Below are 55,277 nucleotides of genomic sequence, written 5' to 3' on the forward strand. Positions count from 1 at the left end.
AAACGCTCTTTGACGTATCCATGCCAATGCGAATAAGTTTATCCACGGACGGTCTCCCTTGTTGAGATCTGCAACGACCTCATTCTGGCACATTGCGATGCCGTCGGGGGCCGTCCACCCCAACACGGACTGAATGTCCGCTCCGCTCCGGTTCTCGAAAACGACACCAGCCGACTCAGCCTGACGAATTCCCTGACGGAATTTACCCAAGCTGTCCAACGAAGATGGATCGTCCGCTTGCACGGATTCTCAGGAATTTTCGTAGACGGGGCGGGGCGGTTAAGCTCAATCGTTCTGCGGACGCAGGCCGAAGGTCGCCGGCTTGAGGCCGTAGCGCGTGTCGAAATCTTCGTCCGACTGCACGCGCGCCGCCGCTGGCGGTTTGCGGTAATCGGGGTCGCCGGCCTGCCGGCCGGAATCGACCACCTCGGCGAAAGCCATTGCCTGGCTCTGCGGTTTCGGCACGTTGCGCAGCCGCTCGACGATCGCCACCAGATCGACCTCACCGGCCTTCGACGTCACTTCTTCCTCGCGCTTGGCCGTGCCGGGAAGCAGGTGAGCGGGCAATCTCTCGAACTTCAGCCGCATGGTCGTCGCCACGCCTTCGCCGAAAGCGATCGCTTCGCGCTGGCCCATGGAAGACAGGAACGCGAGCGTGGAGGCGGACGAGTCGGCGATTGCCGAGCGGATGATCGCCTGGTCCTGCTCGTTGGCGAGCCGCATGGCGAAGAAGGTCGAGCATTGCGACAGAATGGTCGGGTCCAGCTCGCCTGGGCGCTGGGTGACGACGCCGAGATAGCAGCCATATTTGCGGCCTTCCTTGGCGATGCGCGACAGCGCATGCCTGGTCGGCGCGAAGCCGAGGCGCGGATCGGCAGGCATATAGCGATGCGCTTCCTCGCATAAAAACAGGAGCTGCAGCTTGCCTTCACTCCACAAGGCGAGGTCGAAAGCCAGGCGCGCCAGCACCGAACAGACGGAATTGACCACTTCCGAGGGCATGCCGGCCATCTCGAAGCAGGTTACCGGGCGGCCATGATGCGGCACGCGGAAGATGTTGCCGATCGTCTCGTGGATGGTGTCCTCGATCAGGCGCGAATTGAACATGAAGCGGTAGCGCGGATCGGCAGCCGCCGATTCGATGCGCGTCTTCAGCGATTTGAGGGTCGGACGATCGGTCTTGCTTTCGAGCATGCCCATGCGCTCATCGATCTGCTTGAGCAGGTCGGCGATGCGGTAAGGTACCGGCGTATCGGCGGTCAGCGCATCGCTGCCGCGCCTCAGGTAGGCGCCTGAACCGGGGTTGCGATAGAGGTTCTTGGCGAGCGGAACGAGGTCGCGAAGGGCGTCGATCTCTTCCGGCACCGTTTCGCGTCCGCGAAACAGCACTTCGGCGAATTCCTCCAGCGTGAACATCCAGAACGGCAGGTCGAGCGTCTTGGAATCGACCCTTACGCAATATTCGGGCAGCGAGGCCGCGAACTCATTGTGCGGATCGAGGATCAGGATGCGCAGGTCCGGTCGCGCCGCGATCGACTTGCGCAGCAGCAGCGACACAGCGGTCGACTTGCCGACGCCGGTCGTGCCGACAATGGCGAAATGGCGCGCCAGCGTGTCGTCGATGGCGATGTTGGCGGCGATCGCCTCGTCCTGCGCCAGCGAGCCGATGGTGATGGAATGGCGGCCGGCCAGGTCATAGACCGCCTGCAGGTCGCGGGTGCGGATGCGGTGCGCGACGGCGCCGATATGCGGATAGCTGGTGATGCCGCGGTCGAAGATCGGCTTGGCGCCGGGTTCGGCGCCGTCGCGCACTTCGCCGATCAGTTCGATGCTGACCTCGATGGCGTTCTGGCCCTCATTGCTCCAGGCGCGATCCGACTTGCCGATCGCATAAACCAGGCCAACGGTGCGCGTCGTGCCCAGATTGATGGAGATCATCTTGCCCACCGTCCACAGGCCGGTGATAGCGCCGTCGACGTCGTCGGCATAGGCGCTGATGGTGGCGCGCGCGCCGTCGCATTGCACGACGTTGCCTAGGATGCGCCGATCGTTCTGCTCTGCGTTGCGGCGCTCCTGCGATGTCGGTTCTCCGACGGAAGCCTCGCGTTCGACATACATGGACAGGCCAATCCCCATTTCCCTGGAGCCGGACGCTACAGGAACGGGGTTAAGGTCGGATGAGGTCGGATGGTGTAGAGAGGATTAAGGCCTTGGTGAAAATTATCGTGAGATGGCTCTTCACTCGCGCTCTTGTTTCGTTATAATGGACGAATGGATGATATAGCGAACGACATTTCCTCGACCATCGGCAGGCGCATTCACGCCGAGAGGATGATGCGGGATTGGTCGCTGGCCGAACTCGCGGAACGGTCGGGCGTTTCCAAGGCGATGCTGAGCACGATCGAGCGCGGTATGACCAGCCCGACGGCCGCGCTTCTGGTGCGCATTGCGGCGGCCTTCGGCATGACGCTGTCGACCCTTATCGCGCGCGCGGAATTGCAAGGCGGCGGGCTGCTGCGCGCGGCCGACCAGCCGGTTTGGCGCGACCCCGATACAGGCTATGTCAGGCGGCATCTGTCGCCGGCCTGCGACATGCCGCTCGAACTGATCAAGGTCCATCTGCCGGCGGGCGCGAAAGTCAGCTTGCCCGCGGCTTCCTACGCCTTCATCAAGCAGCAGATCTGGCTGATCTCGGGACAACTCGAATTCACCGAGGGCGATCAGGTGCACAGGCTCGAGCCCGGCGACTGCCTGGCGCTCGGGGCCCCGTCGGATTGCACCTTCCATGCGCTGGGGCCGGGCGCCGACTATCTCGTCGCTCTGGTCAGGGGCTGACATCATGGCAAGACGGCCAAAGCGCTCCCACAATGGGGGGCCGCCTCTCGACGACTACAAGGGACCGCCATGGGGCAAGGGCGATCCTTACATCTTTCTGGCCTGGCAGGCGGCGCACGCCAAGGCATGGAAGGCGCCGAGCCGCGAAGTGATGCTGATGCGCATGGACAAGGCCGAACGGCTGGGCCTGACCTATGAGGAATACACGCTCGAAATCCTCGAGCGCGGTCGGCATCTCAGGGAAGAGGACACCGAACGCATCGGCGCCATCAAGGCCGCGCGCAAGCGGCGGCGTGCCAGCCATCTCGACTGACCCCAGCGCGCTACTGATCCCAGCGCTACTGATCCCAGCAAATCGTTTCCAGAGGACCAGATATGAATGCCATAGAAATCGGACCGTTGACCGCCAGCCAGGAAACACTCGCACTGCTGAAGGATCTGCTGGTCGAAACGGTTGCCGCCGGCGGATCGGTCAGTTTCATGCATCCGCTGGCGCCGGAGGCGGCAAGGGCATTCTGGGAGACGTCGCTGGCCGCGGCGGCACGAGGGCAAAGAGTGGTGCTTGGGGCATGGGACGGCGGGGCTCTGGTCGGCACCGTCACCCTGCTGCTCGACTGCCCACCCAACCAGCCGCATCGGGCCGAGATCGCCAAGCTGATGACATCAGCCGAGCAGCGGGGCAGGGGCGTCGGGACACGCCTGATGCGGGCCGCCGAACGCCTCGCGGCTGAGAAGGGGCGCACGCTGCTGGTTCTGGACACGGCGACGGAGGAGGGTGCTTCAGGACTTTATGAGAAGCTCGGCTTCACCCTGGCCGGCGAGATACCGGATTATGCGCTGAAGCCGCATGGCGGGCTGACGGGCACGCTGATCTACTGGAAGCGTATCGGCACAGCGTTGCGGTAGCCAGTCAGGTCCGCGCCTTTCCGGCAAGGCGCTTTAGCAGCCAGTGGCGGAAATCCTGCTCGGCACTGGTCAGATGCGCGGTCGACGGCTTGGTCAGAAAATGCCCCGACGTGCTGGGGAGCTCAAAATCGGAAAGCGGGACCAGCGCCCCGCCGTCGAGCGCCGCGTCGATCAAGGGACGGGACCCCAGCAGCACGCCGGCGCCGGCGCTCGCCGCCTCCATGGCGGCGACGAAACTGTCGAAGCGGTGCGACCGCTGGGGATGGCCGGCCAATCCGGCCGCCGCGAACCATTCCGCCCACATCTCGCGCGCGCCGGCCACGAGAAGCAGCGGCAGCGATGTCCAGTCGGCGGCACTGGCGAGGGCCGGACTTGCCACCGGCACAAGCCGCTCGGCGGTCAACCTCTCGGCTTCGCGTCCAGGAAAGGATCCGTTGCCGAACCGGATGTCGAGCGCCGAGCCCGGCAGATCGTAGTCGGTCGGGCGGTGGATCGTCACCAGATCGAGTTGGACGCGCGGCAGCGCCTCGGCGAGATCGGGCAGCGCCGGGACCAATGCCAGCAAGGCAAACGAGATCGGCACCCGGATCGAGACGGTCCGGACGGCGCGCGGTTCGAACAATTCCGTGGTGCTGCTGCCAATGGTGGCGAAGGCAGATTGGATGTGCGGCAGGTAGGCGGCGCCCTCGGGCGACAGCGCGACCCCACGTGCCAGCCGCGAGAACAGCCGCGTCTTCAGCCGTTCCTCGAGCAGCCGGATATGCTGGCTGACGGCCGCCTGGGTCAGGCCGAGTTCGGCTGCCGCCGCGGTGAAATTGGACAGCCGTGCCGCAGCCTCGAAACTGCGCAGCCAGTCGAGTGGAGGCAGCGTAGGGATAGCTTTCCGAGCCATTACGAAATTTCAGCCTTTGGCTAAAAAATGATAATTTGAGTTATGCCTTGGGTACGCTCAACATGCAACGAAGCCCCGGATCTGGCCGTGGGCGGATAGACACAGGACCTGATCTCCATGTTGACCCACGCGCTGATCGGCGACGAAGGCAGAACAATCGAACTTGGCTGGCAGGACGGAAGGCGCACCCGCTTTCACGCCATCTGGCTGCGCGACAATGCGCTCGACGACAAGACGCGCAGCGCCGGCAATGGCCAGCGGCTCGTCACCATCCTCGACATTCCGGCGGGCACGAGAATTGGCGCTGCTTCGTTCAAGGCCGGAGCACTGGAGATCAGCTTCGAACCGGAGGGAAAGACGGTCAGCTTTCCCGCCCAATGGCTGCGTGCAAACGCCTATGATCGCGACGAGACACGCCAGCCCGGTTGGACAGGCGATGTCATTCAGCGCTGGACCAGGGCGACGATGCAGAACTCGGTGCCGCGCGCCAGCTATCCGGCGGCCTTCCATGGCCGCGGTGTCCTGCGCGAATGGCTTTCGGCGGTGAGGACTTACGGCTTTGCGGTGATGGACGGGCTGCCGGCCGAATCCGGGGCGCTGTGCAAGGTTTCCGACCTGTTCGGCTATATCAGGGAAACCAATTACGGGCGCTGGTTCGAGGTGCGCGCCGAAGTCAATCCGAACAACCTCGCCTACACCAATCTCGGCCTGCAGGCGCATACCGACAATCCCTATCGCGATCCGGTACCGACACTGCAGATCCTGTCCTGCATCGAGAACACGGTGGAAGGCGGCGAATCCAGCGTCATCGACGGCTTTGCCGTCGCCGCTGCCTTGCAAGCGGAAAACCCCGAAGGTTTTCGGCTGTTGAGCTCCCATGCGGCGCGGTTCGAATACGCAGGTTCGTCCGGCGTGCGGCTGCAGTCCAAACGGCCGATGATCGAGCTTGGACCCGACGGCGAACTGATCTGCATCCGCTTCAATAACCGCTCGCTGGCGCCGACCGTCGACGTGCCGTTCACCGACATGGAGCGCTACTATGCCGCCTACCGCCGCTTTGCCGAGATGATCGAGGATCCATCCTTCGAAGTGACCTTCAAGCTGGAAACGGGCCAGGCCTTCATCGTCGACAACACTCGCGTCATGCATGCCCGCAAGGCGTTTTCGGGCACCGGCAAGCGCTGGCTGCAGGGATGCTACGCAGACAAGGACGGCCTTTTGTCGACGCTCGCGGCGATCGAACACGGCTTCAAGGAGGCGGCGGAATGAGTGGCCAGGATCTGAACGCGGACACCATCGTCGAGTTCATCGCCGACATCTTTGAGCGCCGGGGTGCCGAATCCTATCTCGGCGAGCCGGTGACGATGTCCGAGCACATGCTGCAGGGAGCTTGGCTGGCGGAACAGGATCGAGCGCCCGAGGTGCTGGTGGCCGCCGCGCTGCTGCACGACATCGGCCATTACACCAGTGAGTTCGGCACCTATTCGCCCGACGATGTCGAAGACAAGCACCATGATGAGGCCGGCGGCGAGGTGCTGGCGCCGTTCTTCCCGCCGGTCATCGTCGAATGCGTCCGGCTGCATGTCGCGGCCAAACGCTATCTCTGCGCCACGGATCCGACCTATTTCTCCAAGCTGTCGCCGGCTTCGGTTCACACCCTCTCGCTGCAGGGCGGACCGATGAGTGCCGACGAGGTGGCCGAGTTCCGCAAGAACCCGTTCCACGAAGAGGCGGTGCGGGTTCGCATCTGGGACGAGGGCGGCAAGGTCGCCAATATGCGGACGCGGGCGTTTCGCGACTATGTGCCGTTGCTGCAGCGCGTCGTGCACGATTTCGCCAATCGCGCCTGACCAATCACCGGGACGAGACAGCCATGTGCCTCTGCTTCGATGGCGGAAGCGCGGTAGCCCGGAGACCTACCGCGAGTGTTTGGCTGACGAGGGCGTTTCACGCCATCGCCGACCAGCGGTGAGCCCGGCGGGCTCACCGCTGTCGTTTCGTTCGGTGTCGCCGAAGGCTCACCATCGTGACGCGGGGGATACGGGCTATCCCTTGTGATGGACCTCCTGCAATCCGTAGACCGGTGTGGGCAAGCCAACCTGCCTGGCCTTCAGTTGCAGCGCCAGATATTGCGAATAGTGGCGCGACTGATGGAGGTTGCCGCCATGGAACCACAGCGCCTCCTGCTGGGTCGGCTTCCACATGTTGCGCTGCTCGCCTTCCCAGGGGCCGGGATCCTTGGCGGTGCCGGAGCCAAGGCCCCAGACCTTGCCGACCTTGTCCGCCACCTCCTGCGAGATGAGGTCCGCGGCCCAGCCGTTCATCGAGCCGTAGCCTGTGGCGTAGATCACGAGATCGGCGGGCAATTCGGTTCCATCGGCGAATTTGACCCCGGTTTGCGTCAATTCCTGAACCGCGGCGCCTGGCCCGCTCTTGAGCTTGATCGAGCCGTCGATGACAAGGTCGCAGGCGCCAACATCGATATAGTAGCCTGAACCGCGGCGCAGATATTTCATGAACAGGCCCGAGCCGTCATCGCCCCAGTCGAGCAGGAAGCCGGCCTTTTCGAGATCCGCGTAGAACTTGGCGTCGCGTTCCTTCATCTGCTGGTAAAGCGGGATCTGGAATTCGTGCAGGATGCGGTAGGGCAGGGAGGCGAAGATCAGGTCGGCCTTGCGCGTCGTCATGCCGTTCTCGACCGCCTGCTCCGAATAGAGCGCGCCGAGCCCGATATCCATAAGCGTGTCGGACTTGACGATGTGGGTGGAGGAACGCTGCACCATGGTGACGTCCGCGCCACCCTCCCAGAGAGCCGCGCAGATGTCGTGGGCGGAGTTGTTGGAGCCGATGACCACGACCTTCTTGCCGCGGTATTTGTCCGGGCCGGGATGGGTCGAGGAATGCTGCTGCTCGCCCTTGAAGATGTCCTGGCCCTTATATTTCGGCCAGTTCGCCTTGCCGGACATGCCGGTGGCCAGCACCAACTGCCTGGGTTTGAGCACGATCTCTTCGCCGTCGCGTTCGACCACGACGGTCCATTCCTTGGCCTTCTCGTCGTATTTCGCGGATTTTGCCGAGGACGAAGACCAGTAATTCAGCTCCATTACCTTCGTGTACATCTCGAGCCAGTCGCCGATCTTGTCCTTCGGCGCGAAGACCGGCCAGTTCTTGGGGAAGTCGATATATGGCAGATGGTCGTACCAGACCGGATCGTGCAGGCAGAGCGACTTGTAGCGCTTGCGCCAGGAATCGCCGGGGCGCTCGTTCTTCTCGATGATGATGGCTGGAACGCCGAGCTGGCGCAGGCGCGCGCCGAGCGCGATACCGCCCTGGCCGCCGCCGATGATCACGACATAGGGCTGCTTGCTGCGGCCGAGTTCAGCGAGTTCATCGTCACGCTCCTCGCGCCAGGATTTCCTGTCCTTGCCGTGGCCATGCTTGGCGCCGAGCGGCCGGGTGAAACCCGCCTTCTCCTCATGGCCCTTGAGTTCGGCCATGCTGGTGAGCAAGGTCCAGATCAGCTCGCCCTTGAACCGCACCATGCCGAAACCGCGCGCCACCTCGGTCTCGAAGGTGATCCAGGCGGTGGTGACGCCGTCCGCCTCGGTCGCCTCCTCGCCTTCGGCCACTTTCCAGTCGCTCGGCCGGGTCTCAGCCAGCGTTGCCTTCAGCATGTCGCGGACCTGGTCCTGGCCCTCCATCGTCCTCAGGTTCCAGGTGAAGGTGACCAGGTCGCGCCAGTAGCAATCCGCCTGGAAACAGTTGACCGCCGCGTCGATGTCGCCGGTATCCAGCGCCTTGCCAAACTTGTCGAGCAGCGCTTGCGCCTTTGTTGTGGGTGTTCTCTCGAGCATGGTTTCTCCTCCGGTTGTCGGTTTCCAAGAACGCCTGTTCAGGCTTCCACTGGAACAGCAAGCGGCCGGCCAGGACCTCCCTACCTGGGGGTGGGACTCCCGTTCGCCGGCAACGCGTCTCCTCCCAGGCACGTCGTCAGCCGGCATAGTGGTGTGTCGATGGGATGGGCTCAACTGTACTATGGTAGCGCGTAGCGAAGCCCCGTCTCACAGGCGAGTGAATTCGCATCATCCCCCATTGACGACCCCGCGAGTTCGCCTTTATGGTCCGCCACCATGAAAACGGCACTCATTCTCGTAGGAAGGCGCGTGGGCAAGGCGGTGTAACCGCCGGGCGAAGACCTCCCATGCGCACCACACAGGCTCCCTCGGGGGCCTTTTTTATTGCCTGAAACACGACTAAACGACCAGCAACGCCCAAATGGCGACAGTACGGGATCAGACCGATGAGCAATGGACAAAGTGAGCGGCGCGAAATGGCAAGTAGGGAAATGACTGGCGCCGAAATGGTGGTGCAGGCGCTGAAGGACAATGGCGTCAAGCATGTCTTCGGCTATCCGGGCGGCGCCGTTCTCCCGATCTATGACGAGATTTTCCAGCAGGACGAGGTCGAGCACATTCTCGTGCGGCACGAACAGGGCGCCGGCCACGCCGCCGAGGGCTATGCGCGGTCGACCGGCAAGGCCGGCGTCATGCTGGTGACATCAGGCCCTGGCGCCACCAATGCGGTGACGCCGCTGCAGGACGCGCTGATGGACTCGATCCCGCTGGTCTGCCTGACCGGCCAGGTGCCGACTTCGCTGATCGGCTCCGACGCGTTCCAGGAATGCGACACGGTCGGCATCACGCGGCCCTGCACCAAGCACAACTGGCTGGTGAAGGACGTCAACGAACTCGCCGCGACCATCCACGAGGCCTTCCATGTCGCCACGACCGGTCGGCCGGGTCCGGTCGTGGTCGACATCCCGAAGGACGTGCAGTTCGCCAAGGGCTTTTATGTCCCGCCGCAGATCGCGCCGCGCACCAGCTACCAGCCGAAGGTCCAGGGCGACCTGGAGAAGATCAAGGCCGCGGTCGAACTGATGGCCACCGCCAGGAAGCCGGTCATCTATTCGGGTGGCGGCGTCATCAATTCCGGCGCGGAAGCGAGCCATCTCCTGCGCGAACTGGTGGACCTGACAGGTTTCCCGATCACCTCGACGCTGATGGGTCTCGGCGCCTATCCGGCTTCGGGCAAGAACTGGCTGGGCATGCTGGGCATGCACGGCACCTACGAAGCCAACATGGCCATGCATGATTGCGACGTGATGCTCTGCATCGGCGCGCGTTTCGACGACCGTATCACCGGCAGGCTGAATGCCTTCTCGCCGAATTCGCGAAAAATCCATATCGATATCGATCCGTCCTCGATCAACAAGAACGTCCACACCGAAGTGCCTATCATCGGCGATGTCGGCCGGGTGCTGGAAGACATGGTGCGGCTGTGGCGGGCAACCGCCAAGACCGACAAGAAGGCGCTCTATCCCTGGTGGGAGCAGATTGCCAAATGGCGCGCGCGCGATTCACTCGCCTTCAAGATGAACAACGACGTGATCATGCCGCAATACGCCATCCAGCGGCTCTATGAACTGACCAAGAACATGGATACCTACATCACCACCGAGGTCGGCCAGCATCAGATGTGGGCGGCGCAGCACTATCATTTCGAGAAGCCGAACCGCTGGATGACGTCGGGCGGGCTCGGCACGATGGGTTACGGCCTGCCGGCGGCACTCGGCGTGCAGATCGCGCATCCCGATGCACTGGTCGTCGACATTGCCGGCGACGCCTCGGTGCAGATGACGATGCAGGAGATGAGTGCCGCCGTGCAGCACGACGCACCGATCAAGATTTTCATCCTGAACAACCAGTATATGGGCATGGTGCGGCAGTGGCAGCAGCTGCTGCACGGCAACCGGCTGTCGCATTCCTATACCGAGGCGATGCCGGACTTCGTCAAGCTGGCCGAGGCCTATGGCGGCCACGGCATTCGCTGCGACAAGCCCGACGAACTGGACGACGCGATCAAGGAGATGATCTCGGTCAGGAAGCCGGTGCTGTTCGACTGCCGCGTGGCGACACTCGCCAACTGCTTCCCGATGATCCCTTCGGGCAAGGCGCACAACGAGATGCTTTTGCCCGACGAGGCGACCGACGAGGCCGTGGCCAATGCCATCGACGCCAAGGGCCGGGAACTGGTGTAGACGACGAGCCAAGGCAGGGCTTGTCAAAAAAAGCCGTGCGAAAACAGATAATTAGATCCAGAATTTGAGAATCATGTCATGAACGCACAGCACCTTCAACCCACCGGTTCCGCCTACTTCATCGCCAAGGAAACGGAACGGCCGGAAAACCACACGCTTTCCGTGCTGGTCGACAACGAACCGGGCGTGCTCGCCCGGGTCATCGGCCTGTTTTCCGGGCGTGGCTACAACATCGAGAGCCTGACCGTCTCGGAGACCGAGCATGAAAAACACCTGTCGCGCATCACTATCGTGACGCGCGGCACGCCGCATGTGCTGGAGCAGATCAAGCATCAGCTCGAGCGCATCGTGCCGGTGCACCGCGTGGTCGATCTCACCGTGCGTTCGCACGAGTTCGGGCAGGAGCGGCCGCTGGAGCGGGAACTGGCGCTGGTCAAGGTTGCCGGCACCGGCGAGGCCCGGGTCGAGGCGCTGCGCCTCGCCGACGCCTTCCGCGCCAGCGTCATCGACGCCAACACCGAGCATTTCATCTTCGAGATCACCGGCAAGGGGTCCAAGCTCGACCAGTTCATAGCCATCATGAAGCCGCTCGGCCTTGTCGAGATCTGCCGTACCGGCGTGGCGGCGATGAACCGCGGCCCGCAGGGGATGTAGGCCGACTTAATCCATCCGAATTTTCCACGAGTGTAGGTCTGGCGTGACCGACGGTCGGCATTGGCTTTTGTGCAGCCGTCGGAAAGAGACAATAGTACTGACATATCTGGGAGGATATCATGTCCCTCGACGCATTCCTCGCACTGCTTGTCTACGCCTTCGTGACCTCGATCACGCCAGGGCCGAACAACCTTATGCTTCTGGCATCAGGCGTGAATTTTGGACTGGTCAGAAGCGTGCCGCACATGCTGGGCATCAGTATCGGGTTTCTTGTGCTGCTCCTGGCCGTCGGGCTCGGCCTGGGGGCGGTGCTGACCGCGTTTCCCGCGCTTCACACCGGGCTGAAGATCGCCGGTGCCGTCTATCTGCTCTACCTTGCCTGGAAGATCGCCATGTCGCGCTCGCTCAGCGGCAAAGGCGAGAGGGATGCGCGGCCGATGCGGTTCATCGATGCAGCGGCTTTCCAATGGGTCAATCCCAAGGCCTGGGTGATGGCCATCACCGCGATGGCCGTCTACACCAATCCGGAACGACCATTCCTGTCCGTCATTCTGATTGGTGTGGCTTTCACCGTGGTCAACCTTCCCAGCGTCTCGGTTTGGGCTGGATTCGGCACAGCGTTGCGCGGTTTCCTTTCGGATCCGGTGCGGCTGAAGTGGTTCAATATCGCCATGGGCGCGCTGCTGGCGGCGACGCTTTGGCCGATGTTACGATAAGTTAAAGCCTTCAAAGCGCGGCACGCGCATTCTGTAAATTCTGGTTCACATCTGCTTTGACTATTTGTGAACTGTGGATTACAAGCGATCCATGATGGAAGTCCGGAAAACAGCCGAATTCGTCGGCTGGTTCAAGTCCCTCAAGGATCTCCGCGCCAAGGCTCGCATTCAGATTCGGATCGATCGCGTCGAGCTTGGCAACCTTGGCGATGCCAAGTTTTTCGATGGCATCGGCGAATTGCGGGTCGACTATGGTCCGGGCTATCGCATCTATTTCGTCAAGGCGAGCAACACGATCATCATCCTGCTCTGCGGCGGCGACAAGTCATCACAAAAGGCCGACATCAGGAAAGCCATTGGCATGGCGAAGGAGGTCAAATGACCATCGAAACCACCAAATGGGACGCTTCAGAATTCCTCGACGGCGAGGAGGCAATCTTAGCCTATATCGAAGCTGCCTTCGAAGACGGCGATCCCGCCCTTATCACCCATGCGCTCGGCAACGTGGCCAGGGCTCGCGGCATGACATCCATTGCCAAGGACGCCGGCGTGACGCGCGAGGCGCTGTACAAGGCTCTAAGCGACAAGGGCGATCCCAAGCTTTCAACCCTGCTCGGCGTCATGAAGGCGCTCGGGCTCAGATTGACGGCCGAGCCCGCACCAAGGGACAATCCTGCCGAGGCACACCTCGCAGGCTAACTCGCCACAAAAGCGATGCAACCACGTGGCGTCTGCTGGCTTCGACGGGGTGGCTCGCCCAGCAACTCACGGCGGCCGGACGAAGTGCGTGATCTCGTCTCCCAACGCTGAACGTGTCCTGTTAGCCCGGCTGCACAGCTATTGTGCAGTGCACATTAAATCTTCGTAATGCCGTGTTTTGGCCCTTTTCCGACAAACCCGCGTCCTATCTATTCGGCGAAATCGCGGCAATGAGCCGTGAATTGCGCTAGAATACGACCACCTGGCTATGGCGTGTCGAACGGAGAGGTCTTTTGTCGATGCGTGGAAAAGTCATTCTGTCGTTGCTGGCGGTCGCCTGTGCGGGTGCGGCCTGGCTCTATCTGTCGCCGGACGCGCTGAACAAGGCTCAGCAGATCATCGGCACAAAGCAGGTCGCCGCGACAGACAAGCCGGAGGCCGACAAGGCGGCAGGCGGCAAACAGGCCGGTGGCGGCAACGGCGCCCGTTCGGCCTCTATCGTTTCGGCGACGGCAACGTCGGCTGACTTTCCGGTCCGCCGCTATGCCATCGGCTTCGTTTCCTCTCCTGCGGTGGTCAACATCAACGCGCGTGTCTCCAGCCAGATCGTGTCGATCGACGTCAAGGACGGGCAGATGGTGAAGGCAGGCGACCTCCTGTTCTCGCTCGACGACCGGGCGCTGAAGGCGCAACTCGCCAAGGACCAGGCAGCGCTTGCCAAGGACCAGGCCCTGCTTGCCAGCTCGAATTCCGATCTTCAGCGCGCCAAGGACCTTGTCGCCAAGCAGGCCGGTACGCAGCAGACCTACGACCAGGCCGTTGCCGCGCAGAAGGCGGCGGCGGCCACCGTCGATGCCGACAAGGCGACGATCGACGCGGACAATGTCCAGCTCGGCTTTGCCGCCATCGCCGCGCCGATCGCCGGCAGGCTGGGTGCGGTGAATGTCGCCGTCGGCGACCTCGTGACCGTCAGCAACGGTAACAGCAGCACGGCGACGCCACTGGTGACCATCACCCAAATGGACCCCTTGCAGGTCAACTTCAATCTGCCGGAAAGCAACCTTGCGCTGCTGCACAAGGCGCTTGCCAATCCACAGCAGAACGCCGTGACGTTGACCCAAAGCGGCGACCCGACGCCGATCGGCAAGGGTACGCTCGATTTCGTCGATTCCAGCGTCGACACCGCGTCGGGCACGATCGCCACACGGGCAAGCATTCCCAATACCGATCTTTCTTTGTGGCCCGGCCAGTATGTGAATGTCGTCCTTGACGCCGGCATCATGCCGCAGATGACCTCGGTTCCGACCGTCGCGGTCCAGCCCAGCCAGAAGGGACCGTTCGTCTATGTGGTCAAGCCGGACAACACCGTCGAGATGCGGCCAGTGCAGGTGGCGCTGACCGAAGGCCAAAACAGCGCCATCAGCCAGGGGCTGAAAAGCGGCGAGAAGGTTGTCACCGAAGGCCAGACAAAGCTGAAGGACGGCGCCGCGGTGCATGAAGGCAAGGAAGCCGCGCCCAAGGTTGCCCAGGCGAACAACGCCGGCGAGGCAGGCCAATGATCTCCGAATTCTGCATCCGCAGGCCAGTCGCCACCCTTCTGATGTCGTTCGCCCTCGTGCTGGGCGGGCTGTTCGCGTACAAATTCCTGCCGGTCGCCGCATTGCCGAGCGCCGAATTTCCGGTGGTCAACGTCTCGGCCTCACTGCCTGGCGCGTCGCCGGAAACCATGGCCACATCGGTGGCGACGCCGCTGATCAAGCAGTTCGCCACCATCGCCGGCATCGATTCCATCTCGACCACCAACGCGCTCGGCCAGACCTCGATCGCCATCCAATTCGTCCTCAACCGGAATATCGATGCGGCCGCGGCCGACGTGCAAGCCGCGATCGCGCGCACCCAGAAATCACTGCCGCCGCAGATGACGTCGCCACCGAGCTATCGGAAGGTCAATCCGGCCGATGCGCCGATCCTTTTGATGTCGCTGGTCAGCGATACGGTTCCGCTGACCGACCTCGATGCCTTTGCCGAAAACGTCATCTCGCCGTCGCTGTCGACCATCGACGGCGTCGCGCAGGTGTCGATCTTCGGCCAGCAGAAATACGCGGTGCGCATCCAGATCGATCCGACCGCGCTTGCCGCGCGGGGCATTTCTATCGATCAGCTGCAAGCGGCCGTGGCTTCGGCCAACAGCAACACGCCGCTCGGCGTGCTGCAGAACAACAAGCAGCAGCTGACCATCACCGCCAACACGCAGCTTACCGATGCGGCCGGCTTCTCCAACCTCATCATCGCCACCAAGAACGGTCATCCGGTGCGGCTGGGCGAGGTGACCCGTGTCGTCGATTCGGTGCAGACGACCACGACCGCGAGCTGGTACGACGGTACCCGCGCGATCATCATGGCCGTGCAGCGCCAGCCCGACGCCAACACGGTCGATGTCGTCGACAAGGTCAAGGCTATGCTGCCGTCCTTCAAGGACCAGATGCCGGCCGCCGCCCAGATCAAGCTGCTCAACGACCGCTCGAGCTCGATCCGCCAGGCCGTCGACGACGTGCAGTTCACGCTGCTGTTGACCATCGCGCTGGTGGTCCTGGTGATCTTCGTGTTCCTGCGCCGGGTGACGGCGACCATCATCCCGGCCGTGGCGGTGCCGATCTCGCTGATCGCCACGCTCGGCGCGATGTTCCTGTTCGGCTTTTCCATCGACAACATCTCGCTGATGGGTCTGACGCTCGCCGTCGGCCTCGTCGTCGACGATGCCATCGTGATGCTCGAAAACATCTTCCGCCACATGGAAGAGGACGGGCTGTCGGCCTTCGATGCGTCGCTGAAGGGCGCGCGCGAGATCGGCTTCACCATCATCTCGATCTCAATCTCGCTGGTGGCGGTGTTCATCCCGGTGCTCCTGATGGGCGGCGTCATCGGACGCATCTTCAACGAGTTCGCCGTCGTGGTGACCGTCGCCATCCTGGCTTCGATGTTCGTGTCGCTGACGCTGACGCCCATGCTGTGCTCGCGGCTGCTGTCGGTGACCAAGGCCGACCGCGAGGCGCACGGCGCCGGCCACAAGCGCGATTTCATCACGCGCGGCTATGACTGGATCCTGAACTTCTGCCTGCGGCACACCTTCCTGGTGTTCCTCGTCTTCATCGGCACCGCGGCAGCCTCGGTGTGGCTGATCGAGGTCTCGCCGAAGGGCTTCTTCCCGCAGGAGGATATCGGCCAGATTTCGGTGACCACGATCGCGCGCCAGGACATTTCGTTCGACGCCATGGCCAAGCTGCAAGGGCAGGTGGCCAGCGTGTTCTCGAAGTCGCCCTATGTCGACCATGTGGCGTGGTCGGCGGGCAGTGGCAACAATGCCCTCAACCAGGGGCAGCTCTTCGTCCAGCTCAAGGGCAAGGACCAGCGTCCCGATATCGAGAAGGTGCTTTCGGACCTGCGCAAGCAACTGGCCGGCGTGGCGGGCATCGAGACCTACATGCAGCCGGTGCAGAATCTGCGGCTCGGTTCCAGGTCGTCGGCCAGCGCCTACCAGCTCGTGGTTCAGGGCCTCGATACCGGACAGACCGATATCTGGGCGCAGAAGATGAATGACGCAATGGCGGCCGACCACGCGACCTTCGCCGATGTCACCAGCGACCTGCAGAACAATGCGTTGCAGGCGTCGCTGGTGGTGGATCGCGACAAGGCCGCGCAGCTCGGCATCGATACCGACACGCTGCGCTCGGCGCTTTATGGCGGATTCGGCACCGACCAGGTTTCAACGATCTTCGGCTCGGCCGACAGCTACGAAGTCATCACCGAACTCGATCCCAAGATCGAATGGTCGCCGGAGCGGATGCTCGCCATCCAGATGCGGACGGCGAGCGGCAGCCTGGTGCCGCTCGGCGCCTTCGCCCGGGTCGACCGCACGGCCGGCGCCTTGACGGTCAATCAGCTCGGCCAGCTCCCGGCCGTGACCATCTCCTACAACCTGCCGCAGGGCGTGGCGCTGGGCGACAGTGTGAAACGCATCGACGCGCTGAAAGAGCAGATCGGCATGCCGACGGCGATCTCCACGACCTTCGCCGGCACGGCCAAGACCTTCCAGGATTCGCTCGCCAACCAGGGCCTGCTGGTCGGCGGCGCCATCCTGACCATCTATATCGTGCTCGGCATTCTGTATGAGAGCTTCATCCACCCGCTCACCATCTTGACGGGCCTGCCGTCGGCTGTGCTCGGGGCGGTTGTCGCCTTGCGCTTCGCCGGCATGGATCTGTCCGTCATCGCGGTGATCGGCATCCTGATGCTGATCGGCATCGTCAAGAAGAACGGCATCATGATGGTCGATGTCGCGCTTGAACTGCGACGAGAAGGCATGTCGGCCACCGACTCCATCCACAAGGCCTGCCTGATGCGGTTCAGGCCGATCATGATGACGACGCTGGCAGCACTGATGGGCACGTTCCCGATCGCGCTCGGCACCGGCGCCAGCGCGGAACTTCGCCAGCCGCTGGGCGTAGCCGTCGTCGGCGGCTTGCTCGCTTCGCAAGCGCTGACCTTATTCGTGACGCCGGTGATCTATGTCTACATGGAGAATTTCTCGGGCTGGCTGGTCGGGCTCATGCCGAAGCGCAAGGCCGAGTTGCACCTGGTCGAAGAGGGCGATCAGCCTTCGCTGTTCGGCACCAATGACGACATCCCGGGCGAACCGCAGAAGACGGCCGCCGAGTAGCAGGCGGACAAAGCCCCGGTCCCTGTTGGCCCAAGCCATGGAGCTTGCGGCCGGCGGGCCGGAACCGTAATTTGCGGCCATGTCCCACGATCATGATCACGACAACGAACTCGATCCGTTTGCCGCGCGGGTGCGGGCGCTGGGAACCATCCTGACCCGCAAGGGGCTGATCGATCCGGCCGCGATCGACGTCATCGTCGATACCTACGAGACGAAGATCGGCCCGCGCAACGGCGCCAGGGTGGTGGCCAAGGCCTGGAGCGATCCCGCTTTTGCCGAGTGGCTGAAGCGCGACGCGACGCGGGCGATCGGGTCGCTGAGCTATACCGGCCGCCAAGGCGAGCACATGCAGGCGGTGTTCAACACCGGGGACACCCACAACCTCGTCGTCTGCACGCTGTGTTCCTGTTATCCTTGGTCGGTGCTCGGCTTGCCGCCGGTGTGGTACAAGGCGCCGCCCTATCGGTCGCGCGCGGTGATCGATCCGCGCGGCGTGCTCGAGGAATTCGGGCTGGTGCTGCCGGCCGGGACGAAGATACGCGTCTGGGATTCGACCGCCGAGCTGCGCTATCTCGTCGTGCCGATGCGACCTGAGGGCACCGAAGGCTGGAGCGAGGAGCGGCTGGCGGAACTGGTGAGCCGCGATGCGATGATCGGGACGGCTCTGGCCCAAAAGAACGGTATAAAGGGTGAGCCGGCATGAACGGCCCCCAGGATCTCGGCGGACAGATGGGATTCGGCCCGGTCGCCCCCGAAAAGGATGAACCCTATTTCCACGCTGACTGGGAGCGGCGGGCGCTTGGTGTGACGCTCTGCGCCGGCGGCATGGGTGCCTGGAACATCGACGAGAGCCGGCACGCGCGGGAATCGCTGCATCCGGCCGACTATTATGGCTCCAGCTATTATCAGATCTGGATCAAGGCACTGGAGATCCTGCTCAAGCGGCACGGCTTCGTCAGCGAACGCGACCTCGGGGCAGGCGAGGCGATCGACCCGGCGGCGACCCCGAAACGGGTGCTGAAGGCGGAAAACGTTCCGGCCGTGCTGGCCAAGGGCGGTCCTTGTGATCGGCCGGTCGAGACAGCGCCGCGCTTCAAGGCTGGTGATTCGGTGCGGACCAAAAACTTCAATCCGACCGGCCATACCAGGCTGCCGCGCTATGCGCGCGACAAGCAGGGCACGATCGAAGCGGTGCGCGACGGCTTCGTCTTTCCCGACAGCAACGCGCATGGGCAGGGCGAGAATCCGCAATGGGTCTATACCGTGGTCTTCGATGGCACGGAAATCTGGGGCGAGGGCGCCGACCCGACACTGACCGTCTCGATCGACGCCTGGGAGAGTTATCTTGAGCCGGGCTGAAGTGAAGGGGCCTGCCGCCGGTTTGCCCGCCGGGCTCGACGCACCGGTTTTCGCCGAGCCATGGCAGGCCGAAGCCTTCGCCATGACGGTGGCGCTGCACGACAAGGGCCTGTTTTCGTGGAGCGAGTGGGCGGATGCCCTGTCGGCCGAGGTGAAGAAGCCAGGTGCCGCGGCGGACGGCCATGATTACTACGAGCATTGGCTGGCGGCGCTTGAAACCCTGCTTGCTTCCAAGGGGCTGGCCGCCAAGCCTGATGTCGATGCGATGGCGCGGGCCTGGGAGCGCGCCGCGCACGCCACGCCGCATGGCAAGCCGATCCTGCTGGAGAACGACCCGGGCGCTGTCAACTGAATGCAGGCTGTTTCGTTCCCTTTACGTTCTTGGTTGCGGCTGATAGCCTGAACCGTAGGGGAGTTCGCCACCGGCTGTGTCGATGCTGGTGGCGGCTATCTTGTCTTTGCCTCGCGAATCCGGTCACACGATCAGATGGAATTTTCACCCCAACAGGATGAGGCGCTGCAAGCGGTCGCCCGCTGGCTGAAGACCGGCAAGCCGCAGCTGTTCCGGCTGTTCGGCTATGCCGGCACCGGCAAGACGACGCTGGCGCGCTATTTCGCCGAACATGTCGACGGCCAGGTGCAGTTCGCCGCCTTCACCGGCAAGGCGGCCCAGGTGCTGCGCTCCAAGGGGGCGGTCAACGCCCGCACCATCCATTCGCTGATCTACCGGCCCAAGGGCGAGGAATCGGTGGCTGACGAGGTGACCGGCAAGACGTCGATGTCGCCGACCTTTTCGCTCAACCGGCAAAGCCCGATCTCGCGCGCGAAACTGGTCGTCATCGACGAATGCTCGATGGTCGACGAACAGCTCGGCCGCGACCTGATGAGTTTCGGCACGCCGATCCTGGTGCTGGGCGATCCCGGCCAGTTGCCGCCGATCTCCGGCGGCGGCTTCTTCACCGATCACGAGCCCGACTTTCTGCTGACCGAGATCCACCGGCAGGCGCGCGACAATCCGATCCTGCGGCTGGCGCTCGACGTGCGCGAGGGCCGCGAATTCATGCGCGGAGACTATGGCAGCGCGCAGGTGATCGGCAAGGAAGACGTCAACCAGGAACTGGTGCTCAGGGCGGACCAAGTGCTGGTCGGCACCAACCGGACGCGGCGGCGCTATAACCAGCGCCTGCGCGAGTTGAAGGGCTTCAATGCGGATTACCCACAAGCGGGCGACAAGCTGGTGTGCCTGCGCAACGACCCAGCCAAAGGCCTGCTCAACGGCTCGCTGTGGAAGGTGATGACCTCGTCGCGCGAGACGGTGAAGCCCGGCATCAACCTTCTGGTGTCGCCTGAAGAGGACGATCCGGATCGTGGCGTCGCCAAGATCAAGCTGCTCAAGGCGGCGTTCGAGGATCCGGACGCCGAAATCCCCTGGCAGCAGAAGAAGCGCTTCGACGATTTCGACTATGGCTATGCGCTGACCGTGCACAAGGCGCAAGGTTCGCAGTGGAACGAAATCGTGCTGTTCGACGAAAGCTGGGCCTTCAAGGAAACGCGCCAGCGCTGGCTTTACACAGCCATCACCCGGGCCGCTGAACGACTGACGATCGTCAGATAGAACGGATTGGCGTCAGATAGAAGGGGGTCGGCGGGTAGGCGGAAAACCGTTTCATCCTCTTTCTGGAGCGGCCGTGGCCTCCTGGCCCGTCGGTCGCGCCCCGAGCCATTCCCAGGCTGCAGCTTCGTCCTCGATCTTGAAATGCCTGAATTCGACGGGCGACGCAGCGGGCAAGGCGCGTCGTGCGTTGGGCGTCCAGTCAGGCGCGCCGATCGCCGCGCAACGGCCAATATGTTCCAATGCGTGGACGGCACCCTTCTTGATGGTCTCATCGGAGATGTCGGCCCAGTCGACGCCCTCGTGATCGACTATGCGCACGGCCACGTCGATTCTCTGATGGAGCAGATAGGCCGCCTCGAGCAGGCCGAACAGGTTCTCGGCATCGGCAGCCGAGACATGGCCGACCACATCGATGGCAAAGAGGTCGTCGCGGCTGGTCTCGATGCGGCGGATCGCCGGCACGGATTGGAGGAAATTCAAGGCGGTGCCTCCCTTTCGTGGAGGATGTGGTCTTCTGGAACACCGGAAAGGCCCTATCTGTTCCCGTTAAAGACGTTATAGATGCGCCGTTTCAAATGCGCCGTGCCGGAACGAATGAGCGTGGCGCGCCTCGATAGCCAGTTTCACGGACGCCAGCCCATGCCCGCCAAGCTTTCCGTCAACCTCAACGCCATCGCCATGCTGCGCAACCGGCGCGACCTACCATGGCCCAGCGTAATCGGCGTCGGCCGCCTTGCCCTTGCCGCCGGAGCGCATGGGCTGACGGTGCATCCGCGCCCCGACGAACGTCACACCCGGCATTCCGACCTGCCCGAGATCAGGGCGCTGATCGACGACGAGTTCCCGCAGGCGGAATTCAACATCGAGGGCTACCCAAACGAGGATTTCCTGGCGCTTGTGGAGAAGCACCAGCCTGAGCAGGTGACGCTGGTGCCCGACGATCCGGCACAGGCAACCTCCGACCACGGCTGGAACTTCATCGCCGATGCGGCGTTCCTGGCGCCGATCGTCAAGCGTCTGAAGAAGGGCGGTTTCAGGGTCTCGCTGTTTTCCGACGCCGATCCCGCCGGCATAGGGGCTGCGCGCGATACGGGCGCCGATCGTATCGAACTCTATACTGGCCCTTATGGCAGCTACCATTCCGATTCCGGTAAGGCGGCCAAGGAATTGGAAAGACTGGGAAAAACCGCTGACGTGGCATTTGCCGCCGGCCTCCAGGTCAATGCCGGGCACGATCTGACGGTGGCCAATCTGCCCGCGCTGGCAAAGCGCATTCCGGCATTGGCCGAAGTGTCGATCGGACATGGGTTGACAGCCGACGCATTGGAGTATGGCATGGCCGGCACGGTGGGGCGGTTTCTCAGGGCTTGCGGTTGGTAGGGGTAATGCTTCGTATTGGTATGGCAGCCATCACGTGCATTTGATAGCTTATCGCCGCATGCATAGAGCACCGCGCGCTTGTCGGAGAGTGGTCGATGGCCCTTGCCAATAGCGGGAGCGAGGCTGAAACCGTCGAGCAATCAAGCCATGCCGGGGTCGAGCAGCACAGCACCAAGGTTCTGATGCTGGGCGCGCTCGGTGTCGTCTATGGCGACATAGGCACGAGTCCGATCTACGCCTTCCGAGAGGCGCTTCACGCTTCGCCCGGCATCGCAACGCGCGTTCACGTGCTTGGCGTGCTGTCGCTGATCGTCTGGGCGCTGACGATCATCGTGACCGTCAAATACGTCGCCTTCGTGCTTCGTGCCGACAACAAGGGCGAAGGCGGCACGCTGTCGCTGATGTCGCTGGCACGCAGCGCCTATCCCAAAGGCGCCCGGCTGATCCTTGTGATCGGCCTTTGCGGCGCGGCGCTGTTTTTCGGCGATTCGATCATAACGCCGGCCATCTCGGTGCTGTCGGCGGTCGAAGGCCTGACGGTGGTGACCCCGACGCTGGACGCCTATGTCGTGCCGGTCACGCTGGTCATCCTTGCCATCCTGTTTTCCGTGCAGCGCTTCGGCACGGGAAAGGTGGCGGCGGTGTTCGGGCCGGTGACGGCGCTGTGGTTCCTGGCCATCGGCGTTGCGGGCATCTATCACTTGATGGATGATCCATCGATCCTGCTGGCCATCAATCCCTATTACGCGGTCGCCTATCTGGCCAGCACGCCCACCGCCGCCTTCGTCACTGTCGGCGCTGTCTTCCTGGCAGTGACCGGGGCCGAGGCGCTCTACGTGGATCTCGGCCATTTCGGACGAAGGCCGATCGTGCTGGCATGGTTTTCCGTGGTGTTTCCCTGCCTGCTGCTCAACTATTTCGGGCAGGGCGCCTTTGTGCTCGCCAACGGCGGAAAACCGACCAATCCGTTCTTTGAGATGCTGCCAGACTGGGCGCTGATGCCGATGGTGGGACTTGCAACGGCCGCGACGGTCATTGCCAGCCAGGCGGTCATTTCGGGTGCTTTTTCGCTGACCCGCCAGGCGGTGCAGCTCAATCTTCTGCCGCGCATCGAGGTGCAGCATACGTCGGAAATGCAATCCGGGCAGATCTACATGCCGCGCGTCAACCTTCTTATTGCGTTGGGGGTGATGCTGCTGGTGGTCGGTTTCGGCAGTTCGAGTTCGCTGGCTTCCGCCTATGGCATCTCGGTGACCGGCGAAATGCTGATGACGACGATCCTGCTGTTCGTGGTGATGCGCAAGATGTGGAAATGGAAGCTGGGGCTTGCCCTGGCGCTAACCTTGCTGTTCGGCATCATCGACAGCGGCTTCTTCCTGGCCAACGTCGTGAAGATCGTGGAAGGCGGCTGGGTCTCGATCACCGTTGCCTGCCTGATGGGGCTGATCATGTGGACGTGGATACGCGGCACCCGCTATCTCTTCGACAAGACGCGCCGCAACGAGATCCCGCTCGATTTCCTTGCCGGCAACCTGCTGAAGAAAAAGCCGCAGCTCGTCTCGGGCACCGCGGTGTTCCTGACCAGCGATCCGCTCAGCGCGCCGACCGCCTTGATGCATAGCCTGAAGCACTACAAGGTTCTGCACGAGCAGAACGTCATCCTTTCCGTGGTGACCGCGCCGCAGCCCGTGGTGCCCGACAGCGACCGCGTCAAGATGGAGACGGTCAACGAGTTGTTCATGCGGGTGACGCTGACCTTCGGCTACATGGAACAGCCCAACATCCCGCGCGCGCTGGCGATCTGCCGCAAGCAGGGCTGGAAGTTCGACATCATGACGACGTCCTTCTTCCTGTCGCGGCGCTCGCTCAAGGCTTCGCCCAATTCCGGCATGCCGGTATGGCAGGACAGGCTGTTCATCGGCCTGGCGCGCTCTGCGGCGGACGCGACGGAGTATTTCCAGATCCCGACCGGCCGTGTCGTTGAAATCGGCACGCAGGTCGCCATTTAACAGACACGTGCTCGCCGGCCCGCAGGCTGTGCCGTGGGTCCGGACGTGAGCCTGCGAACGTCGTAGGAATCGACATCCGCGGGAAGTCGCCGACAAGGAGCCGCGCGCTGCCGACATGAGTGCCATAACGTTACGGCACTTGATATTGCATTGCAGCAAGCGTAGAGCACCGCGCGTTTATCGGAGTGTCGTACATGGCCCTTGCCAATGCTGGTAGTGAGGCAGAACCCGTCGACCAATCGAGTCATCCCGAAATCGAGCAGCACAGCACCAAGGTGTTGATGCTGGGCGCACTCGGCGTGGTCTATGGCGATATCGGCACCAGCCCGATCTATGCGCTCCGGGAGGCGTTGCACGCTTCGTCCGGCAGCGATGTCGCCACCCGTGCCGATATTCTCGGCGTGCTGTCGCTGATCATCTGGTCGCTGACCATTACGGTCACGGTAAAGTACATCATGTTCGTGCTGCGTGCCGACAACCGCGGCGAGGGCGGCGTGCTGTCGCTGATGGCGCTGGCCCGCGGCAGTTTTCCGAAGCGCTCGGCGGTGATTCTCGGCATCGGCATCGTCGGCGCCTCGTTGTTTTTCGGTGACGCGGTCATTACGCCGGCGATTTCGGTGCTTTCGGCGGTCGAGGGCATGAATGTCGTCACCCCCACCTTCCAGCCCTATGTCGTGCCATTGACGCTGGTCATCCTCGCTGTGGTGTTTGCCGTCCAGCGCTTCGGTACCGGCGGCGTTGGGCTGGTGTTCGGCCCGGTGACCGCGGTGTGGTTCCTGGCCATCGGCTTGTCCGGCATCAATCACATCATCGTTGATCCGGAAATCCTGTGGGCCGTCAGCCCGCACTATATCGTCGCTTTCCTGATCAATTCGCCCGACGTCGCCTTCGTCACTGTCGGTGCTGTGTTTCTGGCAGTGACCGGCGCAGAAGCGCTCTATGCCGATCTCGGCCATTTCGGCCGCAAGCCGATCGTGCTTGCCTGGCTTGCGATCGTGTTCCCCTGCCTGCTGCTCAATTATGCCGGGCAAGGCGCCTTCATACTGGCGAATGGCGGCGTGGTGGGCCATCCGTTCTTCGAGATGAACGGGGGTTGGACTCTTATCCCGATGGTGGTGCTGGCGACGGCGGCTACCGTCATCGCCAGCCAGGCCGTCATTTCAGGGGCTTTTTCGCTGACCCGCCAGGCGGTGCAGCTGAACATGTTGCCGCGGCTGGAAATCCTGCACACATCGGAAAAGCAGTCCGGCCAGATCTACATGCCGCGCGTCAATCTGCTGCTGGCCCTGGTGGTGATGATGCTGGTGGTCGGCTTCGGCGAATCGAGCAAGCTCGCCTCCGCCTACGGCATCTCGGTAACCGGCAACATGCTGGTGACGACGGTGCTGCTCTACGTCGTCATGACCCGCATCTGGAAGTGGAAGCTGTCGCTGGCGATCCCGCTGACCGTGCTGTTCGCCTTCATCGATGTCGGCTTCTTCGCCTCCAATATCGTCAAGGTGTTCGAAGGCGGCTGGGCGTCGCTGGTCGTGGCCTTCACCATCGTGCTGGGCATGTGGACCTGGGTGCGCGGCAGCCGCTATCTCTTCAACAAGACGCGCCGCAACGAGATCCCGCTCGATTTCCTCGCCGGCAACCTTTTGAAGAAGAAGCCGCAGCTGGTGTCCGGCACCGCGGTGTTCCTGACCAGCGATCCGCTCAGCGCGCCGACCGCCTTGATGCACAGCCTCAAGCACTACAAGGTTCTGCACGAGCAGAACGTTATCCTTTCGGTGGTGACCGCGCCTCAGCCGGTGGTGCCCGACAGCGAGCGGGTCAAGATGGAGACGGTCAACGAGCTGTTCATGCGGGTGACGCTGACTTTCGGCTATATGGAACAGCCCAACATTCCGCGTGCGCTGGCGATCTGCCGCAAGCAGGGCTGGAAGTTCGACATCATGACGACGTCCTTCTTCCTGTCGCGGCGCTCGCTCAAGGCCTCACCCAATTCCGGCATGCCGGTGTGGCAGGACCGGCTGTTCATCGGCCTGGCGCGCACGGCGGCGGATGCGACGGAATATTTCCAGATCCCGACCGGACGTGTGGTAGAAATCGGCACGCAGGTGGCGATCTGACGAGTTCGATCGTCTCGACCTAAACGGGGAGGCTGAGATGAGCAGCGGCGAATTGGTGCTTGTCACCGGCGGATCGGGTTTCCTCGGCGCACACTGTATTCTTGCCCTGCTGAAGGCGGGCTATCGCGTGCGCACGACGGTGCGCTCCGCCAAGCGCGAAGCCGAAGTTATCGCCATGCTGAAGGCCGGCGGCGCCGAGCCGGGCGACAGGCTCTCCTTTGCCATCGCCGACCTCATGGCGGATGCCGGCTGGCCCGACGCTATCGCCGGCTGCGACTATGTCCTGCATGTCGCGTCACCGTTCCCGCCCGGTGTGCCGAAGCATGAGGATGACCTGATCATCCCGGCTCGCGAAGGCGCCTTGCGCGTGCTCAGGGCGGCGCGAGACGCCGGCGTCAAACGCGTCGTGCTGACATCGTCCTTCGCGGCCATCGGCTATGGCAAGATGCCGCCCGACGGCCGGCCCTTCACCGAGGAGAGCTGGACCGATCCAACGGCCAAGGTCAGCGCTTATGTGAAGTCGAAGACGCTCGCCGAACGCGCGGCCTGGGATTTCATCGCCGCCGAGGGTGGCGGCATGGAATTGGCGGTCGTCAATCCGGTGGGAATCTTCGGGCCTGTGCTAGGGGCCGACCATTCGACCTCCACCGCATTTGTCCAGCGCATGATGAACGGTGCCATGCCAGGGCTGCCGCGGCTGTCCTTCGGGGTGGTCGATGTGCGCGACGTGGCGGACCTGCATGTGCGCGCCATGACCAATCCCGTCGCCAAGGGCGAGCGGTTTCTGGCCGTCGCCGGCGATTTCATGACTGTGCGGGCGATTGCGCAGGCGGTGAAGACGCGGCTCGGCGCCGCCGCCTCGCGGGTCTCGATGCGGGAGCTTCCCGATTGGCTGGTGCGGATGGTGGGGCTGTTCAACGCGGAAGCCGCGCAACTCGTGACGGAACTCGGCAAGGTCAAGAATGCTACCAACGCCAAGGCGGTGCGTATGCTCGGCTGGGCGCCGCGCTCGCGCGAGGACGCGCTCGCCGCCACCGGAGAAAGCCTGATCCGGCTCGGGCTTGTCAAAACGCCGAAATAGCGCGGCGGGAGAAAGACTTCCCGCCGCGCTGGTTTCAGCCTGCCAGTGCGGCCTTGTTGGCCTCGAGGAACTGCTTCAGCGGTACCGGCTTCCGGCCGGAAAGCTTTTCGACGGAGTCCGTCACCATGCCAAGGCCGCCAACGCGCGTGGCAGCGTCGAAGGATACGAGAAGCCGGGCGATGGGCTCGGGAAGGCCTGCGCTCTTCATCCCCTCGGTCAAGGCTTCGTCCGAGAGCTGAATGACCTGGATCGGCTTGCCGGTGACTTCGGTGACAAGTGCCGCGACTTCGGCTGACGTATAGGCCTTGGGGCCGGTCAGCGTATACGTCTTGCTTTCGGTGTTGTCCGAAGCCAGCCCCGCGGCTATGGCGGCGGCGAGATCGTCACGCGCGCCATAGGAAATGGCGCCGTCGGCCGCGGACGTATACCATTGGCCCGATGCGAGGATCTGCGGCATCGCCATGAACAGGTTCTCGTCATACCAACCATTGCGGAAGATCGTGTAGGGGATGCCGCTCGCCTTGATCGCCTGTTCGGTGTCGTAATGGTCGGGCGCGAAGAGCACCGGCGAACCCGGCTCCGTGTTGGGCATCGAGGTGTAGAGCAGGTGGGCGATGCCCGCCTGCCTGGCGGCCGTGACGGCGGCAAGCTGCTGTTCGCGCCGCTTTCCCTGGATCGCCAGCTCGTTGGTCGAAATGATGAGCGCCCGGTCGGCGCCGGCGAAGGCTTTGGCGAGCGAGGCTTGATCATCGAAATCAGCCTCGCGAACGGTGACGCCGCGCGCTGACAGGTCGGCAAGATTGGCGGGCGTGCGGGTCGTGGCGATGATCCGGGCCGCCGGCACCTCTAATGTGTCCAGCAGATGGTTGATGACGCTGCGGCCGAGCTGGCCGGACGCGCCGGTGACGAGAAGAGTTGCGGTCATGGAGGATCCTGACATTGCGCCGGAAGGGCGGTTCGGGTGGTGATCTCAAAAAGAGACCAGCACTAAAATAGGAATTGACCCGCTGCCGTAAAGAAGGCAGTTTTTCGGGAGGTAGGCACACGCAGGGAACCAGTCATGGACAGCCGGACCGTCAATCTGAAATCCAAACTCGAAGTTTACAAAGCGATGACCGAAGGCGGAAACATTGCCGATTGCCCGGTCCGCGACGTCATTCAGGGGCTCAATGGCAAATGGAGCTCGCTGTTGACGGCGGCCCTGGCCGAGCAGCCCTATCGCTTCGGCGAGCTGCGGCGGCTGGTTCCCGACATTTCGCAGCGCATGCTGACCCAGACGCTCTATGATCTGCAGCGCGACGGCTATGTGCGTCGCGAAGTGTTTCCGACCAAGCCGCCCAGTGTCGAATACAGCCTGACCGACCTTGGGCGCTCGATGTTCGACGCTTTGCAGCATTTGTTGCAGTGGGCTGAAAACAACCACGATGCGGTGCGCGATGCCCGCACTGCCTTCGATTCAACACCGGCTTGACCAGCCGGTAGCCTTCGGCGTCGCGACTTGATTTCATCCGGCGGCTGAAGGATTGTCCCGGCCAGTTCGGCTTGGGGGCAGCGGCATTTTCTACGATATCGCAATTGCAGGCGCCGGTCCGGCGGGATTGGCCATGGCGCTCTATCTCAGGCGTGCCGGGCACCGGGTCACCATCTTCGAGCGCTTCGAGGAACCGAAGCCGGTCGGCTCCGGGTTGATCCTGCAGCCGACCGGATTGACGGTGCTTGCCGACCTCGGCCTGCTCGATGACATCATGGCACTGGGCAGCAGGATCGATCGGCTGCATGGCGCCGATGCCTCCACCGGCCGCACCGTGCTCGACGTCCGCTACGACGCGCAGCACGGCGGTCGCTTCGGCCTGGCGGTGCACCGGGCGGCCCTATTCGGCGTGCTGTTTCGCGCTGCCCGGCGTGAGACCATCGCCATCGAAACCGGCGTCGAAATCGATACCCTGGAGACCGGCGACCGGGCGACGCTGGTCCGTGCCGATGGACGAAGGGCGGGACCATTCGATCTTGTCGTCGACGCCAGCGGTTCGCGTTCGAAACTGCGGCAGTGCGCCGGCAATGCCGGGGCGCCACGACCACTCACCTATGGCGCATTATGGGCATCGCTGGATTGGCGAGGCGAGGGCTTTGACGAGCACGCGCTTTTGCAGCGCTACGACAAGGCCAGCGTGATGATCGGCGTGCTGCCGATCGGCCGGCCGGAGCCGGGTTCCGAAAGGATGGCGGCATTCTTCTGGAGCCTGAAACCGGCGGATGCCGATGCCGTGCGCAACCTTGGCATCGATGCCTGGAAGGAGCGGGTGGTGCGGCTGTGGCCGCAAGCCGAGGCGTTCACCAGCCAGATCGGCAGTTTCGACCAGCTCTCGCTGGCCCGCTATGGCCATCACACGATGAAGTCTCCGGTTGGCCGGCGGTTGGCCGTGATCGGCGACGCCGCGCATTCGACCAGTCCGCAGCTTGGCCAGGGCGCCAACATGGCGCTGCTCGACGCCGCGGCGCTCAGCCATGCGCTGGAGCGAACGGGCAGCGTCGAGGCTGCGCTCGAAGGCTATGCGAAAGCGCGGCGCTGGCATGTGCGGACCTTCCAGGCGCTGTCGCTAGCATTCACGCCCTTCTACCAGTCGGACTCCGTGGCGCTGCCTTTCATCCGCGACAGGCTGGTGGCGACGATCGCCAAGATTCCGCCGGCGCCGCGGTTCCTGGCCTCGATGGTGGCCGGCACGGTGATCGATCCGTTCAGGCGGGCAGGGCTTGCCGAAGCGCGCTGGCCGGATCGCCTTGCCGAATGAGGCTCGATAGAAAAGACCCCTTCGCCCGCAGGAAAGCATGCAGCCGCTGCGGATAGTCCGGCGCCACGGCTTGCCTGATCGCGGGACGGTCGCTCAACGCTTCGCGCCACGCCTGGACGAGCGGCTTGCCTTCCAGGATGCCGAAATCGCCGATGCGGTCGAAAGCGTCGAGGTAGCGGAAGACCGGACCGTAAACGGCATCGACGAGGGAAAAGCGGCTGCCAGCGAACCATGGCCCGCTCCGCGGGGTATCGTTAGCGAGTTCAGCCTCAAGGCGGTCAAACATCGCCGACAGCGCGCTGGACTCGGCGAGGAAGCCGGCTTCGCTCGGTGTTGAATAGAACCGGCCGATGGCATTGAGGATGGCTGAGCCATACTCGATCCAGGCACGGTGGCGGGCGCGTGCATAGGGGTCGGCAGGGTGGAGCGGATTGGCCTGCGTCTCCTCGAGGAATTCGAGGATGACCGCGGATTCGAAGATTATAGTCTCGTCGGCATTTTGCCGTACGCGCAGCAGCGGCACTTTGCCGAGCGGCGAGATCGCCTTGAACCAGTCGGGTTTGTCGGCAAGGTCGATGTCGATCCGCTCGAACGGGACGCCTTTCTCGGCCAGCGAGATCGCCGCACGCTGGACATAGGGGCAGAGGGGATGGCTGACGAGAATGAGGGTGTCGGCGGGTTTCATGGGATGTGCCTTTCGATGTCGATGCAACTGCATTTATGTAGATGCGTATGCATTGATCGTCAAGCTTGATGCAGCTGCATCTATCTCTTATGATGCGGCCATGACAGAGACAGCCATGCCTTCGCCGGATGCCATCAAGGTCTGGGCCCGCCTCATGCGGGTTTCGCGCCAACTGATGGAACGTGCCGAGGACGCGCTGAAGGAGGACGGCCTGCCGCCGCTTGCATGGTACGACGTGCTGCACGAGCTTGCCGAGGTCGGCGAGGCCGGCTTGCGGCCATTTCAACTGATCGAACGCACCCTGTTTGCGCAATACAACATCTCGCGGCTGTTGGCCCGGCTCGAGGCCGACGGGCTGGTCGAGAAACTGCCGGTGGCCGATGACGGCCGTGGGCAAACCATCCGCATCACGGCCAGGGGACGTGAGACGCGCCGCCGGATGTGGGCGGTCTACGGACGCTCGATCGCCGAACTGGTGGGTGCCAAGCTCTCGCCGGATGAGTTGAGCACGGTCTCGGCACTGCTCGGCCGGCTGCGCCATCCGCCTGCCGCGGACTGATTCCGCAGAGACGAGCCCGGCCCGGCGGGTCAAGGCAGATGGCTGCCCCAGAGAAAAGACAGCGTCGCCAGCACACCGAGCGCCGCGCGAACCAGGTGCAGATTGCCCCATCTGACGATCAGCGCCCTGGCCTGCGGATTGGCCGCTTCCGGGTCCATTGCCTCCAGCACTCGATTGGTCGGCATCATCACAACAAGGGTCCACGGCCAGGGCAGGATGATCGCCACCGCGCCGCCGAGAAAAGCAAGGCCGCCGGTCTGCCACCAGGCGACAAGGCCGAGAACGCAGGCGACGATGGCGATCGATGCCTGCATGGCCGCACCGCGTTTGTAGGAAGGCTGCCATTCCTGGAGCAGGGACCTGTCATCCAGCCGCAACCGTGCCGGCTGCTCGGCCACGCTGACATAGATCGCCGCACCGGTGAACACGGCGGCTATGGCCAAGGCCAGCAAACCGGCCAGCATGTTTCTCCCCTTTAGGACGGCGGCAGCGAAGCCGACCGGAGAGAAATAGGGCTTGCCAGGTTCGGTGCAATAGGCCATAAAAGGCCGAACCGTAACGTACGGTACGGCTTGCCGAAAATGACTGGCTTGGTCGTCAGCGAGGAAAGAGCGTGTTGCACATCGTGCCTGACATCGACAACAGCGAGACGCTGACGGAGCGGCAGCAGGCCGTCCTGGATGCGGCACTGCGGCTGCTGGTCGAGGAAGGCGACGACCTGACCATGACCGCCGTGGCACGGCGGGCGAGCTGTTCCAAGGAAACGCTCTACAAATGGTTCGGCGACCGCGACGGGCTGCTGACGGCGACCGTGCAGTGGCAGGCGTCGAAGGTGCGGGTGGCGCAGGTTGACGGCAAGGGGCTCGACCTTGCCTCGCTGACGGCAAGCCTTGAGCGCTTTGCTTGCGACTGGCTCATGGTCATTTCAAGCGATACCTCGATCGCGCTCAATAGGGTGGCGGTTGGTCATGCGGGGTCGGGTAAGGACAACCTCGGCGCCGTCGTGCTGGAGAATGGGCGCTTTGCACTGGCCAAGCGGCTGAAGCCGGTGCTGGAAGCCGGCCGGCATGCGGGGCTCCTTGAATTTGCGGATGCCGAGATGGCGTTCCGTACCTTTTTCGGGCTGGTTGGCCGGGATGTGCAGATCCGTCTGCTGCTCGGTGACCGGCTGGAATTGACTGAGGCGGCGATCGGCGGCGATGCCATCCGCGCGACGCAACAGTTTCTCGCTCTTTTCGGAGCAAAAACCGGGCCTCAAGGCCTTTGATCTTCAAAACGGGAAGGAAGTAAAATGCGTGTCTATTACGATCGTGATGCCGATCTCAACCTGATCAAGGGCAAGAAGGTCGCCATCATCGGCTATGGCAGCCAGGGCAGGGCGCATGCGCTCAACCTCAAGGATTCCGGCGCCAAGGAGATCGCCATCGGCCTCAAGGCCGGCTCGGCGACGGCCAAGAAAGTCGAGGCCGACGGGCTCAAGGTAATGAGCGTCGCCGATGCCGCCAAATGGGCCGACCTGATGATGATGGCAACCCCCGACGAATTGCAGGCCGACATCTACAAGAACGAGATCGCGCCGAACATCCGCGACGGTGCCGCGATCGCCTTCGCGCACGGCCTCAACGTGCATTTCGGCCTCATCGAGCCGAAGTCGACCGTCGACGTCGTCATGATCGCGCCGAAGGGCCCGGGCCACACGGTGCGCGGCGAATACCAGAAGGGCGGCGGCGTGCCGTGCCTGGTCGCCGTCAACCAGGACGCCTCGGGCAACGCGCTCGACCTCGCTCTCTCCTATGCCTGTGGCGTCGGCGGCGGCCGTTCGGGCATCATCGAGACCAATTTCCGCGAGGAATGCGAGACCGACCTGTTCGGCGAGCAGGTCGTGCTGTGCGGCGGCCTGGTCGAACTGATCCGCGCCGGTTTCGAGACGCTGGTGGAAGCCGGTTACGCGCCGGAAATGGCCTATTTCGAGTGTCTGCACGAGGTCAAGCTGATCGTCGACCTGATCTATGAAGGCGGTATCGCCAACATGAACTACTCGATCTCCAATACCGCCGAATGGGGCGAATATGTCTCGGGTCCGCGCATCATTACCGCCGAGACTAAGGCCGAGATGAAGCGTGTGCTGAAGGACATCCAGACGGGAAAATTCACCTCGGAGTGGATGCAGGAATACCGCGCCGGCATGTCGCGCTTCAAGGGCATCCGCCGCAACAATGACAGCCACCAGATCGAGGAAGTCGGTGCCAAGCTGCGCGCGATGATGCCGTGGATTTCCAAGAACAAGCTGGTCGACAAGGCCAAGAACTGAGCGAACTCGACAGGCTCGAAGCCCTCTGACTTCGAACGGTCAAAACCAAAAACGGCGCCAGGTGGCGCCGTTTTCATTTCTGGTGTCAGCCGCAGTCAGCTCAGCTATAGGGCGACCAGCACTGCTGGCGCGGGCCGTTATAGGGCTGGAACGTGTTGTCGTAGGCGCGATATGAACGGTAGCGGTTGTAGCACCACCGGACATGGGCGCTCGAAAGCCGGCCGGCGCGGTAGTAGCGGCGCGGCGCCGGCGTATAGTAATCGTAGTTGTTATAATTGTTGTACATGCTGCCGAGGCCAAGCCCCAGGCCAAGACCGAGGATTGCGGCGGCGCCATCATCATAGTAGCCGCCGCGATAGTGGCGGCGGCCATGACGCCAGCGCCAGTCATCGCCGCGGTCCCAATTGCCGCCATTCCAATGGCGACCGCCCCAGTTGCCGCCGCCATTCCAGTGGCGGCCGCTCCAGTTGCCCCCACCATTCCAGTGGCCGCCGTTCCAGTTGCGGCGCCATCTCCAATCGCCGCCACCATTGTTGCCGCCCGCCCAGCCTTCGCGGACCGGGGTGACCGTTGGCGCGGCGGTGCTGGTCGGGACCGATACATCCGGCTGCAGGATCGGACCGGCGGCGGATGGCGCCGTGATACCGGAGACAATACCGAGCGCAATCAGCCCGGATTTGACAGTGGAAGAAAAGAGCGAATTCATTGCACTCTCCAAGAGACACAGGCCCCACGCCTACCCTGGGAATGGGCTTACTGTGGGCCTTTGCGTCTGAACGGCGGATGAACGGAAAGGTTCCGTCAACCATAGGGCGAAGGCCACCAGGACCAAAGCATCCCTGCTTGTGGTCCCGCGATCTTGTTTTCCGCCACTCTTGCAGGCAAATGTCAGGGCATGTCGCTGCGCCTTGCCACCTTCAATGTCGAGAACCTGATGAACAGGTTCGATTTTTCCGGCTATCGCAACCAGCTCAACGAGGATCGCACGCTGGCGATGTTCGATATCCAGAGCGAGGCCGAATACAAGATACTGGAGCAGGCGCGCGCCATCGCGCAATCCGACGACACGCGCCAGCTGACGGCACTGGCCATCGCCGCCACCCGCGCCGACATCATCTGCATGCAGGAGGTCGACAACATCGAAGCCCTGAAGGCGTTCGAGTACGGCTATCTGTTCAAGATGGTGGGGCAGGGTTACCGCCAGAAATACACCACGTCGGGCAATGATTCGCGCGGCATCGATGTCGCCGTGATGATGCGCAACGAAACCGCGCAGGGACAGCCGATCGAATTCGTTCGCATGACCAGCCACGCCTATGTCACCTACGAGCAGTTCGGGTTGCACACGCCGGAGCTGGCGGCCCTCGGCAACCTGCCCAATGAACGCATCTTCCGACGCGACTGCCTGGAAGTCGACATCAAGGTGGGCGGCGCGCCGATGACGCTTTATCTCGTGCACTTCAAGTCGATGGGCTCGCCCCGAAACGGGCTCGACGGACGCGAAGCGACAATGCCGGTGCGCGTCGCGGAAGCGCAGGCCGTGCGGCGCATCATCGAGGAGCGTTTCGGTGTGGATCATGCTGCCGACAAGCGCTGGGCGATCTGCGGCGACATGAACGATTACCGCCAGCGGGTGAAGATCGCCGGCGATGAGGTGGACGGCTACCGTTTCGAGGTGGTTGACGAGAACCTGTCCTGCATCAATGTGCTGACAGCGGGCGGCTTCTGCGAAAACGTGGTGGAGCGGCGGCCGGAAATGAACCGCTGGACCTTCTATCACACACGCGGACCCGAAGAGCGGCATCTGTGCCAGCTCGACTATATCCTGCTTTCCAGGGGACTGGCGGCGAAGAACGCCACCGCGGTTCCCGACATCATCCGCAACGGTCAGCCCTGGCGCACGATCTTTCCCGCGGGCCAGGAAGTCGAGCGCTTCCCGCGCGCCGGCTGGGACCGGCCCAAGGCTTCGGACCACTGCCCGGTGGCGATCACGCTGGACATGGCCTGATGGGGAGTACGGGCATGATGGGGAGTATGGGGCCTGATGGGCAGGATCGGGCCTGAGCCGACATGAGCTTTGATCTTCCACGCAATGTCATCCTGCCGGTCGACGCCATCGATGTGCGCCTCGATGCAGGCCCGCATCCCTTCGCGGTGGATAATGCCGGGGCGATCGCCGAGAACTGGCAGAGCGAGATCGAGACCAATCCGGCGCTCTTCGACGGCACCGTGGTTCTGCTTTCGGAACTTGCCTATCGCGACCGCGGTCTCATTGGCCTCTGCCATGCGGTCAACTACTCGACCTTCATGCTGTGGCGGAAGCGGCGCGAGAATTCCGGCGCCGAACACGCCTATGCCCATGCCGTGCTGGTGGCCGGCGACAATGCGCTGGTGGCGATCCGCATGGGACCGCGAACCGTCAATGCCGGCCGGGTCTATTTCGCCGCCGGTTCGTTCGAGCCGACCGATTTCCGCGATGGGCTGGTCGATGTCGATTTCAACATGATCCGCGAGGTGCGCGAGGAGACCGGCCTCGACCTATCGGATGCCAGGCGCGGGGTGCGCTGGCACGCCCTGTCGACTGCAAGCGGCACCGTCATCTTCCGCCGCTACCACGTCGACGAGCCCGCCGATGATCTCGTACGCCGAATCGTGGCCTTCGTCGCCACCGAAGCCGATCCGGAGATCGAGGGGCCGGTGATCATCCGCCATGCCGACGACCTGCCGGACGGTCTGTCGCCGCACATGAAGCCGCTGATCGAGTGGCATTTCGCGAACGGAAATTAAAAATTCGAGCCGATGTCATGATCGCAGACGCGATGGTCCGAGTGGCTTCTTGCAGATCATAAAACCGTACGCGGGCTGTTGCGTGATGATGGCAAATTTGCAATATTGCTATCAATGACATCATTGCAGCTTGGGGTGATATCAATGAGTGCTGTCACGATCCGCAATTTGCCAGAGGAAACGCTCCGCGCCTTGAAGGTGCGGGCAGCGCACCACGGCCGCAGCACCGAAGCCGAAATGCGTGAAATCCTGGAAACGGCCGTGCGGCCGACCAATCGGGTCAAACTCGGCTCCCTGCTAGCCGCCATCGGCCGCGAGGCCGGATTGTCTCAAGAGGATGTCGATACCTTGCAACAGCTTCGCGACAAAACACCGGGCGAGCCGGTGCGGTTCGAATGATCCTCATCGACACCAATTTAGTTTCTGAGCCGTGGAAACCTGCACCCGATCCCCGTGTCATCGCATGGATCGACGCGCAGGCCGTCGAAACCCTGCATCTATCGGCCGTCACCGTGGCTGAGCTACGTTTCGGTATCGCGGCGATGCCTGCCGGCAAGCGCCGCACGATCCTGCATGATCGTCTCGAGCAGGACGCGCTGCCGCTGTTTGCAGGCCGTATTCTGCCCTTCGATCTCGACGCGTCGCGCGCCTATGCCATCCTGATGGTACAGGCGAGAGCCGCGGGCAAGGCGATCGGCAAGGCGGACGGCTATATCGCGGCCACTGCCGCGGTACACGGCCTCACGGTCGCCACCCGCGACACCAGCCCATTCGCGGCCGCCGGGTTGAACACCGTCAATCCGTGGGAAAGCGCGTTGTAGCCGTGCCTGCCAGCGGAAACCGTACGTCGGCGCCACGGCCGGGATGAATGATCTCGTGGAGAGGCAGGGGCCTATGATGCCTTGCTTTTGAGTGCCTTGCGGTCGTTGCGCGCGGCGACGAAGAACAGGATGAAGCCGATGCCCAGCAAGCCGCCCATCGCCATACCCATGGTCTGGCCGACGACCGCCTGGAAATCCGGTTTGACGCGATCGGGACTGGCCATCCCGTAATCGGCGAGATACCACCAGATGCCTGCCAGGACAGCTTCGATAACCACCATTGTCAGGACCACGCGCGTTTTCTTGCTCATCAGCTGCTCCTCGACCAGAAATGCCTTGGCATAACATCGCCAACACAGCGACGACAGGGTTGGGTGGGCGGAAACGTCGAAGGTTGTGTAAAACGGCTCGGAGTGCCGGGCGCCTTTGCAGCTTGCTCGTTACTCATGCCTTAGCGCGTCGATCGGATCGAGCCTGGCGCCGCGCAGGGCCGGGAAGAAGCCGAATACCATGCCGATCAGCGCGGAGAAGCCGACGGCGAGCAGGATGACCGCCGGGCTTGGCGCGAAGGGTATGATCAAGGTCATCGAGGCGAGGCCGGCCAGCGCCAGGCCGATCAGGATGCCGATGATGCCGCCGAGCAGCGACAGCACCGTCGCCTCGACCAGGAACTGGATGAGGATGTGCTTTTCATGCGCGCCGATGGCGAGCCTGATGCCGATCTCGCGGGTTCGCTCGGTGACCGACACCAGCATGATGTTCATGATGCCGATGCCGCCGACCAGCAGGCTGACGCCGGCGACCGCGCCCAGCATGCCGGTCATCGTCGTGGTTGCGCTGGCCATGGCGTCGGCGATCTGGGTCATGTCGCGGATGGCGAAATCGCTTTCGCGGTCCGGGGTTATACGGCGCGCATCGCGCAAAATGTCCTCGACGCGCGGCTGCAATTCGGTGGTCGGCGTGCGGTCGTCGGCGGCGATGTAGATGTTGTCGATGTCGCGGTTGCCGGCGATGCGGCGCTGATAGGCGGCGAGCGGCATCAGGACGACATTGTCCTGGTCCTGGCCGAAGCCGGTATATCCCTTCGGCTCGAGAAGGCCGACGATCTTGCAAGAGGTGCGGTTGACGCGGATGATCTCACCCTCCGGATCGCCGGCGCCGAAGAACTGCTGGCGCACCGTCTCGCCGATCAGGCACACGCCGGTGCCCGAACGGGTTTCGGAATCGCTGAACGGGCGGCCGGACACCAGTTTCCAGTCGCGCGCGTCAAGATAGGCGCTGTCGGTGCCTGTGACGCCAGAGGTCAGGCTTTCGGTGCCGAAGATGACGCGGACCTGCTTCTGCGATGCCGGCGAGATGGCGCGCGCGCCGGAGAGATGCGCAACCAGCGCCATCAGGTCCTTTTCCGCCAGCGGCCGCACCGCCTGGTCGAGCCCGCCCGGACCGCCGGGGCCGGCCGGGCGCCCGGCCCGGACGACCAGCAGATTGCTGCCGAGCTTGGAGATGTCGGCCTTGACCTTTTGCGTGGTGCCGGAGCCGATGGTCAGCATGGCAATGACGGCGGCGACCCCGATGACGATGCCGAGCAAGGTCAGGAACGAGCGCAGCACGTTGCGGCGGATCGAGCGCAGCGAGAGGCGGATGGTTTCCCAGATCATGGTTATGCCGTCTCCAGTTTCGCGGTGTCGGAGGCGACATGGCCGTCGAGGAAGCGGATGGTGCGCTCGGCATATTCGGCGACATCGGCCTCGTGCGTGACCATGGCGACGGTCAGGCCAAGCTCCTTGTTCAGCCGCGTCAGCAGTTCCATGATTTCGTGGGTGCGCGCCGTGTCGAGATTGCCGGTCGGCTCGTCGGCGACGAGCAGCGTCGGCCTGGTGACGATGGCGCGTGCGATCGCCACGCGCTGCTGCTGGCCGCCGGAGAGCTCGGCCGGCGTGTGATGCTCGCGGCCGACAAGACCGACCTCAGCCAGCGCCTGCATGGCAAGGTCGCGGCGCTCGCGGGCGGCGACGCCGCGATAGATCAGCGGCAGTTCGACGTTCTCCGCCGCGGTGGTGCGGGCCAGCAGGTTGTAGCCCTGGAAGACGAAGCCGACATAAAGGTTGCGCAGCATGGCGCGGCGGTTGCGGTCGAGCCGGCCGGCATCGACGCCCATGAAGGAGTAGGTTCCGGCCGTCGGCGTGTCGAGGCAACCGATGATGTTCATTGCCGTCGACTTGCCGGAGCCCGACGGGCCCATGATGGCGACGAATTCACCGCGCCGGATGGCAAGGTCGACGCCGGCCAGCGCATGCACCTTGGCTTCGCCTTGGCCGTAGCTCTTCCAGACCGTGTCGAAGGTGATGAGGGGCGCGCCCGCGGCCATAGCCTCAGTTCCGCGACTGCGAGGCGGTGATGATCTGCGCGCCTTCCTCCAGGCCGGAGGTGATCTCTGTCAGTTCGCCATCGGTGGAGCCGATCTTGACGTTGACCGGATGCGGCCGGCCGTTCTCCAGCACATAGAGCGTGCGAGAACCATCGGTCGGGGCCTTCGCCGCCTGGCGTTGGCGGTCGGGGCGGCCCATGCGGCCGGTGAACAGGTCGCTGAGACTCCAGCCGCGCGCGGCCTGCTGCGCCGGTCGGTAGCGGAAGGCGCTGGCCGGCACGGTGAGCACATCCTTGGCCTGCCGGGTAACCACCGAAACGGTGGCGGTCATGCCCGGGCGCAGCAGAAGTTCGCTGTTGTCGACCTCGAGCCGCGCATTGTAGGTGACGACCCCGTCCGTCGTGACCGAGGCATAGGAAATGTCGCGGATCTCGGCATCGAACGGCCGGTCGGGGAAGGCGTCGACGGTGAAGCGGGCATGCTGGCCTGACTTGACCGCGCCGATGTCGGCTTCGTCGACCGCCGCCACCAGCTCCATGTTCCTCAAATCAGCGGCGATGATGAACAGCACCGGCGCCTGCAGCGAAGAGGCGACCGTCTGGCCGGGGTCGACCGAACGCGTCAGCACGATGCCGTCGATCGGCGCGTAGATGGTGCTGTTGGCGAGATCGGTCTGTTGCGATTTCAAGTCTGCATTGGCGATGGCGAGATTGGCCTCGGCGCTGTCGAGTGCAGCCTTGGAGCGGTCGCGGGTCGCGGTCGCGGCCTCGAGCGACTGGTCGGTGGCCATGCCGCGCTTGGTCAGGGCCGCCGCGCGGACAAGCGCGCTCTCGTTCTCGGTGAGCGTCACCCGGGCGTCCTCGACATTGGCAGCCGCCCCTTTTGCGGACGCTTCGGCCCGTTCGATCTGGACCTGCAGCTTGGCGGTGTCGAGTGCAGCCAGCACGTCGCCCTTCTTCACCTGCTGGTTCTCGTTGACCGTGACCGAGCGGATGATGCCGGAGAGCTGGCTTGATATGTCGACTTGGGTGAGGGGTTGCAGCGTGCCAGTCGCCGAAACCTGGACGGTGAGGTTGGCCTTGCCGGCCGGCACTGTCGTATAGTCGATCCTGGTCGGCGTGCCGGCATACCATTGGTATCCGGCAAAAGCCGCGACGAGGACGATCAGCGCCAGCAGCGCGTAGAGCCAGCCGCGGCGGCGCGTCCTGCGCCGGCCGATCTGGTCGAGTCCCAGCGCCGTCTCAATGGCGGAATCCGATTCCGCCTTTGGCAGATTGACAATCTGGTCCACGTCGGACCCCTATTATGCGTAATGTCCCTGTCTGTGCACAGATCAGGCTTATCGGTTCAAATATCAAATTAAATTTCGCCCATGTTGGGATTGAGGCAGGAATGCAAACCCGGAATTACTTGCTTTACGATGTGTTTACGACCGAGCGACTGGCCGGCAACCCGCTGGCGGTGGTGTTGGATTGCAAAGGTCTGGACACCGCCGCGATGCAAGCCATCGCGCGCGAGTTCAACCTGTCCGAATCGGTCTTCGTGCTGCCGCCGGACAATCCCAAGCACCGAAACCGCATCCGCATCTTTACCCCCGATTATGAAATGCCGTTCGCCGGCCACCCGACGGTGGGCTCGGCAATCGCGCTGGCGGAACTGGCCGGTGAGGGCGGTGCCGGCATTTTCGTGCTGGAAGAAAACATTGGTCCGGTGCGTTGCGCCGTGAGCAAGCACGATGGCGCCACCTTCGCCGAATTCGACCTCGCCAAGCTGCCGGAGCCGCTGAAGCTCGAAGCCGATCCGGAGGCGATCGGCGCGGCACTCGGCCTGACACCGCACGAAATCGGCTTCGAGAATCACCGTGTCGCCTTCTGGTCGGCGGGCGTGCCCTATGTGACCATCCCGGTCGCCAACCTCGAGGCGGCGGGCCGGATCCGGCTGGACAACCAGGCGTGGTCGGAACTGGCGCCGCGCAAGAGCGAATGGGCCTTCGCCAGCCCGTACGTCTATTGCCGTGAAACGGTGAACCACGAAAGCGCGTTCCATGTGCGCATGATCGTGCCCGGCACGCCGTCCTACGAGGACCCGGCGACCGGTTCGGCGGCGGCGGCCTTCGCCGGCGCCATCATGCATTTCGACGGCCCGACGGACGGGGTTTCGCAATTGTGGATCGAGCAGGGACTGGAGATGGGGCGGCCATCGCGCATCCGCCTCGAACTGACTGTGCAAGGCGGAAAGCTGGCATCCGCGCGCATCGGCGGCAACGCGATCAAGGTGGCGGAAGGCAAGCTTTTCGTCTGATCGCCTCCGCATTCTTTCCCGGCACGACAAGGCTTGATGCGATTTGTCGGGAAATGATTCCAGCAGGGCTGGACAGGACCGGTGTCGGCGGCTATATGCCCGCCAACGCCGGTTTTTGCCGGCCGAGTGGGTGCGTAGCTCAGTTGGTAGAGCAGCTGACTCTTAATCAGCGGGTCCACAGTTCAATCCTGTGCGCACCCACCAAAATCTAACAAAATCAATTTGTTGGACGAGGTGAGGGACCCTGATGGATGCAGGCGGAAGTCCGTGTCCGCACTATGTCCAAATGTTTTGGGCCAGCACCCACACTTTTCGCATCATGCTCTAGATGCGTGTCATACCATTCTCCCGGGTGCCAAATGTCGCGCTGGCGGTGGCCGATCAGTGCTTGGCCCTTGGTCTGATCCACAGCCCACTTCGATGATTCCCACCAGTGCGCGAACAAACTCAACCATGTCGTTTGCCGTGATGGCTGCCGTGTCGGGGTTTTGCCCGATGTGCTCGGCGGCTCCGCAACATGCGCGGCGGATGAGATCGTAGTGTATATCCCTTTCATCCTCCGGCAACGCCGCCAACTTCATGGCTCGGCTATGAATCAACCGCAGCAATAGTTCGAGAGCTGCTCCGACACTCATGCGTTTGCTCCGCATTGGTCGAGCGTCCCGGCGCTTGAGGGCGCGCGTTTGGAACGTCCGATGAGGAGGCGTTTCCCGTCCCCGTATGGAAGGCTGCATCACAGTCGTTAATATATTCTTTCTTGCTAATATGCATCCTTCGCTGAGCCTGCAGAAAGGCCGAGCGGCGCCCGGTGCCTCTTCTTGCGGTCGAAATTTCACTCCGTCCGAGCAAGGACATCGCGAACCCCTGTTTTGGGACTCCGAAAATTTATGAGGGTTTGTACATCAAGGCGATCCGCGCATTACTTCTCCGAGACGCCAGCCTCGGCAAAACTCGCCATTCTCGCATGGCACTCCAGCGCCGAGCGCACGATGTTGACGGCCAGGCACGCGCCGGAGCCTTCGCCGAGCCGCATGCCGAGATCGAGTAGCGGCGGCAGGGCGAGCGCTTCGAGCAGGCCGCGATGGCCCGACTCGGCGGAGACATGTGCCGCGGTCGTATGAGCAAGGCCGGTTCGGTGCAGCTTTGCCAGTGGCGCGGCGGCGGCGGTGCAGACGAAGCCGTCTAGCAGCACGGGGATGCCCAGATGCCGTGCGGCGAGCGTGGCGCCGAAGATGGCGGCGAGTTCGCGCCCGCCGAGGCTGGCTGCGACCCCCAGTGGGTCGGCAAGGGCAGCGGCGTGGCGCTTCAGGCCGGCTTCGATGGCGACCACCTTGCGTTTCAGTCCGGCATCGTCGACGCCGGTGCCGCGCCCGGTCCATTTTTCGGCACCACCGCCGAAAAGCGCCGCCGAAATGGCGGCGGCCGGCGTGGTGTTGCCGATGCCCATTTCGCCAAAGCAGACGAGGTCCAGGTCTTGCGTCACCGCGTCGTAACCGGCCGAGACGGCGGCGAGGAAGGTTTTCTCATCCATTGCGGGCACTTGGGTGAAATCGCCGGTTGGATGATCGAGGTCGAGCGGGATGACGTCGAGCTCGGCGCCGGCGATGCGGGCGAGCTGGTTGATGGCAGCACCCCCGCCAGCGAAATTCGCCACCATTTGCACGGTGACTTCCGAAGGATAGGCCGACACGCCTTGCGCGGTGACGCCGTGGTTGCCGGCGAAGACGAAGACTTTCACGCGGTCGAGCCTGGGCATGTCACGGCCCTGCCAGCGCGCCAGCCAGGCGGCGATCGTTTCCAGCCTGCCGAGACTGCCTTGCGGTTTGGTCAGCGTGTCCTGGCGGCTGGCAACGGCATTGGCTGCCGCCTCGCTGCCGGCGGGCAGGTCGAGACAGGCGGCGCGCAGTTCATCGAGGGATTTGAAGGGCATGGGGCAAGGTCTCCGGAAGGGAATCAGGCAAAAAGGGGGTCAGGAAAGAGCTACGGAAGCGACGAGAAGCACCGCGATTTCGCTCAATTGCTGCAAGGCGCCAACCGTGTCGCCGGTCTGGCCATTGATCTGGTTGAGGCAAAGGGCGTGAAAGGCAGCAAACAGCAGGCCAAGCAGGATGAGCGCGGCGATGGCGCCGCCGGGGCCAAGCAGGAGCAGCGGAATCGCGCCAAGCACGGCGCCGGCTATCGCCATTTCGAGTGAGACGGTGCCGGCGTTTGCCGAGAGGCCGTCGGATCGCGCCGGCGGCAAAAGATGCATAAAGGCGCCGAGCACGCCGCGCGAAGTGGCATGCGCAGCCACCAGAGCAAAGAGGGCTTGCGTGGGATCGGTGAGTTCCGAAAGCGCGCTCCAGCGGATCAGCAGCGATAGCGCCAGCGCCGTGGCCCCATAGGCGCCGATGCGGCTGTCGCGCATGATCTCGAGCTTGCGTCCGCGCGACTTGCCGCCGCCGAAGCCATCGGCGACGTCGGACAGCCCATCCTCGTGCAGGCAGCCTGTGGTGAGCACGGTTGCAACGAGGGCGAGGGCGGCCGACGGTCCTATGGCAAGGCCAAACCGTTCCGCCGTGGCAAAGACGATGGCGCCGATCAAGCCGACGACAAGGCCGGCAATGGGGGCGGCCCAGATCGCGGCGGCGAGGCTGCGGCCACGAAAATCGAAGACGGGCAGCGGCAGGCGGGTGAAGAAGACCAGGCAAAGGGCGATGTCATCGAGGACTTGCCGAGGCGACAGGGTGATTCTTGGGCGCTTCATGGTCTAGGCCCGCGCAATGGCGTGGAAGAAGGTGCCACTGACATGGCCACGCCGGTAGCCGGAAGCGCCGAGCGGATTGCCCTGGCCGTCGGCGAGGTCGGCCAGCGGCTCATCATTGCCGGTGGCCATCATCTGCGCATAGTGGAATTCGTGACCTCGGATCAGTGCGCCTTGCGGCCCCAGCGGACAGTCGGCGCGCAGCCGTGCTTCACGGTAGCCGAGATTCATCTTGCGCCTGGCGAAGCTGGTGGAATGGCCGAGCAGGCCGAGCATGCGATGCGTTTCGCCGCCGGCATCCTCCAGCGCTTCACCAAGCACCATGAAGCCACCGCACTCACCATGGATCGGCTTCTTCTCGGCGAAACGCGCCATTCCCACATGGAAATTCGTGGCGGCGGCCAGCTTGCCGGCGTGAAGCTCTGGATAGCCGCCGGGCAGCCAGCAGACATCGCAATCCTCGTCCGGCGCTTCGTCGGCGAGCGGCGAGAACGGGACAATTTCCGCGCCTGCCTTGCGCCAACAGGCGGCGACATGCGGGTAGAGGAAGCTGAAGGCGGCATCCTCGGCCAGTGCGATGCGCTGGCCGGGCGGCCGCAGCGCGTCGGTGAAGTCGCCAATCGCCGGGGCGAGGGGTGTTGCCAGCGCCATGACCGCGTCGAGGTCGAGCGACTTCTCCGCCATGTCGGCGAGCCGGTCGAGATGCGCCATCAGATCGTCATATTCGCCGGCCTGGACGAGGCCGAGATGGCGTTCGGGCAAATTGAGCGACGGGTCGCGCAAAATAGCGCCGACGACTGGCAGGCCGATCGCCTCGACGGCGTCGCCGGACAGCCGCCGGTGACGCTCGCTGCCCAGCCGGTTGAGCACGACGCCGGCCATGCGCACATCCGGATCGTAAGTGGCAAAACCCTTGGCGACGGCCGCCGCCGTGGTCGACTGGCCGGACACGTCGAGCACCAGCAGCACCGGCAGGCCGTAAAGCCGGGCAAGATCGGCGGCCGAACCGGTGCGCCCCGACGAGGCCGGAATACCGTCGAACAGGCCCATGGCGCTTTCGAGGATGACGAAGTCGGTATCGTCAGCCGCCTGTGCGGCCAGCGCATTGAGCAGCGACGGTGACATCGCCCAGCTGTCGAGATTGACACCGGTCAGGCCGGTGGCGGCGGTGTGGAAGCCGGGGTCGATATAGTCCGGGCCGGATTTGGCGCCGCGCACCTTCAGGCCGCGCCGGGTGAGCGCGCGCAGAATGCCGATGGTGACGCTGGTCTTGCCCGAGCCGGAGCGCGGCGCGCCGATGATGATCGCGCGCGCCGTCATGCTTGCGCTGCCAGTGCCGCGCGCATCGCGACGATGCCGCCGACGACGATCAGTGCCGGTGAGGCGAGCCCGGCAGCCGCCGCTTCCTCGGCAATGGTGGCGAGCGTGGCGACGACGGTTCGCTCCTGCGGTGTCGTCGCGGCGACAATCACGGCCGCCGGCGTCGATGGCGCCAGTCCGCCGTCGAGCAGGGCGGCTGCTATCAGCGGCAGATTGGCCATGCCCATATAGACGACCACAGGCTGGCCGGTGCGGGCGATCGCCGCCCAGTCGATGTCGTCATCGGTGCCGGCGGCGTGACCGGTCGCCAGGATGATAGCCTTGTTGATGCCGCGCATGGTGGCCGGGATGCCGGTGGCGGCCAATGCGCTGAGGCCAGATGTCAGGCCCGGCAGCACACGGAACGGGATGTTTTCGCGCGCCAGCGCCAGCGCCTCTTCGCCGCCACGGCCGAAAATATAAGGATCGCCGCCCTTCAGCCTGACGACGCGGCGGCCTTCACGCGCCAGCCGCACCAGCAAAGCGGTGATGTCGTCCTGCTTCATCGAGGGCTGGCCGCCGCGTTTTCCCGCAAAGAAAAGCTCGGCGTTACCGGCCACTGCCACGACATCAGGCGAAACCAGCGCGTCGTAGACCAATGCATCCGCTTCGGCCAACGCCGCCAGCACTTCCAGGGTCAGGCAGCCAGGGTCGCCGGGTCCGGCGCCGGCCAGCCAGACATGGCCCCGCTCAAGCGGACGCGGCTTGAAGTTCAGCCGCGCGAGCGCCTCTTCGAGCGTGGCGTTTTCGCCTTTGTTTCTGGTGCTGCCGCTCACAATCCGTCCCGTCCGCGAAAACGCCGCTGATAATGGGCGTCGTATAATGAACTTTCGCCAAAGCCTTCCGCCGCCAGCGAGCGGCCGACGAAGATGAGCGCCGTACGCTCCATTGGATCGGCGGCCAGTAGCGCCTCGATCGTCTCCAACGTGCCGGTCAGCACCCGCTCGTCCGGCCAGGAGGCGCGGAAGACGATCGCGACCGGGCAATCGCCGCCATAGTGCGGCGTCAGTTCGGCGACGACGCGGTCGATGGCGTGGACGGCAAGGTGAATGGCCAGGGTGGCGCCGGTGCGGCCGAAGCCGGCCAGCGTTTCGCCGGGCGGCATTTTCGACGCACGTCCGGAAACGCGGGTCAGCACCAGGCTTTGCGCGACTTCGGGAATGGTCAGCTCGCGGCGAAGTGCTGCCGCGGCGGCGGCGAAGGAAGGGACGCCCGGGGTCATCGTGTAGGGGATGCCATGCTTTTCCAGCCGGCGGATCTGCTCGGCGACAGCGCTCCACACCGACAGGTCGCCGGAGTGCAGGCGGGCAACGTCATGGCCGGCCTTGTGGGCCGCCAAATATTCAGCCTCGATCTCGTCCAGCGACATCGGCGCGGTGTCGATCAATTTTGTTCCCGGCGCGCAATGCTGGAGCAATTCCGGCGCGACGATCGACCCGGCGTGGAGGCAGACCGGGCAGCTCGCCAAGAGCCTTGCGCCACGCAGCGTGATGAGGTCGGCCGCACCCGGACCGGCGCCGATGAAATGGACGGTCATGGCGCGTCTCCGCTGATGGCGATGGCGCAGGTGACCGCGCCGAGCACAGTGCGTGGACCAAGCAGGCTGGCGCCTTTGCCGGCGACGGCAAGGGCGGAGGCTTCCGAGACCGATGGGGTGCCGGCCAGGTCCCGCGAGAGGCTGGAGTTGCTGAGCGTCCGCGGCGAGGCGACCTGAAGGGCTGCGTCATCGACGATGATGACCGGAAGGTTCAGTTTTCGACCAGCGGCGGCGATCGCGTCTTCATCCTTCTTTAGCGCCGCGGTGGCCAATGCCGAAAGAGCCGTCATCGCTAATCCGTGCGCTTCCAGAGCGGTTTCGATCGCCGCGAGCACGTCCTCGACGGTGACGCCCTTTCGGCTGCCGATGCCCGCGACCATCATGGCTTCACCCAGCTCCATTGCGTGACCGGCATGGCCGGCCGCCATGCCCGCATGGAGCCGACCGGCGAAGCGCGGGAGATGCCGATGCGGGTGAGGTCGCCGCCGCGCTTTGTGTGCTGGGCGAGAAGCAGGGCTTCCATTTCCAGCGTCACCGCGTTGGCGACAAGACGGCCACCGGCGCGCAGGGCCTTGATGGCGGCGGTCAACACGCCGGCGTCGCTGCCACCGCCACCGATGAAGACGGCATCGGGCGCCTCCAGCCTGGCCAGTGCCTTGGGCGCGCTGCCTTCCACAATGACGAGGCCGGGAACGCCGCAGGCAACGGCGTTGTGGCCGATGCGGGCGGCGCGGACCGGATCGGCCTCGATGGCGATAGCGCGCATCGAAGGGTGGGCAAGCATCCATTCGATCCCAATCGAACCCGAGCCGGCGCCGACATCCCACAGCAATTCGCCGCGCCTCGGCGCCAGCGCCGACAGGGTGACGGCGCGGATTTCACGCTTGGTGATCTGGCCGTCATGCTCGAACAGATGATCGGCAAGGCCTGATGTGAGCGGCAGCACGCGCGCTTGCGAAGCCGAATCAATTTCGATGGCCAGCACGTTGAGTGGATTGATGTTTTCGAGGTTGAAGGCGTCGGCACGAACCGAACGCAATGTCTCCTTCGGCCCGCCTAACGCTTCCAAGACCGTCAACCGCGAAGTGCCGAAGTCTAGTTCGGTGAGCAGGCGCCCAATTGCAGCTGGTGCATCGCCATCCGATGTCAGCGCCAGGATGCGTGCGTTGGGCTGCAGCAGCGGGCGAATCAGGTCGATCGGGTGGCTGTGCAGTGAGATGATCTCGATGTCCTGCAGCGCCCAGCCAAGACGGGCGGCTGCCAGCGAAATGGCTGACGGCGCTGGGATGACATGCATCTCGCGCGGGTTGACCTTGCGGGCGAGGGTGGCGCCGACCCCGTGGAAGAACGGGTCGCCGGAGGCGAGCACGCAGACGTTTCTGCCGGCAAGCGCCAAGACCTCGGCCATCCCGGCATCGAACGGAACCGGCCAGGGTCGCGGCTTGCCCCTGGCAAAGGAAGCGACGAGCGCCAGGTGCCGCTTGCCACCGAAGATGAACTCCGCCTCGGCGATCCGCCGCTTGGCCTCGTCGCCGAGACCCGCTAAACCGTCCTCGCCGATGCCGACGATGGTGAGCCATCTTGTGTTGAGCTTGGCGCCGCGCGGACCCTCAGCAGGCATGATGACCCACCGCATTCTGATCCTTGGCGGTACCACCGAAGCCCGGCAACTGGCCGGAGAACTGGCGGCGCGCGCCGATTGCTCGGTCACGCTTTCCCTGGCCGGCCGCACGCAAAGCCCGGTCGCGCAGGGTGTGCCCGTGCGAAGCGGAGGATTCGGCGGCGTCGATGGTCTGGCTGCTTATCTCAGCGAGACAGCCACTGGTCTGCTGATTGACGCCACGCATCCCTACGCGGCGCGAATCTCCGCCAATGCGGCGATGGCCGCGCGCAAGAGCGGCGTGCCGATCCTTGCCTTGCGGCGCCCGGGGTGGGAGGCCGGCCAAGGCGACCGCTGGCTTGAGGTCGACAGCGTTGCCGAGGCCGCGCGGGCGCTTGGCGATGTGCCGCGCCGCGTGTTTCTGGCGCTGGGCCGCCAGGAGGTCACCGCCTTCGAGGCGGCGCCCCAGCACCATTATCTCATCCGCAGCGTCGATCCGGTCGAGCCGAAGCTGGCGGTTGCCGATGCCGCGTACCTGTTGGCGCGCGGACCGTTTGACGAGACCGACGAGCGCGTGCTGCTCGAAAAACATCGGATCGATGTCGTGGTATCGAAGAACAGCGGTGGCGCAGCCACCTATGGCAAGATCGCAGCCGCGAGGGCGCTTGGCATCGAGGTGGTCATGGTGCGCAGGCCCGATCTGCCGGACGTGCCTTCGGCTGAAACCGTCGAAGCGCTGGCCGCGATGGTGCCTCATTTTGTGGAGCCCGATGCCGAGCGCGGCGTGTAGACCAGCGCCGGCTTGTCGCCGCGCTTGATGATCCGGGTTTCCGGCGAACCGATGATGATGCAGGTCGCCATGTCGGCCTTTTCAGCATCGACATCGGCCAGCAGATAGACCTCGATGCGCTCGTCCGGACGGCCGGCGGCGCGGCCGAAGATCACCGGCGTCGTGCCGGGCAGGATGGCGGTCAGGCATTCGAAGGCGCGGCCAAGTTGCCAGGGACGCGCCTTGCTGATCGGGTTGTAAAGAGCGATGACGAAGCCGGCGCCGGCCGCCGCCAGCAGGCGCAGCTCGATCAAATCCCAAGGCTTCAGATTGTCGGACAGCGAGATGGCACAAAAATCGTGGCCGAGCGGCGCGCCGATACGCGCGGCGACCGCCAGCATGGCGGTGACGCCAGGCACGATGATGACATCAACCGCACGCCATTCGGCCGGACCGGCCTCGATCGCCTCACAGACCGCCGCGGCCATGGCGAACACGCCGGGATCGCCACCGGATACCACGGCGACGTCGTGGCCCTCGGCGGCTTTGGTCAGGGCCTCCTTGGAGCGGGCGAGTTCCTCACGATTGTCTGAAGCGACGCGGGTCTGGTCGGGGCGGAGGTCAAGCCGGTCGAGATAGGGCTTGTAGCCATAGAAGAATTTTGCCTCCGCGAGAGCGCGGCTGGCTTGCGGGGTGACCTGGTCGGCATTGCCGGGCCCGAGGCCGATGACGGTGAGACGGCCGCTCATGCCTGCGCTCCAGCCACGCCGGGTCGACCGGACCAGCCGGCAACCAGCACGATGGCGAAATAGGGCGCCTTGTCGTCAGGCTTGTCAGCAAGCTTCATCGAGACGCTGCCGGCCATGGTGCCGCGCTCGACATAGACGGCACGCGTCAGCTTGCCGGTCGCCTCCAGCGCCCGCCTGATCTTGGGCAGGTTGCGACCCACCTTCATGATGACGGCGGCATCGGTGTCGGCAAGGCGGCGCGTCAGGTCGAATTCGCTCATCGTGCCAGGCAGCACGGTCAGCACGTCGTCGCCCTGGACGATCGGCACGCCGGTCTGCGACCAGCAGCCGGACATGGCGGTGATGCCGGGAATGACCTCGGTCGGGTAGCGATGGGCAAGGCGCACATGCAGGTGCATGTAGGAGCCGTAGAACAGCGGGTCGCCTTCGGAGAGCACGGCAACCATCTTGCCGGCGTCGAGGTGCTCGGCGACCCTGTCGGCAGACTCCTCGTAGAAACCTGATATCTGCGAGCGGTAGTCGTCGTGATCCTTGTCGATCTCGGTGGTCACGGGATAGAGCAGCGGCAGTTCCAGCATGTCGGGCCGGAAGCGCGCCTCGACGATGGCGCGCGCATTGCTGTTGTTGCCGCGTTTGGCGAAATAAGCCACGACATCGGCCTCGGCCAAGGTCCGTGCGGCCTTCAGCGTCAGCAATTCGGGGTCGCCGGGACCGGTGCCGACGCCGACGAGACGGCCTTTGGGGAGCGCGTTCACAGGCCCGGCCTCGCCAGTGAATTGAGCGCTGCGGCGGTCATTGCGCTGCCGCCAAGCCTGCCGCGCACGATGGCGTAGGGCACGCCATAGGAATTGTCGGCAAGCGCATCCTTGGATTCGGCAGCACCGACAAAACCGACTGGCATGCCGATGATGGCGGCTGGCTTAGGCGCGCCATCGCGCAGCTTTTCCAGCAGGTAGAAGAGTGCGGTCGGCGCATTGCCGATGGCGACGACCGAACCGGCCATGCGCTCGCCCCAAAGGTCGATCGCGGCGGCCGAGCGGGTATTGCCGATCTCCCTGGCGATGTCGTGCGTGCGCTGGTCGCGCAAGGTGCAGATCACCTCATTGCCGGCCGGCAGCCGGGCGCGGGTGACGCCATGCGAGACCATTTCCGCGTCGCAGAAGATCGGCGCGCCGGCCGCCAGAGCGGTGCGGGCGGCGGTGACGAAATCGTTGGAGAAAACGAAACGACTTGCTGCCTCGACCTGGCCGCAGGCATGGATCATGCGGATGGCGACATCGGCCTCGGCTTCGGAGAAGCGCGACAGATCAGCCTCGGCGCGAATGATGGCGAAGGAGCGCTCGTAGATCGCCGTGCCGTCGTGGATATAGTCGTAGGCGGCCATGCTCATTCCTGTTTGTAGGTCTCAGCGATGCCGGCCGGTCCTAGCCTTGTCAGGCAAGCGGCGGCGGTTTCGCCTTGAAATCGTGCGCTGCGGATCACCGCCGCGACGCGGCTGATGCCGCGCGCGGCGTCATAGCCCGGCCTGTAGCCGGCAGGAAGGGCCTTTGCCGTCGCGTTCACGACAAGTCCGGCTCCATTTTCACCGCCGACAATTGTTAGTGCTGCTGGGCCGGGATGTGCGCAGCCCTTGGCGCAGCCGGAAACGTGCAGGGTAAAGTCGAGGATGTCCGCGTTTTCGGCGGCGATCGCCTCGGCGATGTCGCGGGTCGCGATCCGGCCGGACGCGCAGGCCGGCGTGCCTGGGCAAGCGGCGATGCGCGTGCGCGGGTCGGCGGGGGAGGTGACGAAGCCGAGGGTGGCGGCGGTGTCATGAAGGGATTGTTTGGCGTCCGCCGGTTGGCCGAGGAACAGCAGGGCGCGGCCCGGTGCGAGGCGGACCTCGGCGGTGCCGAGGGCGAGAGCTTTTTGCACGAGGCCGATGATTTTGTCCGCCGGCATGCTGCCGTAGGGGAGGCCGATGCCGAGGGCGTGGCCGTTGTTCACGTCGAAGATGCCAACCGGTAGGCGGCTGCGCTCTACGGCGCCCCCCTCTGTCCTGCCGGACATCTCCCCCTCAAGGGGGGAGATCGGCAGCTTTGCCCCTAGCACTTCCGTTTCAACGTCAAGAATTGGCGAAGACAGCGATAACAGCGCAATCTCCCCCCTAGAGGGGGAGATGTCCGGCAGGACAGAGGGGGGCGCCACAGAGTGCCAGCTTGCGAGAGACTCCAATTGCCGCCTCGACAAATCCCGCGTGTGCGCCTCACGGCCTTTCTCGGCAACCATCCGCAGCGCCGCGACAGCAATGTCGCGCGCCGCATCCTCATCCGCCACAGCGAGCGGCCTCGCGGTCCGCCCATCACCAGCAACTGACACCCGCCACTGGATCCCCACATCGGTCCGCGTTGCAGCGAGCCGCACATCCGCCGTCACCGCATCCAGCGTCAGTTGCCCGCCGCCGTCGACGATCACCGCAACCTTCGGCCCCAGCCTTGTTGCCAGCCCGGCTTCCTCAACGGCCACCCTGATCCGCTCAGCCATCGGCCTCGGATCGGCGATCTCCCGCGGGTCAATGCCGGCCAGCGGGCCGGTCTCGACCGGGACGCCGGTGCGCACCGCGATGCCCAGCGCATCGACCTCCGCTGTCAGCAACGCAGCGCTTTCCGCTGTCAGGCCGCGTATCTGCAGGCTGCCGCGCGCCGTTACTTCCATGATGCCGTTGCCGTGCCGCACAGCGGATTCGGCCAACGCGATCAAGAGCTTCGGCGATAGGCCACCGGCGACCGGGTTGAGCCGCACCAGCAGGCCGTCGCCTGTCTGCATCGGTGCCGACAAAGCAGGGCAGGCGCCACGGCGCGAGAAGGCGTTCATGCCGCGACCCCGAGCGCGTTGGCCTCGGCGATCAGTGCGGCGAGATCGTCGTCGATGGAATTGCGCAAGGGATGCCAGAGGCCGCGCCGGCGCGCCGACAGGAAGCGCTCGGCGATGACTTTGGCGGCGGCGGGATTTTCGCGCAGGATGAAGGCGCGAACTTCCGGATCGCCGAGATAGGCATCGTGCACCGCCTCGATCAACGCGCCTGAAATGGCATGGGTGGTCTCGGCGAAGCCGACCAGCCGGTCGACGGTCTCGGCGAATTCGGAGGCGCCGCGCGGACCGTGGCGCATCTGTCCTGATATGAAGCGGGCGTTGACGGCACGGGCACGCACCACGCGCGACACCGCCTCGCCAACCGATCGCGATTTCGGCTTCCGCGGGTCCGTGGTGTCGAGCACGATGACGTCGGCGTTCCTGCCGAGTGTGGCCAAGGCGGCCGAAAAGCCGCCGATGAAGGCGACGTCGGCGGAACCTTCGAGAATGTCGCGGCCGGGGTCGTCGCCGGTGTGGACCAGAAGATCGGCTTCGGCAATGCGGCCTTCAAACGCTCCGGGTGCCGAGACCCCTTCGCCGCCGGCACCGCCATAGGCATGCGAGGTGGCGTCGAGATAGGCGCGGCCGATTTCTTCCCGCGCCGCCCAGTCGCCGCTGGACAAAATCTCTTCGACGCCGGCGCCGTAAGTGCCGGGCGAGGTGCCGAAGATGCGTGGGCTGACCTTGCCGTCGGCGCGGGTCCTGGCGGCGAGCGGGTTTTCTGAATCATCCTCGTCGCGCGCTGCAACGGCGTTGGCGGCGGCGTCGATCAGTGCGATCTGGGTCGGGAACATGTCGCGGAACAGGCCTGATATGCGCCAGGTGACGTCGACGCGCGGGCGGCCGAGCGTCGCCGGCGGCAGCACCTCGATGCCGGTGATGCGGCCGGTCGCGGTATCCCATTGCGGCCGGCAGCCCATCAGCGCCAGGCCCTGCGCGATCTCCTCGCCGCCGGTGCGCAGCGAGGCCGAGCCCCAGAGGTCTGTCACCAGCGAGCGGGGCCAATCGCCATGCGATTGCATGTAGGCGCGCACTACTTCTTCCGCCGCCGCCTTGCCGAGATCATAGGCGGTCGGGGTCGGCATGGTGCGCGGGTCCGATGTGAACAGGTTGCGGCCGGTGGGCAAGACATCGGAGCGCCCGCGCGCGGGCGCTCCGGCCGGGCCTGCCTTGACGTGACGGCCATCGAGCGCGGCGAGCAGCGCGGCCTTCTCGGCTTCCGCGCTTTGCCTGCGCATGGGGTCGGGCTGGTCGTCTGGGACGCGGCCGTAGATATGCAGCCCGTCCTTGATGGCGAAATCCTTGAGATCGCAGAGCCAGGCGTCGATGCGGCGCAGCGCTTCGTCGGGCGCATCGGTCTCGGCGACGCCGGCCTCGGAGGCGAGGCCGGTCTTTTGCGCGGTTTCGACAATCAGTTTCGCCAGCCGGTCACGACGACGGCGGTCGAGGCCGTCGGCCTGGGCGTATTCGTCGACCAGCCGTTCGAGCCGTTGCTGGTTCTCGTCCAGTCCGGCGCCTGTCAGCGGCGGCGGCAGATGACCAAGCGTGACGGCGGCAATGCGCCGTTTGGCCTGTGCCGCTTCGCCGGGGTTGGAGACGATGAAGGGATAGATGACGGGCAGGGAGCCGGTGACGATCTCGGGGAAGCAGGTTTGAGACAGCGCGACGGTCTTGCCGGGCAGCCATTCCAGCGTGCCGTGGGCGCCGACATGGATGAGGGCGTGGACGCCGAGCGATTTGCGCAGCCACAGGCCGAAGGCGATCAAAGCGTGGCGCGGAGGCAGCGTCGGGTCGTGGTAGTCGGCGCGGCGGTCCGCGGAACGGCCGCGGTCGGGGGCGAGTGCGACGGTGATGTTGCCGAAATGCGCGGCGCGGAAGGCGAAGTGTTTTTTGCCTGATAGCGAAGGTCTTCGCGAGGCGCCCCCCTCTGTCC

Annotated in this window: 56 protein-coding genes and 1 tRNA gene (1 of these 57 running past the window's edge); 32 read left to right on the forward strand and 25 right to left on the reverse strand. The window is 64.2% G+C overall.

Annotation, left to right across the window (positions count from 1 at the left end):
• Both O7A70_RS18240 and O7A70_RS18245 read right to left on the reverse strand, forming a co-directional pair.
• Positions 1-243 (reverse strand): hypothetical protein (locus tag O7A70_RS18240; RefSeq protein WP_337141633.1); only part of this gene is annotated, 243 nt, incomplete at its 3' end.
• A gap of 42 nt (positions 244-285) precedes the next feature.
• On the reverse strand, positions 286-2,118 hold the full coding sequence (locus O7A70_RS18245) for an ATP-binding protein (RefSeq protein ID WP_337104911.1): 1,833 nt from the start codon (positions 2,116-2,118) through the stop codon (positions 286-288).
• Between the two features lie 153 nt (positions 2,119-2,271).
• On the opposite strand from O7A70_RS18245, the gene O7A70_RS18250 reads away from it, so the two are divergent.
• From O7A70_RS18250 to O7A70_RS18260, 3 genes are all read left to right on the forward strand, one after another.
• A complete protein-coding gene (locus tag O7A70_RS18250; protein ID WP_337141634.1) occupies positions 2,272-2,835 on the forward strand; it encodes a helix-turn-helix domain-containing protein in 564 nt (187 codons plus the stop codon).
• A gap of 4 nt (positions 2,836-2,839) precedes the next feature.
• Positions 2,840-3,148 carry a hypothetical protein gene (locus tag O7A70_RS18255; RefSeq protein ID WP_337141635.1) on the forward strand — a complete coding sequence of 103 codons (309 nt, stop codon included), beginning with the start codon at positions 2,840-2,842 and terminating at the stop codon, positions 3,146-3,148.
• 62 nt (positions 3,149-3,210) lie between these two features.
• A complete protein-coding gene (locus tag O7A70_RS18260; protein WP_337141636.1) occupies positions 3,211-3,741 on the forward strand; it encodes a GNAT family N-acetyltransferase in 531 nt (176 codons plus the stop codon).
• 4 nt (positions 3,742-3,745) lie between these two features.
• Here the strand turns inward: O7A70_RS18260 and O7A70_RS18265 are convergent, their stop codons facing one another.
• Entirely contained in the window at positions 3,746-4,633 is an 888-nt protein-coding gene (locus tag O7A70_RS18265; protein WP_337141637.1) for a LysR substrate-binding domain-containing protein, read from the reverse strand.
• Positions 4,634-4,750: 117 nt separating this feature from the next.
• On the opposite strand from O7A70_RS18265, the gene tmpA reads away from it, so the two are divergent.
• Positions 4,751-5,902, forward strand: coding sequence for a 2-trimethylaminoethylphosphonate dioxygenase (tmpA, locus tag O7A70_RS18270; protein WP_337141638.1), 1,152 nt, complete (start codon positions 4,751-4,753; stop codon positions 5,900-5,902).
• A complete protein-coding gene (gene tmpB, locus O7A70_RS18275; RefSeq protein WP_337141639.1) occupies positions 5,899-6,483 on the forward strand; it encodes a (R)-1-hydroxy-2-trimethylaminoethylphosphonate oxygenase in 585 nt (194 codons plus the stop codon). The genes tmpA and tmpB overlap by 4 nt, the downstream gene beginning before the upstream one ends.
• A 195-nt stretch (positions 6,484-6,678) precedes the next feature.
• On the opposite strand, the gene O7A70_RS18280 is transcribed toward tmpB, so the two are convergent.
• Positions 6,679-8,487 (reverse strand): NAD(P)/FAD-dependent oxidoreductase, encoded by a 1,809-nt coding sequence (locus O7A70_RS18280; protein WP_337141640.1) that lies wholly within the window; start codon positions 8,485-8,487, stop codon positions 6,679-6,681.
• Between the two features lie 446 nt (positions 8,488-8,933).
• On the opposite strand from O7A70_RS18280, the gene O7A70_RS18285 reads away from it, so the two are divergent.
• From O7A70_RS18285 to O7A70_RS18335, 11 genes are all read left to right on the forward strand, one after another.
• On the forward strand, positions 8,934-10,730 hold the full coding sequence (locus tag O7A70_RS18285) for an acetolactate synthase 3 large subunit (protein ID WP_337141641.1): 1,797 nt from the start codon (positions 8,934-8,936) through the stop codon (positions 10,728-10,730).
• A gap of 78 nt (positions 10,731-10,808) precedes the next feature.
• Positions 10,809-11,384 carry an acetolactate synthase small subunit gene (ilvN, locus tag O7A70_RS18290; RefSeq protein WP_013894763.1) on the forward strand — a complete coding sequence of 192 codons (576 nt, stop codon included), beginning with the start codon at positions 10,809-10,811 and terminating at the stop codon, positions 11,382-11,384.
• Positions 11,385-11,503: 119 nt separating this feature from the next.
• Entirely contained in the window at positions 11,504-12,100 is a 597-nt protein-coding gene (locus O7A70_RS18295; RefSeq protein ID WP_337141642.1) for a LysE family translocator, read from the forward strand.
• A 91-nt stretch (positions 12,101-12,191) separates the two neighbouring features.
• On the forward strand, positions 12,192-12,482 hold the full coding sequence (locus O7A70_RS18300) for a type II toxin-antitoxin system RelE/ParE family toxin (RefSeq protein ID WP_337141643.1): 291 nt from the start codon (positions 12,192-12,194) through the stop codon (positions 12,480-12,482).
• On the forward strand, positions 12,479-12,799 hold the full coding sequence (locus O7A70_RS18305) for an addiction module antidote protein (protein ID WP_337141644.1): 321 nt from the start codon (positions 12,479-12,481) through the stop codon (positions 12,797-12,799). The genes O7A70_RS18300 and O7A70_RS18305 overlap by 4 nt, the downstream gene beginning before the upstream one ends.
• A 299-nt stretch (positions 12,800-13,098) precedes the next feature.
• Positions 13,099-14,358, forward strand: coding sequence for an efflux RND transporter periplasmic adaptor subunit (locus tag O7A70_RS18310; RefSeq protein ID WP_337141645.1), 1,260 nt, complete (start codon positions 13,099-13,101; stop codon positions 14,356-14,358).
• Positions 14,355-17,516: an efflux RND transporter permease subunit gene (locus tag O7A70_RS18315; protein ID WP_337141646.1), complete on the forward strand. Its 3,162-nt coding sequence runs from the start codon at positions 14,355-14,357 to the stop codon at positions 17,514-17,516. The genes O7A70_RS18310 and O7A70_RS18315 overlap by 4 nt, the downstream gene beginning before the upstream one ends.
• A 79-nt stretch (positions 17,517-17,595) precedes the next feature.
• Positions 17,596-18,219, forward strand: a complete 624-nt coding sequence (gene nthA, locus O7A70_RS18320) for a nitrile hydratase subunit alpha (protein ID WP_337141647.1) — start codon at positions 17,596-17,598, stop codon at positions 18,217-18,219.
• Positions 18,216-18,875 carry a nitrile hydratase subunit beta gene (gene nthB / locus O7A70_RS18325; protein WP_337141648.1) on the forward strand — a complete coding sequence of 220 codons (660 nt, stop codon included), beginning with the start codon at positions 18,216-18,218 and terminating at the stop codon, positions 18,873-18,875. Before nthA ends, nthB begins: the two co-directional genes overlap by 4 nt.
• Positions 18,862-19,227, forward strand: a complete 366-nt coding sequence (locus O7A70_RS18330) for a nitrile hydratase accessory protein (protein ID WP_337141649.1) — start codon at positions 18,862-18,864, stop codon at positions 19,225-19,227. The genes nthB and O7A70_RS18330 overlap by 14 nt, the downstream gene beginning before the upstream one ends.
• Positions 19,228-19,362: 135 nt before the next feature.
• A complete protein-coding gene (locus tag O7A70_RS18335) occupies positions 19,363-20,490 on the forward strand; it encodes an ATP-dependent DNA helicase (RefSeq protein WP_027146532.1) in 1,128 nt (375 codons plus the stop codon).
• Between the two features lie 51 nt (positions 20,491-20,541).
• On the opposite strand, the gene O7A70_RS18340 is transcribed toward O7A70_RS18335, so the two are convergent.
• Positions 20,542-20,970, reverse strand: coding sequence for an STAS/SEC14 domain-containing protein (locus tag O7A70_RS18340; RefSeq protein WP_337141650.1), 429 nt, complete (start codon positions 20,968-20,970; stop codon positions 20,542-20,544).
• A gap of 159 nt (positions 20,971-21,129) precedes the next feature.
• Between O7A70_RS18340 and O7A70_RS18345 the strand changes: the two genes are divergently transcribed.
• The 4 genes from O7A70_RS18345 to O7A70_RS18360 all read left to right on the forward strand — a co-directional run bounded on the left by O7A70_RS18345 (position 21,130) and on the right by O7A70_RS18360 (position 27,074).
• Positions 21,130-21,870 carry a pyridoxine 5'-phosphate synthase gene (locus O7A70_RS18345; RefSeq protein ID WP_337141906.1) on the forward strand — a complete coding sequence of 247 codons (741 nt, stop codon included), beginning with the start codon at positions 21,130-21,132 and terminating at the stop codon, positions 21,868-21,870.
• A 95-nt stretch (positions 21,871-21,965) separates the two neighbouring features.
• On the forward strand, positions 21,966-23,879 hold the full coding sequence (locus O7A70_RS18350; RefSeq protein WP_337141651.1) for a potassium transporter Kup: 1,914 nt from the start codon (positions 21,966-21,968) through the stop codon (positions 23,877-23,879).
• Between the two features lie 194 nt (positions 23,880-24,073).
• Complete coding sequence (locus O7A70_RS18355; protein WP_337141652.1) at positions 24,074-25,993, forward strand: potassium transporter Kup; 1,920 nt, start codon at positions 24,074-24,076, stop codon at positions 25,991-25,993.
• A 37-nt stretch (positions 25,994-26,030) separates the two neighbouring features.
• Positions 26,031-27,074, forward strand: coding sequence for an SDR family oxidoreductase (locus O7A70_RS18360; RefSeq protein WP_337141653.1), 1,044 nt, complete (start codon positions 26,031-26,033; stop codon positions 27,072-27,074).
• Positions 27,075-27,108: 34 nt separating this feature from the next.
• On the opposite strand, the gene O7A70_RS18365 is transcribed toward O7A70_RS18360, so the two are convergent.
• Positions 27,109-27,999, reverse strand: coding sequence for an SDR family oxidoreductase (locus tag O7A70_RS18365; RefSeq protein ID WP_337141654.1), 891 nt, complete (start codon positions 27,997-27,999; stop codon positions 27,109-27,111).
• A 135-nt stretch (positions 28,000-28,134) separates the two neighbouring features.
• Between O7A70_RS18365 and O7A70_RS18370 the strand changes: the two genes are divergently transcribed.
• Together O7A70_RS18370 and O7A70_RS18375 are read left to right on the forward strand one after the other, a co-directional pair.
• Entirely contained in the window at positions 28,135-28,545 is a 411-nt protein-coding gene (locus O7A70_RS18370) for a winged helix-turn-helix transcriptional regulator (RefSeq protein ID WP_337141655.1), read from the forward strand.
• Between the two features lie 52 nt (positions 28,546-28,597).
• Complete coding sequence (locus tag O7A70_RS18375) at positions 28,598-29,863, forward strand: FAD-dependent oxidoreductase (protein ID WP_337141656.1); 1,266 nt, start codon at positions 28,598-28,600, stop codon at positions 29,861-29,863.
• On the opposite strand, the gene O7A70_RS18380 is transcribed toward O7A70_RS18375, so the two are convergent.
• Positions 29,811-30,548, reverse strand: a complete 738-nt coding sequence (locus O7A70_RS18380) for a glutathione S-transferase family protein (RefSeq protein ID WP_337141657.1) — start codon at positions 30,546-30,548, stop codon at positions 29,811-29,813. The genes O7A70_RS18375 and O7A70_RS18380 overlap by 53 nt on opposite strands.
• A 100-nt stretch (positions 30,549-30,648) precedes the next feature.
• On the opposite strand from O7A70_RS18380, the gene O7A70_RS18385 reads away from it, so the two are divergent.
• The gene (locus O7A70_RS18385; RefSeq protein ID WP_337141658.1) at positions 30,649-31,107 is read left to right on the forward strand and encodes a MarR family winged helix-turn-helix transcriptional regulator; all 459 of its coding nucleotides are present in this window, start codon (positions 30,649-30,651) and stop codon (positions 31,105-31,107) included.
• A gap of 29 nt (positions 31,108-31,136) precedes the next feature.
• Here O7A70_RS18385 and O7A70_RS18390 read toward each other — a convergent pair whose 3' ends face one another.
• On the reverse strand, positions 31,137-31,568 hold the full coding sequence (locus O7A70_RS18390) for a DUF1772 domain-containing protein (RefSeq protein ID WP_337141907.1): 432 nt from the start codon (positions 31,566-31,568) through the stop codon (positions 31,137-31,139).
• A 152-nt stretch (positions 31,569-31,720) separates the two neighbouring features.
• Between O7A70_RS18390 and O7A70_RS18395 the strand changes: the two genes are divergently transcribed.
• Entirely contained in the window at positions 31,721-32,374 is a 654-nt protein-coding gene (locus O7A70_RS18395) for a TetR/AcrR family transcriptional regulator (protein WP_337141659.1), read from the forward strand.
• A gap of 24 nt (positions 32,375-32,398) precedes the next feature.
• Entirely contained in the window at positions 32,399-33,418 is a 1,020-nt protein-coding gene (gene ilvC, locus O7A70_RS18400; protein ID WP_013531065.1) for a ketol-acid reductoisomerase, read from the forward strand.
• Positions 33,419-33,518: 100 nt separating this feature from the next.
• On the opposite strand, the gene O7A70_RS18405 is transcribed toward ilvC, so the two are convergent.
• Positions 33,519-34,124, reverse strand: coding sequence for a BA14K family protein (locus tag O7A70_RS18405; RefSeq protein WP_337141660.1), 606 nt, complete (start codon positions 34,122-34,124; stop codon positions 33,519-33,521).
• Between the two features lie 189 nt (positions 34,125-34,313).
• Between O7A70_RS18405 and O7A70_RS18410 the strand changes: the two genes are divergently transcribed.
• The 4 genes from O7A70_RS18410 (at position 34,314) to O7A70_RS18425 (ending at position 37,026) form a co-directional block, all read left to right on the forward strand.
• On the forward strand, positions 34,314-35,426 hold the full coding sequence (locus O7A70_RS18410; RefSeq protein ID WP_337141661.1) for an endonuclease/exonuclease/phosphatase family protein: 1,113 nt from the start codon (positions 34,314-34,316) through the stop codon (positions 35,424-35,426).
• Positions 35,427-35,488: 62 nt separating this feature from the next.
• Positions 35,489-36,205: a hypothetical protein gene (locus O7A70_RS18415; protein WP_337141662.1), complete on the forward strand. Its 717-nt coding sequence runs from the start codon at positions 35,489-35,491 to the stop codon at positions 36,203-36,205.
• 144 nt (positions 36,206-36,349) lie between these two features.
• Positions 36,350-36,604, forward strand: a complete 255-nt coding sequence (locus O7A70_RS18420; protein WP_337141908.1) for a FitA-like ribbon-helix-helix domain-containing protein — start codon at positions 36,350-36,352, stop codon at positions 36,602-36,604.
• Entirely contained in the window at positions 36,601-37,026 is a 426-nt protein-coding gene (locus O7A70_RS18425) for a type II toxin-antitoxin system VapC family toxin (RefSeq protein WP_337141663.1), read from the forward strand. The genes O7A70_RS18420 and O7A70_RS18425 overlap by 4 nt, the downstream gene beginning before the upstream one ends.
• Before the next feature lie 71 nt (positions 37,027-37,097).
• Here O7A70_RS18425 and O7A70_RS18430 read toward each other — a convergent pair whose 3' ends face one another.
• The 4 genes from O7A70_RS18430 to O7A70_RS18445 all read right to left on the reverse strand — a co-directional run bounded on the left by O7A70_RS18430 (position 37,098) and on the right by O7A70_RS18445 (position 40,685).
• The gene (locus O7A70_RS18430; protein WP_337141664.1) at positions 37,098-37,337 is read right to left on the reverse strand and encodes a hypothetical protein; all 240 of its coding nucleotides are present in this window, start codon (positions 37,335-37,337) and stop codon (positions 37,098-37,100) included.
• A gap of 129 nt (positions 37,338-37,466) precedes the next feature.
• Positions 37,467-38,684, reverse strand: coding sequence for an ABC transporter permease (locus O7A70_RS18435; RefSeq protein WP_337141665.1), 1,218 nt, complete (start codon positions 38,682-38,684; stop codon positions 37,467-37,469).
• Between the two features lie 2 nt (positions 38,685-38,686).
• Positions 38,687-39,394, reverse strand: coding sequence for an ABC transporter ATP-binding protein (locus O7A70_RS18440; protein ID WP_337141666.1), 708 nt, complete (start codon positions 39,392-39,394; stop codon positions 38,687-38,689).
• Positions 39,395-39,398: 4 nt separating this feature from the next.
• On the reverse strand, positions 39,399-40,685 hold the full coding sequence (locus O7A70_RS18445; RefSeq protein WP_337141667.1) for an efflux RND transporter periplasmic adaptor subunit: 1,287 nt from the start codon (positions 40,683-40,685) through the stop codon (positions 39,399-39,401).
• Between the two features lie 101 nt (positions 40,686-40,786).
• On the opposite strand from O7A70_RS18445, the gene O7A70_RS18450 reads away from it, so the two are divergent.
• Together O7A70_RS18450 and O7A70_RS18455 are read left to right on the forward strand one after the other, a co-directional pair.
• Positions 40,787-41,695: a PhzF family phenazine biosynthesis protein gene (locus tag O7A70_RS18450; RefSeq protein WP_337141668.1), complete on the forward strand. Its 909-nt coding sequence runs from the start codon at positions 40,787-40,789 to the stop codon at positions 41,693-41,695.
• Positions 41,696-41,823: 128 nt separating this feature from the next.
• Positions 41,824-41,899 (forward strand) — tRNA-Lys (locus O7A70_RS18455).
• A 715-nt stretch (positions 41,900-42,614) separates the two neighbouring features.
• Here O7A70_RS18455 and cobT read toward each other — a convergent pair.
• From cobT to cbiE, 7 genes are read right to left on the reverse strand one after another with little or no spacing between them, the layout of a single operon-like run.
• Positions 42,615-43,625, reverse strand: a complete 1,011-nt coding sequence (gene cobT / locus O7A70_RS18460; RefSeq protein ID WP_337141669.1) for a nicotinate-nucleotide--dimethylbenzimidazole phosphoribosyltransferase — start codon at positions 43,623-43,625, stop codon at positions 42,615-42,617.
• Between the two features lie 39 nt (positions 43,626-43,664).
• Positions 43,665-44,441: an adenosylcobinamide-GDP ribazoletransferase gene (gene cobS, locus O7A70_RS18465; RefSeq protein ID WP_337141670.1), complete on the reverse strand. Its 777-nt coding sequence runs from the start codon at positions 44,439-44,441 to the stop codon at positions 43,665-43,667.
• Positions 44,442-44,444: 3 nt separating this feature from the next.
• Positions 44,445-45,758, reverse strand: a complete 1,314-nt coding sequence (locus tag O7A70_RS18470) for a cobyrinate a,c-diamide synthase (RefSeq protein WP_337141671.1) — start codon at positions 45,756-45,758, stop codon at positions 44,445-44,447.
• On the reverse strand, positions 45,755-46,573 hold the full coding sequence (gene cobA / locus O7A70_RS18475) for a uroporphyrinogen-III C-methyltransferase (protein ID WP_337141672.1): 819 nt from the start codon (positions 46,571-46,573) through the stop codon (positions 45,755-45,757). Before cobA ends, O7A70_RS18470 begins: the two co-directional genes overlap by 4 nt.
• Complete coding sequence (gene cobM / locus O7A70_RS18480; protein WP_337141674.1) at positions 46,570-47,334, reverse strand: precorrin-4 C(11)-methyltransferase; 765 nt, start codon at positions 47,332-47,334, stop codon at positions 46,570-46,572. Before cobM ends, cobA begins: the two co-directional genes overlap by 4 nt.
• On the reverse strand, positions 47,331-47,717 hold the full coding sequence (locus O7A70_RS18485; protein WP_337141909.1) for a cobalamin biosynthesis protein: 387 nt from the start codon (positions 47,715-47,717) through the stop codon (positions 47,331-47,333). Before O7A70_RS18485 ends, cobM begins: the two co-directional genes overlap by 4 nt.
• Positions 47,714-48,955: a precorrin-6y C5,15-methyltransferase (decarboxylating) subunit CbiE gene (cbiE, locus tag O7A70_RS18490; protein ID WP_337141675.1), complete on the reverse strand. Its 1,242-nt coding sequence runs from the start codon at positions 48,953-48,955 to the stop codon at positions 47,714-47,716. The genes O7A70_RS18485 and cbiE overlap by 4 nt, the downstream gene beginning before the upstream one ends.
• A 1-nt stretch (position 48,956) precedes the next feature.
• Between cbiE and O7A70_RS18495 the strand changes: the two genes are divergently transcribed.
• Positions 48,957-49,724, forward strand: coding sequence for a cobalt-precorrin-6A reductase (locus O7A70_RS18495; RefSeq protein WP_337141676.1), 768 nt, complete (start codon positions 48,957-48,959; stop codon positions 49,722-49,724).
• On the opposite strand, the gene O7A70_RS18500 is transcribed toward O7A70_RS18495, so the two are convergent.
• The 5 genes in view from O7A70_RS18500 to cobN are tightly spaced (at most 2 nt apart) and all read right to left on the reverse strand, a layout consistent with a single transcriptional unit that may run on beyond the window.
• Positions 49,688-50,452: a precorrin-3B C(17)-methyltransferase gene (locus O7A70_RS18500; protein ID WP_337141677.1), complete on the reverse strand. Its 765-nt coding sequence runs from the start codon at positions 50,450-50,452 to the stop codon at positions 49,688-49,690. The genes O7A70_RS18495 and O7A70_RS18500 overlap by 37 nt on opposite strands.
• Positions 50,449-51,207 carry a precorrin-2 C(20)-methyltransferase gene (locus tag O7A70_RS18505; protein WP_337141678.1) on the reverse strand — a complete coding sequence of 253 codons (759 nt, stop codon included), beginning with the start codon at positions 51,205-51,207 and terminating at the stop codon, positions 50,449-50,451. The genes O7A70_RS18500 and O7A70_RS18505 overlap by 4 nt, the downstream gene beginning before the upstream one ends.
• Entirely contained in the window at positions 51,204-51,836 is a 633-nt protein-coding gene (locus O7A70_RS18510) for a precorrin-8X methylmutase (protein WP_337141679.1), read from the reverse strand. Before O7A70_RS18510 ends, O7A70_RS18505 begins: the two co-directional genes overlap by 4 nt.
• A 2-nt stretch (positions 51,837-51,838) precedes the next feature.
• Complete coding sequence (gene cobG, locus O7A70_RS18515) at positions 51,839-53,305, reverse strand: precorrin-3B synthase (RefSeq protein ID WP_442921193.1); 1,467 nt, start codon at positions 53,303-53,305, stop codon at positions 51,839-51,841.
• Positions 53,302-55,277: the 3' portion of a cobaltochelatase subunit CobN gene (gene cobN, locus O7A70_RS18520; RefSeq protein ID WP_337141680.1), read on the reverse strand. 1,435 nt of this gene lie beyond the right edge of the window; 1,976 of the gene's 3,411 nt are visible here — the last part of the coding sequence; its start codon lies off the right edge, out of view; it ends in the stop codon at positions 53,302-53,304. Before cobN ends, cobG begins: the two co-directional genes overlap by 4 nt.

Origin of the sequence: Mesorhizobium sp. Cs1299R1N1 (assembly GCF_037179655.1) — a bacterium.
In the GTDB taxonomy this organism is placed as follows: domain Bacteria; phylum Pseudomonadota; class Alphaproteobacteria; order Rhizobiales; family Rhizobiaceae; genus Mesorhizobium; species Mesorhizobium salmacidum.

What these genes read in the sequence shown, in the direction of transcription:
- O7A70_RS18245 (WP_337104911.1), bottom strand. Translation starts at nt 2,118, where the DNA reads ATGTATGTCGAACGCGAGGCTTCCGTCGGAGAACCGACATCGCAGGAG.
- O7A70_RS18250 (WP_337141634.1), top strand. Translation starts at nt 2,272, where the DNA reads ATGGATGATATAGCGAACGACATTTCCTCGACCATCGGCAGGCGCATT.
- O7A70_RS18255 (WP_337141635.1), top strand. Translation starts at nt 2,840, where the DNA reads ATGGCAAGACGGCCAAAGCGCTCCCACAATGGGGGGCCGCCTCTCGAC.
- O7A70_RS18260 (WP_337141636.1), top strand. Translation starts at nt 3,211, where the DNA reads ATGAATGCCATAGAAATCGGACCGTTGACCGCCAGCCAGGAAACACTC.
- O7A70_RS18265 (WP_337141637.1), bottom strand. Translation starts at nt 4,633, where the DNA reads ATGGCTCGGAAAGCTATCCCTACGCTGCCTCCACTCGACTGGCTGCGC.
- tmpA (WP_337141638.1), top strand. Translation starts at nt 4,751, where the DNA reads ATGTTGACCCACGCGCTGATCGGCGACGAAGGCAGAACAATCGAACTT.
- tmpB (WP_337141639.1), top strand. Translation starts at nt 5,899, where the DNA reads ATGAGTGGCCAGGATCTGAACGCGGACACCATCGTCGAGTTCATCGCC.
- O7A70_RS18280 (WP_337141640.1), bottom strand. Translation starts at nt 8,487, where the DNA reads ATGCTCGAGAGAACACCCACAACAAAGGCGCAAGCGCTGCTCGACAAG.
- O7A70_RS18285 (WP_337141641.1), top strand. Translation starts at nt 8,934, where the DNA reads ATGAGCAATGGACAAAGTGAGCGGCGCGAAATGGCAAGTAGGGAAATG.
- ilvN (WP_013894763.1), top strand. Translation starts at nt 10,809, where the DNA reads ATGAACGCACAGCACCTTCAACCCACCGGTTCCGCCTACTTCATCGCC.
- O7A70_RS18295 (WP_337141642.1), top strand. Translation starts at nt 11,504, where the DNA reads ATGTCCCTCGACGCATTCCTCGCACTGCTTGTCTACGCCTTCGTGACC.
- O7A70_RS18300 (WP_337141643.1), top strand. Translation starts at nt 12,192, where the DNA reads ATGATGGAAGTCCGGAAAACAGCCGAATTCGTCGGCTGGTTCAAGTCC.
- O7A70_RS18305 (WP_337141644.1), top strand. Translation starts at nt 12,479, where the DNA reads ATGACCATCGAAACCACCAAATGGGACGCTTCAGAATTCCTCGACGGC.
- O7A70_RS18310 (WP_337141645.1), top strand. Translation starts at nt 13,099, where the DNA reads ATGCGTGGAAAAGTCATTCTGTCGTTGCTGGCGGTCGCCTGTGCGGGT.
- O7A70_RS18315 (WP_337141646.1), top strand. Translation starts at nt 14,355, where the DNA reads ATGATCTCCGAATTCTGCATCCGCAGGCCAGTCGCCACCCTTCTGATG.
- nthA (WP_337141647.1), top strand. Translation starts at nt 17,596, where the DNA reads ATGTCCCACGATCATGATCACGACAACGAACTCGATCCGTTTGCCGCG.
- nthB (WP_337141648.1), top strand. Translation starts at nt 18,216, where the DNA reads ATGAACGGCCCCCAGGATCTCGGCGGACAGATGGGATTCGGCCCGGTC.
- O7A70_RS18335 (WP_027146532.1), top strand. Translation starts at nt 19,363, where the DNA reads ATGGAATTTTCACCCCAACAGGATGAGGCGCTGCAAGCGGTCGCCCGC.
- O7A70_RS18345 (WP_337141906.1), top strand. Translation starts at nt 21,130, where the DNA reads ATGCCCGCCAAGCTTTCCGTCAACCTCAACGCCATCGCCATGCTGCGC.
- O7A70_RS18350 (WP_337141651.1), top strand. Translation starts at nt 21,966, where the DNA reads ATGGCCCTTGCCAATAGCGGGAGCGAGGCTGAAACCGTCGAGCAATCA.
- O7A70_RS18355 (WP_337141652.1), top strand. Translation starts at nt 24,074, where the DNA reads ATGGCCCTTGCCAATGCTGGTAGTGAGGCAGAACCCGTCGACCAATCG.
- O7A70_RS18360 (WP_337141653.1), top strand. Translation starts at nt 26,031, where the DNA reads ATGAGCAGCGGCGAATTGGTGCTTGTCACCGGCGGATCGGGTTTCCTC.
- O7A70_RS18365 (WP_337141654.1), bottom strand. Translation starts at nt 27,999, where the DNA reads ATGACCGCAACTCTTCTCGTCACCGGCGCGTCCGGCCAGCTCGGCCGC.
- O7A70_RS18370 (WP_337141655.1), top strand. Translation starts at nt 28,135, where the DNA reads ATGGACAGCCGGACCGTCAATCTGAAATCCAAACTCGAAGTTTACAAA.
- O7A70_RS18380 (WP_337141657.1), bottom strand. Translation starts at nt 30,548, where the DNA reads ATGAAACCCGCCGACACCCTCATTCTCGTCAGCCATCCCCTCTGCCCC.
- O7A70_RS18385 (WP_337141658.1), top strand. Translation starts at nt 30,649, where the DNA reads ATGACAGAGACAGCCATGCCTTCGCCGGATGCCATCAAGGTCTGGGCC.
- ilvC (WP_013531065.1), top strand. Translation starts at nt 32,399, where the DNA reads ATGCGTGTCTATTACGATCGTGATGCCGATCTCAACCTGATCAAGGGC.
- O7A70_RS18405 (WP_337141660.1), bottom strand. Translation starts at nt 34,124, where the DNA reads ATGAATTCGCTCTTTTCTTCCACTGTCAAATCCGGGCTGATTGCGCTC.
- O7A70_RS18410 (WP_337141661.1), top strand. Translation starts at nt 34,314, where the DNA reads ATGTCGCTGCGCCTTGCCACCTTCAATGTCGAGAACCTGATGAACAGG.
- O7A70_RS18415 (WP_337141662.1), top strand. Translation starts at nt 35,489, where the DNA reads ATGAGCTTTGATCTTCCACGCAATGTCATCCTGCCGGTCGACGCCATC.
- O7A70_RS18420 (WP_337141908.1), top strand. Translation starts at nt 36,350, where the DNA reads ATGAGTGCTGTCACGATCCGCAATTTGCCAGAGGAAACGCTCCGCGCC.
- O7A70_RS18425 (WP_337141663.1), top strand. Translation starts at nt 36,601, where the DNA reads ATGATCCTCATCGACACCAATTTAGTTTCTGAGCCGTGGAAACCTGCA.
- O7A70_RS18430 (WP_337141664.1), bottom strand. Translation starts at nt 37,337, where the DNA reads ATGAGCAAGAAAACGCGCGTGGTCCTGACAATGGTGGTTATCGAAGCT.
- O7A70_RS18435 (WP_337141665.1), bottom strand. Translation starts at nt 38,684, where the DNA reads ATGATCTGGGAAACCATCCGCCTCTCGCTGCGCTCGATCCGCCGCAAC.
- O7A70_RS18440 (WP_337141666.1), bottom strand. Translation starts at nt 39,394, where the DNA reads ATGGCCGCGGGCGCGCCCCTCATCACCTTCGACACGGTCTGGAAGAGC.
- O7A70_RS18450 (WP_337141668.1), top strand. Translation starts at nt 40,787, where the DNA reads ATGCAAACCCGGAATTACTTGCTTTACGATGTGTTTACGACCGAGCGA.
- cobT (WP_337141669.1), bottom strand. Translation starts at nt 43,625, where the DNA reads ATGCCCTTCAAATCCCTCGATGAACTGCGCGCCGCCTGTCTCGACCTG.
- cobS (WP_337141670.1), bottom strand. Translation starts at nt 44,441, where the DNA reads ATGAAGCGCCCAAGAATCACCCTGTCGCCTCGGCAAGTCCTCGATGAC.
- O7A70_RS18470 (WP_337141671.1), bottom strand. Translation starts at nt 45,758, where the DNA reads ATGACGGCGCGCGCGATCATCATCGGCGCGCCGCGCTCCGGCTCGGGC.
- cobM (WP_337141674.1), bottom strand. Translation starts at nt 47,334, where the DNA reads ATGACCGTCCATTTCATCGGCGCCGGTCCGGGTGCGGCCGACCTCATC.
- O7A70_RS18485 (WP_337141909.1), bottom strand. Translation starts at nt 47,717, where the DNA reads ATGATGGTCGCGGGCATCGGCAGCCGAAAGGGCGTCACCGTCGAGGAC.
- cbiE (WP_337141675.1), bottom strand. Translation starts at nt 48,955, where the DNA reads ATGCCTGCTGAGGGTCCGCGCGGCGCCAAGCTCAACACAAGATGGCTC.
- O7A70_RS18495 (WP_337141676.1), top strand. Translation starts at nt 48,957, where the DNA reads ATGACCCACCGCATTCTGATCCTTGGCGGTACCACCGAAGCCCGGCAA.
- O7A70_RS18500 (WP_337141677.1), bottom strand. Translation starts at nt 50,452, where the DNA reads ATGAGCGGCCGTCTCACCGTCATCGGCCTCGGGCCCGGCAATGCCGAC.
- O7A70_RS18510 (WP_337141679.1), bottom strand. Translation starts at nt 51,836, where the DNA reads ATGGCCGCCTACGACTATATCCACGACGGCACGGCGATCTACGAGCGC.
- cobG (WP_442921193.1), bottom strand. Translation starts at nt 53,305, where the DNA reads ATGAACGCCTTCTCGCGCCGTGGCGCCTGCCCTGCTTTGTCGGCACCG.